The sequence below is a fragment of the Paenirhodobacter sp. genome, assembly GCF_047600745.1.
Lineage (GTDB): Bacteria > Pseudomonadota > Alphaproteobacteria > Rhodobacterales > Rhodobacteraceae > Rhodobacter.
In genome coordinates, this window is record NZ_JASGKI010000006.1 from 169,352 (window position 1) to 224,147 (window position 54,796).

The following is a 54,796-nucleotide window of genomic DNA, read 5'->3' on the forward strand; positions in this document are numbered from 1 at the left end:
CACCACCACGATGTAATTATGCCCATGCAGCCGGTGGCATTGATGCGTGGCGGGCAGGTGGTCCAGCCGGTGCGAGGCGGAGAAGTGGAATTCCTTGCTGATCCGGAACATCACGCCGCCCCGTGTGCCGCAATCGCGTGGCGCCAGAAATCCGGATCGGCATAGGGGGTCGGGTCATCCACCCCGGCCAGCGCAAAGGCCTCACGCCGCTCGACGCAGGTGCCGCAGCGGCCGCAATGGATCTCCCCGCCCTTGTAGCACGACCAGGTTTGCGCGAACGGTGTGCCCGCCCGCGCCCCCGCCCGAACGATGTCGGCCTTCGTCTGCCGCACGAAGGGCACATGCAGCGCGACCGAGGCATAACCCTCCAGCGCCGCCGCCTGCATCGTGGCAAAGGCATCGGTGAAGCCGGGGCGGCAATCGGGATAGATGAAATGGTCGCCGCCATGCACCGCCGCCGCCACCGCATCATCGCCATTCGCCGCCGCGACGCCGAAAGCGATCGTGAGCATGATCGCGTTGCGGTTCGGCACGACGGTGATCCGCATCGTTTCCTCGGCATAATGGCCGTCGGGCACGTCGATGTCGCTGGTCAGCGCCGAACCCGTCAGCCCCGCGCCGATGCCGCGCATATCCATCAGGTGGAACGGCACCCCCAGCCGCGCGGCACAGGCACGGGCGAAGTCCAGCTCCTTGCGATGCCGCTGGCCATAGTCGAAGGAAACGATCCGTGACAGCGCGCCCTCGGCATGCAGCACATGCGCCAGTGACACGGAATCAAGCCCGCCGGAGCAGACCAATGTGGTTTTCATATTCTGAACCCTTGTTTTGATGACCGGGTAGGCTGCGACCGGTGTGGCGGTGGGATTAATGGCTCGGCCCCGGGATGGCAACCCCGAAAGACCTCAGCGGGGCAGGGCGAAGGCGTGGCCCTCGTGTGTCGCGACGGTCATCGGCAGGCCATAGATCGCCATCAGCGCGGTGGGGGTCATCATCTCTGCCATCGGCCCGTCGAGCAGCAGCCGCCCGGTGCCGAGCGCGACCACATGGTCGCAATAGCGCGCGGCCATGTTCAGGTCATGCAGCACGACGATGGCGGACAGCCCTTCGTCGCGGCACATGGTCTGGACGAGATCCAGCACCTCGACCTGATGCGCGACATCGAGCGCCGAAATCGGCTCGTCGAGCAGCAGCGTGCGCGCGCCCTGCGCCAGCATCATCGCGATCCAGCTACGCTGACGCTCGCCGCCCGACAGGGTATCGACCAGCCGGTGCCGCAGATGGGCGACGTGGCAGCGCGTGATGGCGGCATCAATGGCGGCGTGATCCTCGGCCCGCAGGCGGCCAAGCGCGCCGCGCCACGGGAAGCGGCCAAGCGCCACCAGTTCCTCGACCTGCATCCCCTCCGCAGGCGGCGTGACCTGCGGCAGATAGGCGAGGTCGCGCGCCAGATCGCGCGGCGACCACGCGGCCAGATCGCGCCCGCCATAGGTGATCCGCCCCGCAGATGGCCGGTTCTGCCCCGAAATCAGCTTCAGCAGCGTTGATTTCCCCGACCCGTTGCGCCCGATCAGCGCGGTGACCCGGCCCGGATGGATCGTCAGGTCCAAGGGCTCGATCAACCGGCGGCCCGGCACGTCATAAGTGACGCCCGACAGGGTGAACAGCGTCATGCGGAAGTCCTTTTCATCAGCAGGATGAACAGCCACGGCGCCCCGATCAGCGTGGCGAAAAGGCCGAGCGGCAGGTCATAGGGGTAGCTGGCCGTGCGCGCGCCGAAGGCGGCGATGAGCATCAGCAGCGCCCCCATCAGCCAGCTTCCCACGCAGAACGGCACGGCGCGCGCAAGGCCCACCGCGCGCGCCAGATGCGGCGCCATCAGGCCGACGAAGCTGACCGGGCCGATCAGCATCGTCGCCGCGCCGGTGGCGAGCCCCGCAAGCAGGATCAGCCCCAGCCGGATGCGGGTCAGCGGCAGGCCAAGGGCGCGGCCGACCTCGGCGCCGAGGGGCAGGATCTCCAGCCAGCGCGCGGCACAGATCAGCGCGGCGAGCAACCCCACCGCCAGCGCGGCGAGTGCTGCGGCGCCGGGGGCGGAGACCTGCGCCGCGCTGCCCGCGAGCCAGCCGAGGATCACCCAGGCGCGGCGGTCGTCCGACGCCATGATCGCGCCCAGCACCGCCGAAGCCAGCGCTCCGATCGCCAGCCCCGCCAGCAACAGCCGCGCCGGGGCAAGGTCCGCCCGCATCGCGAACCCCGCCAGCGCCGCGAGCGCGAGCGCTCCCCCCGCCGAGGTGCCGAGCGCGAGTGCCACCGGTCCCGCGCCGTCGAGCACCAACACCGTCACGGCATAGCCGAGCGAGGCGCCCCCGGTCACGCCCAGAACCTCGGGCGCGGCCATCGGGTTCGCGGTCAGCCGTTGCAGCACCGCCCCCGCGCCCGCCAGCAGCGCCCCGGCGGAAGCCGCAGCCAGCAGCGACGTGGCGCGCAGCGGCAGGAAGGTCGCGCGCAATTCGGGCGCGATGAAGCCCCAGCCCTCCGGCCCGCGCCCGCCGAACAGCGTCAGCCCCGCGATCACCGCACAGGCCGCCGCCAGCATCGCCAGCAGCCGGGCCGGGTGGGGGGCGCGATGGCCGCGACGGTCCCCGGCCTCGGTCCGCTGCGGCACCTGCGCCTTCATCCGGGGCAGCAGCCACAGCAGCAAAGGCCCGCCGATCAGCCCGGTCAGCGCGCCGGTGGGCAGGTTCGGCCCGCCCGCCGCCGCGAGCGCGAGCAGCCCCCCATCCGCCAGCGACAACAGCAGCGCCCCCGCGACAGGCGCCAGCATCAGCCGCTGCAACAGCGTCCGCGCGCCCAGGCTGCGGGCGATGGCGGGGGCGGCAAGGCCGATGAAGCCGACCAGCCCGACCTCCGCCGAAACCATCGCCGAAAGCCCCACCGCCAGCGTGAGCGCCGCGAACCGCACCCGCGCCGGCCGCAGGCCCAGGCCGACCTCGGCCCCGAGCGACAGCACCATCAGCGGCCGGGCCAGCGCCGCCGCCAGAACCAGCGCGGGCAGCAGCACCGCCGCCAGATGACGGCAGCCCGACCAGTCCACCTGATCCAGGGCGCCGCCGTTCCACATGATCAGCGACAGCAGGTAATGCCCCTGCGCCAGTGTCAGCGCCGTCGCCACCGCCGAGGCCATCAGCCCGACCAGCATCCCCGCGATCGTCACCGTCACCGGCGCGAAGCCGCGCCGCGCGCCAAGCGCCATGACCAGCACCGTCGCCGCCCCGGCCCCGCTCAGCGCCACGATCAGGTTGCCGCCAATCAGCCAGCCGGGCGCAAAGACCGTCGCCGCGACAATCGCCAGTTGCGCGCCCGAAGCGGTGCCGAGCGTCGTCGGATCGGCCAGCGGATTGCGCAGCACCGCCTGCATCAGCGCCCCCGCAAGGCCAAGCGCCGCCCCCGCCAGAAGCGCGATCACGCCGCGCGGCATCAGCCCATAGGCCAGCAGGATTTGCGGCACCGTCATATCGTCCACCCGCCAGGGCAGGGCGGGCCAGTCCAGCGGCAGCGCGGCCACGGCCCAGAGCGCCAGCGCGACGCAGGCGGCAAGGATCAGGCGGATCATCCCCGGCCCTCCAGCGCGGCCACGAGCGTCTGGCCGAAGCACAGCGCCGAGGGTAGCCCCGCGAAAGGCCGCAATTCGGGCAGGCGGTGGACCCGGCCCCCGCGCACCGGCGGCAGGCTGTTCCACAGCGCCGCCGTCTCCAGCCCGCGCGCGACCTGTGGAGGAATGTCGCCGACGATCACCAGCCGCGCCTCGGGGAAGCCGGCCAGCGTCTCCAGCGGCACCGGCGCGGCAAAGGCGAAGCGGGTGCGCGTGGTCCAGGCGTTGCGCAGGCCCATCGCCTCCAGCGTGCCGTTGAACAGGCTGTCGGTGCCGAACACCCGGATATGGCGGGCATCGCCCAGCTCGAACAGCAGGAAATCGCGGGTGGCGAAGGGCGCGGCACGGCTGGCCAGCGCGGCGAATTCCGCCCGGGCGGCATCCTGCGCCCGCGCGCCCGCCGCCGGATCGCCCAGCCGGTCGGCGAGGTCCGGGAGCAGCGCCATGACCTTGGGGAAGGCGGGCTCTCCGGGCACATATAGCGCGCGGGAAAACACCGGGGCGATCCGTTCCAGACGCGGCTGAACCGCGCTGTAATAGCTCGACGACAGGATCAGGTCCGGGGCGACAAGGCTCAGCGCCTCAAGGTTCGGGGCGCCGCGCAGGCCAAGGTCCACGGTCCCGGGCGGCGGCCCCGCCAGCGCCGCCGCGTTGAAGGCGATCAGTTCCGCCACGGCGGCGGGCGGATGGCCAAGCGCCATCGCTGTTTCCGCCATCGCCCAATCCACCGCCGCCAGCCGCAGGCTACTGCCCGCGAATGCGGGCAGCGCGAGGGTGCACAGAACGGCGCGGCGGGTCAGCATCACCATTTATAGGTCAGGCTTGCCTGCACGGTGCGCCCGTCGCCGTAATAGGCGGAGTTCAGGCCGACGGCGGAAATATACGTCTCATCCGTCAGATTGTTGACGGTGATCCGCCCGAGGAGACCGTTCTCCCATGCGTAGCTCGCGCCCAGATCCAGGAGCGTGACCGCTTCCAGCTTCTGGGTATTCGCGTCCGACGACCAGCGCGAGCCGATATAGCGCACGCCGCCGCCCAGCGTCAGCCCGTTCTGCAATTCGTGCGAGAGCCACAGGCTCGCGGCATTGCGCGGGGTATTGGCCAGTTCGTTGCCGTCGTTGTTGCCCGAAAGTTTGGTCCAGGAATAGGTGTAGGCACCCTTGACCGACCAGCCCGGCGCAACCTCCGCCACGCCTTCGAGTTCCAGCCCGCGGATCTGCGCCTTGCCGATCTGGCGCACGCCCTGGATCGGCTCGCCATTCATGACCTTGGTCACGTTGGTGTTGCGGTCAGTCTCGCGCAGGTCATAGAGCGCGGCGGTGAACAGGCCGTTGAACGCGGTGGGTTCGTATTTCGCCCCGATCTCCCATTGCTTGCCATGGGTGGGCTTCAGCGCATGGCCGTCGATGTCGAAACCGGGTTGCGGCAGGTAGGAGGTCGAATAGGACGCATAGGTCGAAACGCCATTGTCCCACAGATAGCCAAGGCCCAGATGGCCGGTCAGCTGCTGATCGTCGCGGTCAAAGCTGCTGTTGCCGAAGTTGGTGGCCTTCTGGCCGGTCTGATGCGTCCATTCGTAGCGCAGCCCCGCCGTCGCGCGCCAGTTGCCCCAGGCGATTTCGTCCAGCGCATAAAGGCCGACCTGCGAGGCATCGACCGACTTGTTCGCGGTATACCCCGGCGCCGGAATGGTCAGCCCGCCGCGCCGGGGCGCGGTGTAGTCGATCGGCGTGATGGTGGAAAAGCCGGTATGGGCGCGCTCGCGCAGCTTTTGGGCATCGAGGCCGAAGGTCAGGTCATGCGTCATCGCGCCGGAGGTGACGCTGCCCGCCAGCCGCAGATCGGTGGCGATGGCGCGGAAATTCTCGCGCTGGACGATGACGCCGCGCCCGACCGACATGCCGGTCGCCGCGCCGAGATAGACGCCATCATAATCCCAATCGAAATCGGTGTAGCGCAGCGTGTTGTTCAGCCGCCAGCCATTGCCGAAATCATGCGTCAGGCCAAAGCTGAGCGTGGCCATCCGGCGGTCGCTGTCGTTGATCGAGCGGTCGCCGAAGTAGAATTCGCGCAGGTCGCGGGCATTGACCTTGCCCACCAGATCGCTGGGCACGCCGGTGGGCGAGATCGGCGCATCGTCGTGATAGCTGGCCATGAATTCGAGTTCGGTCAACTCGCTCAGCGCATAGCTGGCCGAGAGGCCGAGGTAGCCGCGCTTGTTGTCGATTTCCTCGACATCGGTCTTGGTGTTGCCGCCCTTGGCGGTGATCCGGTAGGCGAAACGGTCATCGACCACCCGGTTCGCATCGCCATAGACCGAGGCCGAGCCCTTGTTATCAAGGCTGAAGCCCAGTTCGCTGAAATCGCGGTCGGCCTGCGCGCGCTTTTGCACCATGTTCACGAGGCCCGCGGGCGTGCCCGCGCCATAGAGCACCGAGGCCGGGCCGCGCAGCACCTCGACCCGCTCCAGCCCGTAGAGTTCAAAGGCCGGGGCGCTGGTCGGGAATTCGGTCGAGCGCATCAGCCGCAGCCCGTCGAGGAACTTGTCGTTCTCAAGGTTGAAGCCGCGCAGAAACAGGCTGTCGAAGCGCGGATCGGCGCCGTAGTTTTCGGTGATGATCCCGGCGGTATAGCCAAGCGCCTCGGACAGGTTCGTCGCGCCCTGTTCGTCCATCTGCGCGCGCGGGATGACCGAGACGGAGGATTGCGTTTCGAGGATCGGCCGACTGGTCTTGGTGGTGGCCGAGGAATGCGCGACCGTGCCGGTGAGCGGCGCGGTGGGGTTCTGCGTGCCTTCGACGGTGATGGTGTCGAGCACCACCGCGCCGACGAAGGTCTGACGCGGGTCGGTCTGCTCCTGTGCAAAGGCGCCGGTCGCCGCGACGGCAAGCAGGCTGACACCGGCAAGAAGCGGGGCTTTGGGGGTCTGGGTCATGGGTCTGTCCGCGAATGTGATTTTCCGAGCCATTAGCTCGGGTATTAACGATTGTCTTGAACCGTTCCGCCCGGATTTGTTCCAGACACCTGCCTGCGCCAGACAGAGGGCGGCATACCATGGGCGGCGCGGAAGGCACGCGACAGATGCGCCTGATCGGCAAATCCGGTGGCATAGGCGACATCGGCGAGCGCGCGCGTCGGATCCTCCAGCATCGCGCGCGCGGCCTCCAGCCGGACCCGGGCCTGCCAGCGCTGCGGCGTTTCGCTGCGCAACTGCTTGAACGCATAGGCAAAGCGGCTTTCCGAAAGCCCGGCCACCCGGGCGAGTTCCGCCACCGGCACATGCCGGGTCAGGTTCGCACGCAGATAGCCCTCCACCGCCGCGAACCGTTCCTGCGCCAGCGCCCCCGTGGGCGGGGCCGGTTGCGGCGGCGGGGCGAAGATCTCGGCCAGCGTGGCGGTGAACAGCGCGTCGATCAGCATATCCCCCCGGCGCGGCGCGCGCACCTCGTCCGCGGCCATCTGCGCGAGCCCGGTCAGGGTCGGGCAGGGGCCGAGCAGCCGGGGCCGGGACAGGTCGGGCCGCAGGTTCGCCGCCGCCAGCCGCTGCCGCAGGCCCCCGCTTTGCAGGTGAAAATCCAGATGGGTCTTTTCGTGCCCGGCCTCGATCCGGCTCCACAGCGGCACGCCCTCGGGGACATATAGCGCCTGAATGCCGCGATGCTCCGTCCGGTCCGCCCCCGTGCGCAGCGCCAGCGGCGGGGAGGTATCGCCCAGAAAGATCACGATACGCGGATCCGGCGCGATGTAGAACCCGCCGCCGTTCCGCTCGCCGCGCACCGACCAGACATCGGCGATCGCGCCCGCAAAGCGGCGGAAACTGAGCGGCGCCAGCGTGCGCAGGCCGTGAATGCGCGTCTCCATCCGAGGGCGGAATTCTGGGTGGGGAGACATGACGGGCTCGCGTTTCCGGGGAATCGGGCGGGTCTCAATTCCTGACAGAAATGCTATATTTTTGCAAGCCGTCTTGCCCCCGGCTATGCCGCCGGGTCGATGGGCGCGGCGCTGCGGAACGCGTCGAGCCCGTTGCAATGCTCGCGCACCTGACGGATGCGGGGCATGTCCTGCAATGAAACGCCCCAGCGGTCGGCGTTGTAGACCTGTGGGATCAGCACGCAATCCGCGAGGGTCGGGCCGTCGCCATGGCAGAACCGGCCCGTGAACCCCGGATGGTCCAGCATCCGTTCGACCGCCGTAAGCCCCTCGGCGATGTTGTCCCGGTTCCAGCGCGCCCGGGCCTGCGCCCCGGCCAGCGCCTCGACCCGGTGCAGCACCGACAGGTTCGACACCGGGTGGATGTCGCACGCCACGGTGAGCGCGATGGCGCGCACCCGCGCCCGGTCGCCCGGGCTTTCGGGCAAGAGCGGGCAGGCAGGGCGGGTTTCGTCCAGATAGCCGATGATCGCGAGCGACTGGCTCAGCACCAGCCCGTCGATCCGCAGCACCGGCACCCGCCCCATCGGGTTCAGCGCCAGATGCCCCGCCGTCCGGTGCTCCCCCGCCGTCAGGTCGACCGGAATCCGGCGATAGGCGATCCGCTTCAGCGCCAGCGCGATCCGCACCCGATAGGCGGCGGAGGAGCGCCAGTAGTCATACAGAACCACGCCTTCCATCGCGCTCATGCCTTCGCGGGCAGGATGCGCCCGGTGCAGGGGCCAAAGCCGATCCGGTAGCCCTCGCCCCGCGCCTCGGCGAAAAGGGCGATCTCGTCGCCATCCTCGATGAAGGTGCGCGGCGCGCCATTCACCATGACCGGGGCCTTGCCGTTTTCCGTCATCTCCAGCAGCGCGCCGGTCTGATCGCGCGCGGGGCCGGAGATGGTGCCGCTCCCCAACAGGTCGCCCACCCGCATCGGACAGCCCGATTCCGTGTGATGCGCCAGTTGCTGCGCCGAGGAATAATACATCACGTTGTAATTCGTGCGCGCCATCGGCTGGCCGTTCATGCTCCAGCCCACGGTCAGGTCGAAGAAGCCCGGGCGTTCCTCGTGCAGATAGGGGAGCAGCGGGTTGCTGCGCGGGGCGCCTGCGCAGCGGAACGGTTCCAGCGCCGCGACGGTGACGATCCACGGGCTGATCGTGGTGCCGAGCGCCTTTGACTGGAACGGCCCCAGCGGCTGATATTCCCAGGCCTGCACGTCGCGCGCCGACCAGTCGTTCAGCAGGACATAGCCGAAGATCATCGCCTCGGCGTCCTCGACGCTGAGGCGCGTGCCCATCGGGCTGTCGGCGCCGACGATGGCGCCCAGTTCCAGTTCGAGGTCGAGCCGCCCGCTCGGCGCCCAGACCGGGCCATCGGGGCCGCGCACCTGCCCCATCGGGCGGGTGATCGCGGTGCCCGACACCACCACCGAGGAGGCCCGGCCGTTATAGCCGATGGGCATATGCGTCCATTGCGGAGGCAGCGCGTTTTCCGGCCCGCGAAACAGCATGCCCACGTTGAAGGCATGGCTGCGCGAGGCATAGAAATCCGTGAATTCCGTGACCCGGATCGGCAGATACATTCGCGCCTGCGCCAGCGGCAAGAGGGGCAGCTCACCCGTCGCCCCTTCGGCCAGCAGCGCGGTCAGCGCGGCGCGGATCCGTCCCCATTCGGCCCGGCCCCGCGCGATGAAGCCGTTCAGCCGCGGCTCGGCGAAGGTGCCGCCCGCATCCAGAAGTCCCCGCGCCTCGCGCGCGGCATATTCGGTCAGGTGCTGGGGGAAGCGGGTCTCGAACATGAAGCTCATCGTCTCGTCGAACTTTTCGGGCTTCAGCGCGCCGGAGGTGGCATGTTCAAAGGCGTCGCGGTCCGGCCCATGCGGCAGCACGAAGTCGATGTTCGCCGTCCTCTCCTGCCCCGAAGGCGCGGTCAGCACGGTGAAGATCGACGGATCCGGATGGTCGAACAGGATCGCCCCCACCGGCGAATAGGTCCGCAGGTCGTATTTGCACGGGCAGTAATTGCCGTGCCAGGAGACGACATCGAGCGGGCTGTGCCCGATCCAGGTCTCATGAAACCGGCCGCACCATTTGATCACCACGCGCGAACGCCTCGCGGTCCTCCGGCGGCATCAGGGACAGGATTTCCACGGCACGGCCTGACACCTCGGCAAAGACCTGCTGGAACAGCGCGCGCCCGGCCTCGGTCGGCAGCCTGCGGTCCGAACTCAGGATGGCGCGGTCGATCAGGCCCTTTTCCTCCAACCGGCTAGCGGCGCGGCTGACCTGCACCTTGTCGAGCGATGTGCGCTGCGCCTCAGGGCTTTGCGTCAGCCCCAGATCCTGCGCAGCAGCAGTGACCGGGCCCGCACGCATCACCGCTTCGGAGGCCAGCAGCAGGCTGAAAGTCGGAAGAAAGCGCCTTTGCCGCAACATTCATCCCGTGCATGGAATGACGGGGGTTATCCATTTTTCCGCGCAGTTTGAAAGCGGCAATTTATGAGCCGACAGCATCGGCATAGCCGGACAGGGCATGGGGGCTGCCAAGCCCGCAATCGCGGCAATGCGCGCGGGACAACCTTCCGGTCATCCCGCGCGGTGGCGTTATTCGGGCGCTTGCACGAGGATCTTTACATGGGATTTCTCGGCGACCAGCGCCTCGAAACCCTCGGTCACGATGTCGTCCAGCGCGATCCGCTTCGTCACCAGCTTTTCGGCGCTGAAATAGCCCTGCGCCATCAGCTCCATCACCGCCGGGTAGACGTTGCGATAGGCGATGGTGCCCTTCAGCTCCCGCTCCTTGAGGACGACGGTGTTCGGCTGGAAGGACGCCTCGCGTTCCCAGATCGAGACGATCAGCACCTGGCCTTCGTGCCGGGTCGCGTCGATGCATTGTGGCAGCACCTGCGGAACGCCGGTCACCTCGAAGCTGACATGGACGCCGCCGGTGCGCTCGCGGATTGCGGCAGCGGCATCGTTGGCCATGGGGTCGATGGCCGAGGTCGCGCCGAGGTCCAGCGCCTTCTGGCGCCGGATCTCGGAAGGCTCGACCACATGGATCTGGGCCGCACCCGCGACGCGCAGCGCCTCGACCACCAGAAGCCCGATGGGGCCGGCGCCGAAGACGGCCGCCGTGTCGCCGGCCTTGATCTTCGAGAGCCGCACGGCATGGAGCGCCACGGCGGCGGGTTCGACCAGCGCGCCCTGTTCCATCGACAGGCCCTCGGCCATCTTGTGGACCATGTAGGAGGGCACCACCGCATAGGCCGCGAAGCCGCCATGTCCGCCCGAAAGGCCGACGAAGCCCAGCTTTTCGCAGAGGTTGTATTTCCCCTCGCGGCAGGCGGCGCATTCCCCGCAGGCGAAGATCGGCTCGATCGCCACGCGGTCGCCAACGGCCACGTTGCTGACACCCTCGCCCAGTTCCGTCACCGTGCCGCAGAATTCGTGGCCCATGGTGATCGGCGCCTGATCGTGGCTCAGCGGGTGGTCCTGACCCACCGGCACGAAGATCGGCCCGGCCAGGTATTCATGCAGGTCGCTGCCGCAGATGCCGGTCCAGGCAACCTTGATCTTGACCTCTCCGGGGCCGGTCTGCGGTTCGGGGACGTCCTCGACACGAATATCCCTCGCGGCGTACCAACGGGCTGCTTTCATCTGTCTTGCTCCTTCTGGATAGGGTGGCGCGCCCGGCCGGGGTCCGGCCGGGCGTCAAGGTGTCACGATAGGTGATACACCTCCTGCAAGCCATAGACGGGCGTGTCGAGCCCCTCCATCCGTGCCTTGAGTTGCAGCGCGAGATAGAGCGAATAGTGCCGCGACTGGTGCAGGTTGCCGCCGTGGAACCACAGGTTTTCCTGCTGCGTCGGCTTCCACATGTTGCGCTGCTCGCCCTCCCACGGCCCCGGATCCTTGGTCGTGGCGGAGCCGAGGCCCCAGACCTTGCCCACCTTGTCGGCCACCTCCTGGCTGATCAGGTCGGCGGCCCAGCCGTTCATCGAGCCGAAGCCCGTCGCCAGCACCACCAGATCGGCGGGCAGGCGGGTGCCGTCGCTCAGGACCACGGCGTCTTCCTCGAAATGGTCGGGCTGGCCCTGCACGAGCTTCACTTCGCCGTCGATGATGAGCTGGCTCGCGCCCACGTCGATGTAATAGCCCGAACCGCGGCGCAGGTATTTCATGAACAGGCCCGAGCCGTCATCGCCCCAGTCCAGCTTGAACCCCGCCTTCTCCAGCCCGGCATAGAACTCCGCGTCGCGTTCGCGCATCTTGTCGTAAAGCGGGATCTGGAATTCGTGCATGATCCGGTAGGGCAGGGAGGCGAAGATCATGTCCGCCTTCTCCGTCGTCACGCCATTCGCCAGCGCCTCTTCGGAGTATAGCGCGCCAAGGCCGATTTCCATCAGGCTGTCCGAACGCACAATATGGGTCGAGGACCGCTGCACCATGGTCACGTCCGCATCCGCCTCCCACAGTGCCGCGCAGATGTCATGGGCGGAGTTGTTGGAGCCGATGACGACGACCCTTTTGCCGGTCCATTCATCCGGCCCCTGATGCTGCGAGGAGTGCTGGATCACGCCCTTGAAATTCTCCATCCCGGGGAGTTTCGGCATGTTCGGCTTGCCCGACATGCCGGTGGCGAGCACAAGCTGCGTCGGGTGCAGGGTGACCTTCTCGCCATCGCGGTTCACCTCCACGGTCCAGCGGTCCCCGTCGAAGCTGGCCTTGGTCACCTCGGAGCGGGTCCAGTAGTTCAGCTCCATCACCTTGGTATACATCTCCAGCCAGTCGCCCACCTTGTCCTTGGGCGTGAAGACCGGCCAGTTGTCGGGGAATTTGATATAGGGCAGGTGGTCATACCAGATCGGGTCATGCAGGCAGAGCGACTTGTAACGGCTGCGCCACTGGTCGCCGGGCCGGTCGTGCTTGTCGAGGATGATGGTCGGCACGCCCAACTGCCGCAGCCGCGCGCCAAGGGCGATGCCGCCCTGTCCGCCGCCGACGATCACCGTATAGGGCTGGGTGTCGTAGCCCAGCGATGCGGCCTCGGCCTCGCGCTTTTCCTTCCAGGTGACGCGGTTCTTTTTCGCGCCATGTTCCGCGCCCATCGGGCGGCGCTTGCCCCGGTTTTCCTCGAAGCCCTTCAGTTCCTGAAGCGCGGTGAGCAGGGTCCAGATCCGGTCCTCCTTCAGCCGCATCAGGCCCCAGCCCCGGCCCGCGCCGGTTTCAAACGTGACCCAGGCGGTGATGACGCCGCCCTCCTCGGCGGGCACCTCGCCGGGCTGAAGCCGGAAGTTGCCGGGCCGGGTCTGTGCCAGTTGATGGCTCAGCATGTCCGCCACGCCGGCGGGGCCTTCGACCGTCTTCAGGTTCCAGGTGACGGCGACCAGATCGCGCCAGTAGCTGTCCGCCGCAAAAAGCCGGGCCGCCCCCGCCACATCGCCCGCCGCCAGTGCGCCGTTGAGATCGTCCAGCACCGCCTGCGTGCGGTCCGTGACTGTTGAATCGAGCATCGCGTTTCTCCTCCTCCGCGTTGTTCTGGGGGGGAGTATCGCGGGGGGCGGCGGCCCCGATCCACCGCTCCGTGCCCCTTGGTGCGGGAAAATCGCCCGCCGCGGCGCGGCATGTTGCGGGGTGCAACCGATCAGCCTGGCGGCTGCAACCCGGCCTGCCGCATCCGGCGCAGGATGGTGGAGCGGTTCACCCCCAGGCGGCGCGCGGCCCGGGCCATGTTCCAGCCGCAGGCGTCCAGCACCTGTTCCAGCGTCTCGCCCGGTTCCTCCGCCCGGCGGTCCACCGGCGGCGGCAGGTCCGGCGCGTCGATCACCCGGCCCTCGCACAGCGCGATGGCGACATCCAGCACCTGTTCCAACTCCCGCAGGTTCCCCGGCCAGTGCCGCCCCAAGAGCACCGCGCGGGCCGAAGGCGACAGGCGCATGTCTTCCGTCGTGCGGCGGCGCAGGGTCTGTTCCAGCAGCCAGCCGATATCCTGCCGCTGGCGCAGCGGCGGCAGGTCCAGCACCGCCCCGGCCAGCCGGTGAAACAGCGGGCGCGGCAGGTCCGGCGTGCCGCAGGTGGTGGAAATCGCGCGCAGCCCGTCATGCTGGTCCAGAACCCCCACCAGCAGCGCGGCGGTCTCCGCAGGCAGATCCTCGATCCGGCGCAGGAGAAGCGTCGTGCGCCCCGCAACATCGCGGCAGGCATCGCGCAGCGCCGCGACCGTCAGCCCGGCGCAGTCCAGCGCGACGAACCCGCCCGCGCCGCTCGCCATATGGATCGCGCGGGCGAGCCGGGTCTTGCCCGTCCCGGTCTCGCCGTGGATCAGCAGCGGCACGGAGCCGGGCGCCAGCCGCGCGGCCTGCGTCAGCACCCGCGCCATCGCCGGATCGCCCCCGGTCAGCCCGGCCAGCGGCCCGCCCTGCCGGTCCCGGCGCAAGGTGGTCCGGGGCGCCTGCGGGGCGATGGCATGGCCGAAGAGCGCGCCGCCGTCGCGCATCGCGATGATCCTCTCCTCGGTCGGGCGGTCGCGCATCAGGTCGGGCAGGTCGTCCACGGTCAGACCCAGCACCTCGTCGATGCGCCGCCCGATCACCGCGCCCTCGGGAAACAGCCGCCGCGCGCCACGGGTATAGCCCAGCACCCGCCCGGCATCGTCCAGCCGCACGGCGGCTTCGGGATCGACATCGAGGAACTCCGGGCTCGACGACAGCCGCAGCACCCAGTTGCGCCGACTTTCGGCCATCAGGTTCGCCATCTCCACCCGCCGGGCGGCATTGGTCACAAGGCTCATGGCGAGGTTCTGGCTCCGCTTCGGCGCGGGCGAACGCAGCAGCGATATGTCCAGCACCGCCGCCAGTTCCCCCAGACTGTCGAAGATCGGCGCGGCGGTGCAGCTCAGCGTGACATGCGCATTGCCGAAATGGTCGTCCTGATGCACCGTCACCGGCTCCTGCGTGACGATGCAGGCGCCGACGCCGCAGGTGCCCGCCAGATCCTCCGACCAGTTCGAGCCGAGCGAAAGCCCCGCCGCCCGCAGATCGTCCACAAGATCGTCGCCGAAGAAATCGACGCAGACCCCCTTCGCATCGGTCAGCAGCAGCACATAGCTCTGCCCCGCCACCTGCCGGAACAGGCTTTGCAGGCTGGACCGCGCCGCCCCGATCATCCATTCCACCTGCTTGCGGTGGTCGCGCAACTCGCTCTGCGTCACGATATGGGCCGGGTCGCGGCGGAGCGGATCCATGCCGTAAACCTCGACGCAGCGGCGCCAGGACGCGGCGACGAACCCGTCCCGCCCGGTCTGGCCGCCCTCCACCACCCGCGCGATTTCCTCGATATGCTGCCGATCGCCCATGCCGCTGTCCTCCCCCGTGGCGAGCCTAGCACGGGGAACGCCCCGGCACAGGCCGGCGTTTGGTCGTAGGCGGGGGTCCGTCGCGCGTTCCGTTTCTGCGCGAAGCATGCTATCCGGGGCGACAGTCTGTTGCCGAGTGCCGTCATGTCCGAACATATTTTCCGGGATCTGCCGCTGTTCGCGGGTCTGAGCGCCGCGCATCTGGATGCCGTCCGGGTGGGGATGATGCCGGTGGTGCTTGCGCCGGGCGAGGGGCTGTTCGCGCAGGGCGCCCCGGCCAAACGGTTCTTCGTGCTGGCCGAGGGGCGGCTGAAGGTCACGCAGGTGACCGAGGACGGCCGCCAGATCATCGTGCGCATCGTCCATCCCGGCGAGATCTGCGGCTTTGCCCCCGCGCTGAACCGCGACACCTATCCCGGCAGCGCCGAGGCGATGGTGCCGTCGCGGCTCTATGGCTGGCCGTCTTCGCGGTGGGAGGCGGTGATGGGGGCGGCGCCCTCGCTGACCTTTTCGGCGATGCGCGCGATCGGGCGCAAGCTCGACGAGGCCCACACCCGCCTGCGCGAGGCCTCTACCACCGAGGCGGGCCAGCGCATCGCCAGCGTGCTTTTGCGCATCGCCCGCGAAACCGGCGAGGAAACCGCGGGCACGATCCAGATCCCCTTCCCGCTGACCCGGCAGGACGTGGCGGATCTGAGCGGCAACACCCTGCACACCGTGTCGCGGATCATGGCGGCATGGGAGGGGCGCGGCATCCTGGTGCGGGCGCGGCGGCGCGTGATCATCGCCGACCTGCCCGCCTTCGAGGCGATCGCCGCCGGAACGTGATCCGACAACGTGATCCGACATTGCGCTGGCGCAACGTCGGGTTAAGTGTTTCGGCCATAGACCTGCGATGGTCTGTCTATTCAAGGAGACTCAAGATGAAACTTCCGCTGGCGCTGATGGCTGTCGCCCTGTGCCTGGCCGGTCCGGCCCTTGCCGCCGACCACGAGGTGAAGATGCTGAACAAGGGCGCGGCGGGGGCGATGGTCTTTGAACCCGCCTTCGTCACCGCCGAGGTGGGCGATACCGTGACCTTCGTGCCCACCGACAAGGGCCATGACGTGATGTCCCTGCCCGGCATGCTGCCCGAGGGCGTGGAGGCTTTCGAGTCGAAGCTGAACGAAACCTATGTGCTGAAAGTGGAAACCCCCGGCCTTTACGGCGTGAAGTGCAAGCCGCACCTGCCGATGGGCATGGTCGCGGTGATTCAGGTGGGGGGCGATGCCTCGAACTACGACGCGCTGGCCACCGGCAAGCTGCCGAAGAAGGCGCGCGAGCGTCTGGACGCGGAACTGGCCAAGGTCAGCCGCTGATCGCATCGCCGCGCCTGCGGGGGTCCATTTCCGTGCGCGGGGACGCTATCTGCCCGCGCGCGGGGATCCGGGGTATGCGTTGAACTCGATCGGGTCCGTAAGCCCCTCGTCCCCGCGCGGGGATACGGAGACCGTTACCACCGGCGGCCCCGCGCGCGGGGATATGGAGGGCCCGCCCGAACCGCCGTTCGCGCGTGCGGGACGTGGAGGCGCTTTGGCCCACGCGTAGGGATCTGGTTGCCACGGGATGGGTGAAATAGTTCTCGCCCGACCGCCCCGAGTGGGGATCTGGGGGGCTATGGCCCCGGGTTCAGGACATGAAGTCCCAGCCCTCCCGCGTGCGGGGATCTTGGGGAGGGGTACCGTTTGACGTTGAACGGTGGCCGCCAGCCCTCTGTGGGCGGGGGCTAAGGGGCAGGCAGGTTGATAGGGGTTTGGCATGTGCGCCCCCATGCGTGGGGAAGACCGGGCGAGGCGGAATTCCTCGCGACTCTGGCCACATCTGCCCTTGATGCACGGGGATAGGCTCCCAGGAAGCGAGGATATGACCAACGGCGTTGAGGTTCCTCCGCACACGCGGGGGGGACGCAGGGGCCCGCCTGACATCAGAGATTAGCCGTGCCCCGGTTCCTTCGCACGCGCGGGGACGCAGGTGCAAAAGCCAGACCGGCCAGATGTTGGGCTTCTCCCGCGCGGGGATTCGGAGTGGCGACGGCATTCGATGACGCGCAGGGGCAGATCACCCGGCAGCTGCGGACGTCGAGCGAGCCAGCTGCAAGTGCGTCATCGCGAAATCCTGACGCAACCGGACACGCCGGACATAGCGCACCCGCGCGGATTTTCGATCCGACGACGACATCACCCGCGCGCTGGCCGAATTCCGGGAACAGGCCGATTTTGAACTGCCCGATGGGCGGCGGGTTTCTCCCGCGCGCGGGGATCGGGGGCTCGACCTGGGCGGCACAAGCGCTTCTCCGCCGTGCGCGGGGATCGGAGGTTCGTCGCTCGGTGCAGGGCGATCGGCCATCGGCTCGCGCTCCTCTCCGGGGCGCAGGAATCGGAGGCGCCCGCAGCTTTGGCACAGGCGGTCGTCTCCGCATACGGAGAAGGAGTGGTTTAGGCCCCCACCCGCGTCGATCGTCTCCGCACACGGGGAAGGCGGCACGTCGAACGGGTGTTTCTCTGCCTCGGGCCCCTATGCGCAGGGCTTGGGGCACCCCGCCCGGCTCCCGGATGGCTCCGGTTGCCCGCGTGGGGCGGCTGCATTCGCACGCCATGCTGCGGCATGGTCTGATGACATCCTGCCCCCGTCCCCGGGGGCCATGAGAGAGGAAATGTGATGACGCCTTCCGAACCCCGCCCGGCCGGGGGTATCCCGCGCGGATTGGCGCGCACGGGGCCGGTGTTGTTTTCCTATGGGTTCCGCCCGTTCTTTCTGGGCGGCGGGATCTGGGCCGTGATGGCGATGGCGCTGTGGGTTGCGTTCCTGTCGGGCTTTGGCACGCCGGGGGGCGCGTATGGCGCGCTGCCCTGGCACATGCACGAGATGCTGTTCGGCTTCGGCTCGGCGGTACTGTCGGGCTTCCTGATGACGGCGGTGCCGAACTGGACCGGGCGGATGCCGTTGTCCGGCCCGCCGCTGCTGGCGCTGGCGGGGCTGTGGCTGGCGGGGCGGGTGGCCTTCACCTGGCCGGTCATGGGCCTGTGGCCCGGCGTGGTGCTTGAGGCGCTGTTCCTGCCGGTGATGGCGGTGGTTTTCCTGACCGAAATCGTCGCGGGGCGCAAATGGCGCGACCTGAAGGTGGTGGGCGCGGTCGCGGTTCTGGCGGCGGCCAATCTGGGGTTTCATGCGGCGGTGCTGTGGCAGGGCGATCCCCGGCTCGCGGCGCGGCTGGCGGTTGCGGCCTATATCGTGCTGATCCTGATCATCGGCGGGCGGATTACGCCCAGTTTCACCCGCAACTGGCTGAACCGGCAGGGGAAAACGCCGCTGCCGGTGCCGTTCGGGCGCTATGACGCGGTGACGGTGGGGGTTTCCGCCGGGGTGCTGGCCCTATGGGTTCTGTGGCCCGAAAGCCGGGTGACGGGTGTGGGCGCGCTCCTTGCCGGGGGGATGAACCTCGTGCGGCTCGCGCGTTGGCGCGGCTGGCAGACCTGGGCAGAGCCGCTGGTTCTCGCGCTGCATGGCGGCTATCTGATGCTGTGCCTCGGGTTTCTGGCGGTGGGGCTGGGGCTCAGCGAAGCGGGGGCGCTCCATGTCTTTGCCGTGGGCGCGATCGGCGGCGAGATGCTGGCGGTGATGACGCGCGCGACGCGGGGCCATACCGGGCGGGCGCTGGCGGCCTCGGGGCTGACGGTGCTCAGCTATCTGGCGCTGGTGGCGGCGGCGCTGCTTCGCCCGGCGGCGGAGATCGGGGCCTATGGGCCGCTGGTGGCGGCGTCCGGTGCGGCGTGGATGCTGGCCTTCGGGCTGTTCCTGTGGGAACACGCGCCCTGGCTTCTGACCAAGCGGCGCGATCTGCGGGGCGGTTAGCCCCGCATCCGCGAGATGTCCCACGGCGGATCCCATGTCAGGCGCACATCGACCGCCCCCACCCCGGGCACCGCGCGCAGCGTTTCGCGCACGCCCTCGGCCAGCATCGCGGTGAGCGGGCAGCCCCGGGTGGTGGTGGTCATCACCACCGCCACCGCATCGCCCGCGACCTCGATCCCGTAGATCAGCCCCATCGCGGGCAGGCTCAGCCCGGTTTCCGGGTCGCTCACCCGCTCCAGCGCGGCGTCAACCCGGGCGCGCAGCGTGTCATCCATGGCGCACCAGCAGGCGATAGCCTGTTCCGTCCGCGTCATGGTTGCCCGCCCATTGGTGGCCGCGCTCCTTCAGTTGCGGGAACAGGAACACCGGCTCGCGGTCGAGCAGCGCGAACAGCACGCCGCCCGGTTCCAGCGTTTCGGTCGTGGCGAGGATGCGCATCATCGGCTGCGGCGGCTCCAGCCCGGTCAGGTCGAGCGTCACCGAGGGCGCGGCCCAGCCCGCGGCCTCCATCGCGCTGCCGTCGGACAGGCGCTGTTCGGGGATGTGGAAATCCACCTGCCAGTCGGGCGCGCCGAGCGCGGTTTCCTCCCAGGCGAAGCCGCGCCGCTCCATCACGCGAAACAGCGGAACCGGGCGGAACGGCGCCAGAATGCGCAGCACCTGCCCCTCGGCCAGCGCATCGGCGGCGGAAATGATCGCGGCGAAGGGTTCCTCGCCCCCGGCGATGATCGGGCGGACATCAAGGGTGACAATTTCGGGCATCGGAGGTCTCCTCAGGGTTGGATCAGGAACAGGGATGGGTGCGGCGGGCGGTCATCGGCGGGCAGGTGGCTCAGGCGGCGCACGCGCAGGCATTCGCATAGCACGATCGCGGCGGCACAGAGCAGCACCCCCGCCCCGGCCTGCATGACCCCCGCGGCCATCAGTGCCACGCCAAGCGCCCAAAGCGCGAGGCCCGCCAGCACCTGCCGCCCATCGCTGAGCGCAGAGGTCGCGGGCACCGGGGCGTGGCCGATGCGGGGGCCGAAAACCTCGATCCAGGTCAGAAAGGCGAGGATCTTCGGCAGGAAGGCCAGCGTCAGGCCGGAGAGCCAGCCCAGCACCAGCGCCATGCCCCCCGTCACCCCCGGCAGCAGGGCGGCCAGTACCAGCGCCACCCCCGCCCCAAGCGCCCCGCGCAAGGACGGGTCCAGCCGGGGCAGCCTGCGCGCGCGCAGCATCCGCACCACGGTGACGACATAGACCGCCACCACCAGCGGCGCCGCGAGCGGCACAGCCACCGCCAGCACGGCGCCGATCGCCATCACCGTCAGGGCGCGGTTTGGCGCCGCCGGAGCCAGCCCGAACATCGCGAGGAATTTCAGTGAAACCGCCATGGCGGTAAAGCTGAGCCACAGGCCAAGGCCGAGGGAGGCATGGACCGCCCGCCACTCCGGCAGCAGCGGCAGGCCATCGCCCCCGGCGCGGGAGAGCGCGAAGCCCGCGCCCATCGCCACCGCCCCGGCCATACCCGCCAGCCCCACCGCCAGCAGAAGCATCAGCCGTTCGCGGCGCAGCGCGGCGAGGACGGGCGGGATCAGCATGGCCAGCGCCATCGCGGTGGCCAGCGGCAGCAGGGCGGCGGCCACCGCCATCGCCTGCGGAATATCGGCCCAGAACCCGGCGGAAAGGCTCAGCACGCCCGCCGCCCACAGCGCCAATACAACCGGCGCCAGACCGGGCCATGCCAGCGGCGCCGCCGCCAGCACCGGGACGAATTGCAGCAGCGCGCCGATCATCACCGTGCCAACCCAGCCCAGCACCAGAAGATGCAGGATCGCGCGGGTCTCGCCGGCCTCCCACACCGTGCCGTGCCCGGTCAGCAGCGCCAGAAGCGCCGCGATCAGCATCGCCGCCCCGGTCGCGAACCAGGCGGGGGTCCAGCGGGCGATGCGGATCCGGTCCATCAGCCGAACCGCCTGTCCGGTGTCAGCACCTGCACGCCGGGCAGCGCGGCGAGCGTGGCGCGGATCGTGTCCGCATCGGCGAGGGAAAGGCCGGTCGAGAGCGCATCGGCGAGCCCCGCCTCCGGCGCGATCACCGCAAGGCGGGGCCAACTGGCCCGCGCGGCACCCGTCATCGGGTCGATCAGATGCGGCGTGCCATCGGGGAAGCGAAAGCCCCCGGCCTCGGTCGTGGCCATGGCGCGGTCGGTCAGATCGACCCGTTCCTCTCCTAGCGCCACCCGCCACGGCCCGCCAAGGGCGCGGATCTCGCCCATATCGACGAGCGTATGCTCCGCCCCGCCCGCGCGCAGCAGATCGACGATCCGGTCGGTGATGAAGCCCTGCGCGAGGCCGTTCAGCGTGAGCTCCATGCCCCTCGGCATCGCGATCCGGCCCGCGCCGATCCGCACGCCGCCGAACCCCACCGGCACGCGCGGCACGGGCAAGCCCCGCGCCCGCGCCCGCCAGAGCGGCTGAACCGAGGGGTTCGAACCGCCCGCCCGTCGCCTCATGCACGCGCATGGCCAGATGCAGGGCGGCGGTCATTTCCGGGCTGGGCGCGGCCAGCACGCCCGCGCGGTTCAGTTCGGCCAGTTCGGAATCGGCGCGATAAAGGGTGAAGATCCGCTCCAGCCGGGCAAGCTCGGCCGCCACCTGCCGCAGCAGGGCCTGCGCGCGCACCGGGTCCGGGTGGTTCAGGATCATCTGCACTGGCGCGCCAAGGGCATGGCCGCGCCAGACCACCGCCGCCCCCGCCGGATGGGTCAGCAGCGCGGCGCCCGCCGCGGCGGCGGCTATGGTCAGGAAACGGCGCCGGTCAATGCGCATGGCCTTGGTCCCCCAGGATTGTCGCCGGGGTGAGTTCGGCGAAGGTCTTCACCTCCCCGCCCCGGTCGCGTGCAAAGGCTTCGGCGGCGGCGCGGGTGCCGAAGGGCACCACCTCCGCCCCGCCCATGCCGCCCTGCGCGGTGGACCCGACGACATAGAACGCCTGCCGCGCGTCGATCCAGTTATCCGCACCGGGCGCGTCCCAGCTTGCGGCGCGGGCCATGTCGGAGACATAGATCCCGCCGTAATCCTTGGGCTCGTCGGGCATCATGGTAAAGGCCACCGTGTCGCGCGCCGAGGAAAACCAGTAGACCCCCTGCGCCAGAACCACCTGCCCCTTCGGCCCGGCATGTTCCATCAGGTTCATGCCGCAATAGCGGCCCACGGCCTCGGCGGTCAGGGTTTCGGGCGGCAGGGCGGCGGTCTCCTCCTTGCAGCCGGTCAGGGTCAGCGCGATCAGCGCGGCGATCAGCAACGGTTTCATTCAGAGGTTCCTCCGGGAAAACAGCACCATGGCGCCCGCCAGCGGGACGATGCACCAGATCAGCAGCGCCCCCGCCAGAACGCCGGGCGTCAGGCTCGAATTGTCATAGACCCCGCCCATGCCGGACAGCATGGCCGAGGCGCCTTCGCCCAGCGTCAGCAGGCGATAGGCATCCGTCGGGTTCAACAGCAGCGCGAGGTCCATCACCCAGCCCGGCACCGCATGGCCGCCCCGCGCCACCAGCACGGCGAGCAGCGCCATGTCGTAAAGCGCGACGAACAGCAGCCACAGCCCGATCGCGATCCCCGCCGCCGTCGAGCTTTCCTGCACCGTGGCCGAGGCGAGCATCCCAAGCGCGAGGAACACCGCCCCGAGCGCCACCGAGGCCAGCGTCATGAAGGCGAAGGCCTGCCAGCCCTCCGCCCCGTTGCGCAGCACGACGAACCCGGCGGCGAAGCCGAACCCCACCACCGTCGCCAGCGCCAGGATCACCAACTGCCCAAGGTATTTGCCCAGCACCACCTGCGCGCGCGACAGCGGATGGCTGAGGAGAAGCAGCAGCGTGCCCCGCTCCGCCTCCCGCGTGATGGCGTTGTGGGAGAGCAGGAGGGCGATCAGCGGCACGAGGAAGATCGTCAGGCTCGCCAGCCCCACCACCACCACATCGAGCGCCGCCGTCGCCGTGGCCCCGGTCGGCGCCGCGCCAAGCGCCGCGATGGCACAGGCCAGCGCCGCCAGCACCACCGTGGTCGAAACCACCCAGCGGTTGCGGATGCCTTCGGCCAGTTCGCGGCGCGCAATGGTCAGGATGGGGTTCATCGGGCGGCTTTCCTGTGGGGTGGGGCGGGCGGTGGCATCGGTCATCACGCGGCCTCCCGGCGCAGGAAATGGGCATAGATGTCATCAAGTGTCGGGTCTTCGAGGGTGATCGCCTCCGCCCCGGCATCCAGAAGGGCGCGCAGGGTGGGGGCCTTTTCGGCCTCGGTCAGGGCGATGTGCCGGGTTTCGCCCCCCACCCGCGCCGTCAGGCGCGAGGGCAGGCCCGCCAGACGGCGCAGCTCATCGAGCGTGCCATCGGCGATCTTGCGGCCCCGGTTCAGCACGATCACCCGCTCCGCATGACCGTCGAGTTCCGTCAGCGCGTGCGAGGAGAGCAGCACCGTCGCCCCCTGCGCCGCCATCTCGGCCACCAGCGCATAAAGCTCGCGCCGCAGCGCCGGATCCAGCCCCGAGGTGGGTTCGTCAAGCAGCAGCAGACGCGGCGCCCCCAGCAGCGCCTGCGCAAGACCCAGCCGCTGCCGCATGCCCTTGGAATAGCCGCGCACCGGACGGTCGGCGGCGGCGAGCAGCCCCACCCGGTCGAGCAGCGCGTCCTCTGCCGCCACCCCCTTCAGCCGGGCATGAAAGGCCAGCGTCTCGCGCCCGGTGAAGGCGGGGGGGAACTGCACGCTCTCGGGCAGGTAGCCGAGCCGGGCGCGGGTCTCGCGCTGTGTGGGATCGCCGCCCAGAACGGTGATGCGCCCGGCATCGGGCCGGGTCAGGCCCAGCATCATCTTGATCTGCGTGGTTTTTCCGGCGCCGTTATGGCCCACCAGCGCGACCACCGTGCCCGGCTCAAGGCTATAGGACAGATCCTGCACCACCCGGTGGGTGCCATAGGATTTGCTCACCCCGTCCAGTGTCAGCGTCATTTCAGCGGCCTTTCGGAATTGGGGAACATCAGCGGGTGGCTGTCGGTCACGCCACCGGGCAGCACGGCGGGGAAGCGCTTCTGCGCCCACCGCAGGATCTGCACCGCGGGGCTTGTCAGCAGCATCCGCGCCTGCGGGGCGGTCCACATCACCTTGTCGATCATGTCGTTCGGGCGATACACGCTGTCGGCCAGCCCGTCGCCATTGAGGTCAAAGGCCGCATTGTCGGACCAGTAATTGCCGACGCCCTCCACCGACCATTCCAGAATGCGGGTGCCGACATATTTCACCTGCACGCGGTTGCCGATGAAATCGTTGCGGGTCATGCGGTTGCCCTCGGCGCCGGCGGTGAAATGAATGCCGGTGCCGCAGCCCTCGAACCGGTTTGCGGCAAAGCTGTTGCGGTTGGCGTTGTAGATGAAGACGCATTTGCCGGGCGCGATATGCTCGCCCGCCTCGGCCATGGGCACGCCCGCCTCGCGGCTTTGGCCGGTGTCGCGCCAGCGTGACGCCGGGGCAGGGTGGCCGATCACGGTGTTGCCGGTGATGGTCGAGCGGTTGGCGGAGTTGAACAGGAAACCATAGTCACGGTCATTCTCGGACCGGTTGCCGGTGATCGTCAGCCGGTCGGAGAACATGATGGCGTAACCCATGCCATTGTCGCGCGCGTCGTTGTCCGCGAGCGTGCTGTCCGAGGTGTTCATGTAGTGGATGGCAAAGCGGGTGTCGCGCATCCGGTTCGCGCGGAAGAGGTTGCGTTTCGACACGGTGACGAAGATCCCGTCCCGGCCCCAGGAGATGTCGTTTTCCTCGACCGTGGCGCCCGGCGCGTTCCAGACGGTGACGCCATTGCCAAGGTCGGCCTGCCGCCCCCGGCGCCCGGTGATGGTGTTGCGCAGCACCTGTGCGTTTTGCGCGCCCTGGATGCGGATGCCGTGAAGGTTGCCGTCGAGCGTATTGCCCTCGACCCGCGCGCCGGTCGCCTGTTTGGTCAGGAAGATCCCCGCGTCCATCCGGTCGAGGTCGCTGCCCGATCCGGTGACGGTGAGGCCGGTGACACTGGCCCCCGGCGCATCGACCACGATCACATGGCCCGCGCCGCCGCCATCGACCACCGCGCCCGGCTCGCCCTTCAGGGCCAGCGGAACGGCAAGGGTGAGGGAGCCACGCCAGCGGCCCGCCCCAAGGATGATTTCGTCCCCCGCCTGCGCATCCGCCAGCGCCGCCGACAGCGCGGCGTCACCCGCAGGCCGCCACACCTCCGCCGAAGCGGGGCAGGCCAGCAGCGCGAGGAGGAGGACGAACCGCATCAGGCCTTCTCCACCAGCATGCGGCCCTTCATCTCCATGTGCATCGCATGGCAGAACCACGAGCAGTAATACCAGTAAACGCCGGGCCGGTCGGCCTTGAACGTCACCGAAGCCGTGGCCTGCGGCGCGATCTCGAAGTTGATGCCGTGGTTCACGATGCAGAAGCCGTGGGTCAGATCCTCCACATCGTCGATGTTGGTGATGGTGACCGTCACCTCGTCGCCCTGCTTGACGGTGAAATTGTCAAGCCCGAAGGCCGGGGCGGAGGAGGTCATGTAGACCCGGACCTTGTTGCCGTCGCGGATCACCTCGCTGTCGATCATCAGGTCGATGCCATCGGCCTTTGCCTGCGCCACGGCATCGGCGAAGAACGGATCGTTGCGATCCCAGACCGAGACCGGGTTGATCTTCGACGCATGCACGATGGTCGCGTCATGCGGTTCGGCGAAGGTCGGGTTGTCGTGGACGATCTTCATCTCCTCGCCCGAAATGTCGATCAACTGGTCGCATTCCGGCTTCAGGGGCCCCACGTTCAGGAACCGGTCCTTCGAGAACTTGTTGAGCGAGATCAGCCATTTGCCATCCGCTTCCTTGGTCTGCCCCATGGAGGTGTGGTTATGGCCGGGCTGGTAATGCACATCGAGCTTCTGCCGGATCGGGTCCACCTTCTCGCCGTTATGGGCGCGGATCGCGTCTTCGATGTTCCACTTCACCACCTGGCTGTCGATGAACAGCGTGGTGTAGGCGTTGCCCTTGCCGTCATAGGCGGTGTGCAGCGGGCCAAGGCCCAGTTCCGGCTCCGCCGCCACGCAATCCCGGCCGCCGATCTTGCCGGCGAACAGGTCGTCGAACCGGCGCACGTCGAACACCGTGACGGTGGGCGAGAGCTTGCCGTTCGCGACGATATGGATGCCGTCGGGCGCGGTGTTGATGCCATGCGGCCCGTTCGCCACGGGGATGTAGCGCACGAGCTTGTTCTCCGCCCCGGTGCCGTCGAGCACGCGCACGCCGTTCAGCACCTCGCCCTCACCCGCCGCCACGGCGGCCTCGATGGCCTTGAGGTTGAAGACGGTCAGCCAGTCCTGATCCTTCTCCATCGACCCTTCGAGCGTGACGGCCTCTTCGGAGTTGTAGCAGGTGGCGAAGGCGTATTTGCCCTGATAATCGGCATCCACGTTGTCGAGGTTGCCGTCCACCTTGATCTGCCAGGCGACTTCCATCGTGTCGCCGTCGATCGCCGAGAAGATCGCCTGATAGGCGGGCGGGTTGTCCAGATCGCGCCCGTCGTTGGGCAGCGGCACGCCATCCTCGCCATTCGCAAAGACATAACCGGTGCGCGGATATTTCTGCACGCGCAGGCCGTGGACCGTCTGCTGGTTCGGCAGTTCGATGATCCTGTCGCAGCGCATCACGTCCAGCCGGACCCGGGCGACGCGGGTATTCGCCTTGTCGTTGATGAAGAAATAGCGCCCGTCATAGGTGCCATCGGTGAAGGACGGGTGCGGGTGGTGCGCATCGCCGTTCAGGTAAAGGCCGCCCTTGTCCTTCAGGTACTCCTTCGTTTCGGGGCGCATGTGCTCGGTCAGAACCTTGATCAACTCGTTGGTCTGGCCCCAGCCGGTGGCGCTTTCGCGGTTGAAGATCGGGATCCGGGTCAGTTCGCGCATCGAAGGCAGGCCCGCCACGCGCACCTCGCCCGAATGACCGCCCGAGACGAAGACATAGTATTCATCGAGTTCCCCCGGCCCGACATGGGCCGATTGCCCCTGCGCCATCGCCTGCGTCGCCGAGACGGTCAGCACCGCCCCGCCAAGGATCGCCTGCGGGGCAACCGTGCCCGCGCCAAGCGCCGCCATCGAGGTTCCAAGCATTTGTCGGCGGTTCAGCCGGAGTTCGTTTTCATCGGTCATGTCATACTCCTTTGGGATCGGCGGGTTGGGCCGCCTGCTGCGCCCGGAATGCGGGCGGCTGGCTGCGGCCGGGTTTCACGGTGGCGGGGTCGCCCGCTGCGGGCTTCGAGCTCCGGGCGATCTTTTCGCGCCGGGCCTTGACGGTCATCATGTGCGGGCAGCGGGTGTCGTCGTGGTAAAGCACCTGGCAGTTCATGCAGTAGATACATTCGTTGACGTTGATCGGCCCCTCCGGATGGATCGCCTGCACCGGGCAATCGTTTGCGCAGCGCTGGCAGGGGCTGCCGCATTCGGGCCAGCGTTTCAGCCATTCGAACATCCGCATCCGGCCCGGGATCGCCAGCGCCGCGCCCAGGGGGCACAGGTAGCGGCAGTAGAACCGTTCGATGAACAGCCCCGGCGCCAGACAGCCAAGCGCGAACAGCACGAAGCCCCATTCGCGCAGGAATTTCAGGATGATCGCGGTCTTGAAGGGCTCGACCTCGGCATAGACCTCGGCATCCGACAGCGAATAGAGCGACAGCCCGAAGAGCCCGAGGAAGATCATGTATTTGACCGGCCAGAGCCGCTCATGCAGGCCCCAGGGCAGGGTGATCTGCGGCACCCGCAGCGCGCGAGCCACGGTGTTCGACAGTTCCTGCAACGCGCCGAACGGGCAGAGCCAGCCGCAGAACGGCCCCCGGCCCCAGAACAAGAGACCCGCCGCCACCGCGCACCACAGGATGAACACCAAGGGCGCCGAAAGGAAGAACTCCCACGAGAACCCCGACAGCAGCGCATTGGCGAAGGTCAGCACGTTCACCACGGAAAGCTGCGTGTTCACGATCCAGCCCAGCCAGACCAGCGTGAAGAGCAGATAGCCGCGCCGCACCCACAGGAACAGCCGGGGCCGCCGCGTCAGCACGTCCTGAAAGAAGAAGATCCCGGTCAGCACCGCGATCGCCGTGCCGAGGATGCCGATGTTGACGCGGTTCATTTCCCACATCTGTTTCCACAGCGCGGGGGCGTCTTCCTGTGGCGCCACGGCGGGGGTGGGTTCGGCCAGCGGCAGCAGGTAGGATTCGGGCAGTTGATAGCCCAGGTCGAAGGGCAGGGTGGCCTTGTCGCGCCCTTGCGTGGTGCGCTGCACCAGAAGTTGCAGGTCGAACGGCTGCGTCACGTCGAAGGTGAAATCCGCGGGCACGGTGAAAAGCGCGATCTCGCGCAGGCGCGGCGCCCCTTCGGCGGCCAATGCGGCGAGGCGGGTGTGATCGCGGTCCTTGAACCGCAGGCCCTGACCGTCCTGCAACAGCTCGATCCGGTCAAAGATCCCGCCGCGCACATAGCCCGAACCCTTGAAGGAATAGGCCCCGTCGCCCGCCACCAGCACCGCCGCCTGTCCGGGCTTCAGCCGCGCGGCAAGGCGCTCATAGCCCACATCGCCCAAGAGGCTGCGCCCGATCGCGGGGACGGAGACCGGCGCGAGGTAAAGCGTGATGAAGCTGTCATCGGGGTTCGGCGTTTCCGGATGCGCGGCGGCCAGCGGCTGGCCGGCCTCGCCAAAGGCGCGGCTGATCTCGCCCACCGACAGCACCAGACTGCGCACCGATCCGTCGCCGGTCAGCGTCTGCCAGTCCTGCACCCCGGTCACGTCCGGGTTCAGCGCACGGGCCACGGCCTCGGGCGCGGCCACCGCGCGGCCATCGAGCCGACCCGAGCGGATCAGCCGCACGGCGGAGCGCACGATGCTGTCGCCCATCACCAGCACCGTCACCGTGGCGCCAGCGACGATATCGGCCTGCGGCGGCTTCGCCTCACCGGCGGCCACGCGCCCCAGATCCGCCCCGATCAGCCCGTTCAGCGCGTCCAGAACCTCGCGCTCCGGAATGCCGATCAGCACGATCGGTTCGTGGTGCTCGACCATATGGATGCCGCGCACCACGCCCGCCGTGTCGATCCCGATCAGGATGCGGATCGGCTTGCCGGAATAGCCGGTGGAGGGGGTGAAGTCGCTGTTCAGATAGGCATAGCCGAGCTTTTCGCGCCCCTTCAGCACCGGTACGATGGCGGGATCGCCCTCGGGCGGGCCATAGGCATCGGCCCCGGCGAACAGCTGCTCGGGCGGGGTCTGGCGCAGGGCCTCGTCCAGCGTGACGGCGCCCAGGGGCAGCGCGAACGCGCAGAGCGCCAACACCAGCCATGCGATGAATCGGGTCATGCCCTGTCCTCCCGTCTTCCGGAACAGAGTGGCCCGCCCGGCGGCGCCGAACGTTGCGCTGGCACAACCTTCGGTGCAGATCATCGCGGGCTTTGCCGTGATCCATGCGGGCGAAACGGCGGGCAATCCCCTGTTGCGGCTGAGCATCGACATTGCGGGCACGGAAATGCGGGCGCTCCGCGAGGCGACCACTGCTCTGTCAATGCGGTGCGCCGACGATGCCGGTCGGGTGGCTCCCGCCGTGCTGACGCAGCTTCGGTCATCAGGGGAGGCGTCAGCCCCGGGCGCCGGGGCTGTGCGTGCCGTTCGCCAGTTTCGCCGAGGGGCGCGGCAAGGCTCGCGCCATCAGGGGCGGGACCATGATCCGGCGCAACGTATGATGCCGGGCAGCCTGTGCGGGCGACCTGATCCCGACCGGCGCCGTGGCCGGGATCACCGGCGTGGTGCCGGTTCGTGCTGCAACAGGCGGGTGACGGGCAGATCAGGACTGGCGCAGGTCATGCCCCTTTTCCGCCAGCCATGAATCGTGCAGCCATTTTTCGGTGCCGCGATGGCCGGGGAAGCTGATCCAGTGGATGTCACGCTCGAACACCATCACCTTGCGGTCGGCCCCGACGATGACCCACATCCAAAGCCCGTCGGCGGTGTTGCGCATCTTCACCTTCATGCCGGTCAGCGTCAGGGTTTCCGTGCGCCCGTCGCGGGTGACGCGCAGCGGTTCGTCATGGGGTTCGATCCAACTGATTTTCAGGACCGGCAGCAGATCGGGGGCGGCTTCGCGCAGGAAGGTCATGGCGATGGACTGCGCTTCCTCGCGGGAGGGCAGTTCGCCGCCGACAAGATCGAGGTCCATGCGGGCGAAGCCCTTGAGGCGGTCGTTTTCCGCAATGACGGTGCTGAAATGCTCGCCGCCAGGCGCGGCGTTGCGGCCATCCGCCCGCTCGTAGCGCACCAGTTCGGCCCTTTCCTTGTCAACGGTAACGGCGCGGCGGGCGGTTTCACGGTATCCGGTCGGCATATGGGCGGCGAGGACGTCAGCATTCGTGGTCATGGTGTGTCCTTTCGGAGTGTCGGCGAGCGTGATGGTGGCGGCACTTCCGGCGATGAGGCCGAGCGCGGCGAGGACGATGGCGGGGCGGAAGCGGGGCATGTCGAGGTCTCCTGTCAGCGTGGGGTGGATGGCCGGGCAATGCCGAGCGTGAGGCCGAGGGTGGCCGCCAGCAGCAGCGTGGCCGCCATCAGCCAGAGCGGGGTGGTTCCGATGCCGGAGAAAGCCTGGGCGATGGGCGGCGCGATGCTTGCGCCGACGAACAGGGCAAAGCTGTAGATCGCCAGCGCCCGGCCGCGGTTCGCGTTCGTTGCCCGGCCCGCGACGGTGGCGATCAGCCCCGGCACGGCAAGGGCCACACCGGCGGAGAGCAGCATGCTGGCCACCACCAGCGCCGAATCCGTGGCCAGCGCCGCAATCCCGAGCGCAGAGGCCGCGAGGATCAGCCCGAGGCGGGCGGTGACCGGTGCGCCATGGCGCCGTGTCAGCGGCGCGGCGGCGAAGGCGAGCAACAGCGGCGGCAGACCGGCAAACCGGAGGGTTTGCAGATCCACGCCGAGCGCGGCGCCACGGATCTGTGCTCCGCTGAAGAAGGCGACATAGCCGAAGAGGACGGGCACGGCGCTCAGCCAGGCCGCGACAATCCCCGCATCGCGCAGCAGCCCGGCCGCCATATCGGTTTGCGGCGCCGGAACCCTGCGCGTTTTCGATGCGGCCAGACCCAGGCCGAGCGCCCCGAGCGCATAGAGAGGCGCAAGCTCGAACATGACGGCGGGCAATTCCATACCCGTCCGGGCCGCGAAGAGTTGCGCCAGCGGCGCGGCCCCGAGGAAGGCGAAGCTCATCAGCGACACGCCGAGGGGGCGGTGTCGCGGCGGCAGTTCCTCGGCGACCAGCGACAGCGCCGCCGGGGGGAAGATCGAGGCGGCCAGCCCCTGCACCACCCGCGCCGCCAGCAGGACCCCGAAGCTGCCCGCCATTCCGACAAGGGCCGTTGCCAGCGTGGTGACGCTCAGCCCGATCAGGATCATGCGCTTGCGGCCATAGCGATCCGACAGCGGGCCGAAGATCAGAAAGCCCGCCGCATAGGCGAGCCCGAAGGCCGTGCCGCTCAGCGCGGCCTGCGCGGGATCGACGGCGAAGCGCGCGGCAATTTCTCCGACGAGGGGGAGGGTCACATAAAGCTGGCCGACGACGAGAAAGCCGCAGGCCATGAGGAGCGCCAGCAGCGCGACATGCCGGGCGGTCAGGCTGGCACCTTCATTTTATAACCTGACGTTAGCTTGAGATTCAGAGCGCATGTTGTCCTTGTCCGTTTGCCGTCAGTCCCGCTGCGCCTGTGCGATCAGCTGTTCCATACGGGCGATGTTGCTTGCCAGATCGCGCCGGAACGCGGTCAGTTCGTGAAGCTGGGTGTCGGCCTTGGCGAGCTGGGCTTGCAGGATTTCCAGCACCTTTTCCTTGCCCCTGATGCCGGTCGCATCGACGAAATAGAGGTCGAGGACGGCCGCGATCTCCTCCAGATTGAGACCGAGCCGCTTGAGGGCGGCGATTTTCTCAAGCCGTTTCAGGGCCATATCGTCATAGTAGCGATACCCGGCCCCCTCACGCTCGGCTGGATGCAGCAGCCCGAGCCGCTCGTAATAGTGGATCGTGCGATGGCTGACCTTGGCGCGCTGCGCCAGTTCGCCGATCTGCATGAGGGATGACATGGGCCGCGCTTTCCAAACCTGACGTTGGGTGTAGATTTAGGGCGCCCGTGCCGATATGTCAATGATCGCCGCGCTGACCCCAAAACCCGGCATCTAGCTTCGGGAATGTGGCACGGCATCAGAGCGCCGGGAAGAGCGCGTGTTGATTGCGCCACTGGCTGCGCAACCTCTCACCCTCTCCCGTGAACAGACTGTCGATCGGGCGGCAGGCTTTCATCCGATCAACGCGAAAATGCCGGAAACCCTCCCGCAACTCGCACCATGCGGCGAGAAGCACATTGTCCACATAGTAGATCAGGGCAATCGGGCAAACCGTTCGTTCGGTGTTCCGGGCGTCCGCATCCGCATAGCTCAGGTGCAGCTTGCGTTCCTCCCGAATGGCGTGGCGCATGACGCGATATTCCACCGGGGCGGGGGGAACCTCGTTCCAGTGCGAGACATAGAGGGGCGACGTGTCGATGCGGCTGTCTACAGTGTCGGGGAGCACGTCGGAAATCTTCTGGCTGACGCGGGAGGCCGCCGCCAGAAGATCGGCATCCCCCGTGCGCCCGATCAGCGACAGACCGACGGCGATGGCCTCAATTTCTTCGGACGTGAACATCAGCGGCGGAAGGTCGAACCCCGCTCGCAGGACGTAGCCGACACCGGCCTCGCCCTCGACCGGCACGCGCATGACCTGCAAGGTCACGATGTCGCGATAGACCGTTCGTTTGCTCACCTCCAGAGCACCGGCAATGACGCCTGCGGAAACCGGTGCGGGCGCGTGTCGCAAAATCTGTATGATCTCGAACAGTCGGCTTGAGCGTCCCATGGTGTCGCCTCCGGAAGCGGATTTCCTATCACAGCATTGCTGACACAGGTTGTCAGCATGGGAAGGGCTATGCTGGCGATCATCTGAGGCGGAGCAGTATAATGCCAACCCATCGACGTCGCATCGGCCTCGCGATCATGCTCGCATCGGCCGTGACGTTCAGCACCGCGGGGCTTTTTGCAAAGGGGGTGACGGCCGACGCCTGGTCCGTGATTTTCTGGCGCGGCCTTTTTGCGGCGCTGTTCACCGTCCTTTATGTCCTGTGGCAGGGAAAGGTCGGCGAGGAGTTCCGCGATATGGGGCGCTCCGGCCTCGCCGTGGCTGTCATCGGCGCTTTGTGACGGCGGCGTTCATTCCCGCGTTCAGGCTGACGGCTATCGCCAATGTGTCCCTGATCTATGCCGCCGCCCCCTTTTGCGCTGCCGCAATCGCATGGCTTTGGTTTCGGGAGGTGATGGAACGCCGCGTGCTGATCGCATCTCTGGCGGCGGTCCTTGGCGTTGCTCTGATTTTCGGCGCCTCGTTCGGGCGGATCAATGTCATGGGGGACATGCTGGCGCTCTGGATGACAGTCATGATGTCCTTGATGATGGTCGTTTACCGGCGGTATCCGGGGACGCCTGCCGCCGGTCCGGGTGCGCTGTCCTCGGTCTTCCTGCTTCCGGTATGCCTGTTCTTTGTAAACCCGCTGGATGCGCCTTTGCATGAAATCGTCGTCATGGGGGCTTTCTGGCTGATCTTCGCCGTCGCCTCGGTAACCCTCTCCGAAGGTGCCCGTCGCCTCGCGCCAGCGGAAGCCGCGCTGGTCAGTGCCCTTGAAACGCCCCTTGCGATCATCTGGGCATGGGCGTTCTTTGCCGAACGGCCCGCATTCGCGGCGATGATGGGAGGAGTGCTGATCCTGCTTGCGGTCTTTGGCGCACAACTCGCGGCACGAAAGCCCCGGCATGTCCTGTCGCGCGGCTCCTGACGTCGTTATCGCTGCCCCTCCGGGTCAGGGGCTTCCCCCTGTCTCGACATCAGCCCAACCGCTTTCCTGTCGAACGGGGCATCCGCCCGCGTCCGGCTATGCAAGCCCGGCCTTGACCGCGGGCGCGGATCGCGCCAGCCACGTCTTTTTTCGAGGGCTTCGCGCCCTGCCGGATCAGTTCGCACCGCGACGGCGGCGGAACCGCAATCAGGGACATCGGTTGATTTTCCCTTTGGCGCGGCGTGTGGCGAACAGCCGCTCGCTTGGGGGTTATCGGGTCAGGGCTGCAACCCGCGTGCCGGCCTTGCCTTCCAGGATCGCGCGGGCGTCTTCCAGCCGGCCGATGCCGGCGATCCGGCCCGGGGTGGCGGCGAAGGCGCAGGCGGCTTTGACCTTGGGGGCCATCGAACCGGCGGCGAAGCGGGCGGGGTCCAGATCCTCGGGCCGCGCCCTATGGATCGCGCGCTGCTCCGGCCCGCCCCAGCCATCATAGACCGCATCCACATCGGTCAGCATCAGGAAGGCGTCGGCGTCCAGTTCGCGGGCCAGCAGACCGGCGGCATGGTCCTTGTCGATCACCGCCTCCACCCCGCACAGCTCGCCGTCCGGCTGCCGGATCACCGGGATGCCGCCGCCGCCCGCGCAGATCACCGTGACGCCCGCCTCGACCAGCAGCCGCACCGCGGGCATCTGGGTGATGCGGCGGGGGCGGGGCGAGGGCACCACGCGTCGCCACCGGCCCGGCGCCTCCTCCACCATCGGCCAGCCATGGGCGGCGCGCATCCGCTCCGCCTCTCCGGTGTCGTAGAGCGGGCCGATGGGCTTCGTCGGCCGGGCGAAAGCGGGGTCGTCCCGGTCCACCTCGATCTGGGTCAGGAGGGTGGCGAGCGCCGCCCCCGGCATCGCATTCGTCAATTCCTGCTCGACCAGATAGCCGATCATGCCGACGCTCTCGGCCCCCAGAATGTCCAGCGGCCAGACCTCCCCGCCATAGGCCGCCGCCTGGAGCGCCAACAGCCCCACCTGCGGCCCGTTGCCATGCGCGACCACGATCCGGTGCTCGCACGCCAGATCGGCCAGCGCCCGCGCGGCCTTGCGCACATTGGCCCGTTGCGCCTCCGCCGTCATCGGCTCGCCCCGGCGCAGCAGCGCGTTGCCGCCAAGGGCCACCACGACGCGCATCGCTCAGCCCCCCAGCGTGGCGACGAGGATCGCCTTGATCGTGTGCATCCGGTTCTCCGCCTGATCGAAGACGATGGAGGACGAGGATTCAAACACCTCCTCCGTCACCTCCATGCAGTCGATGCCGTATTGGCGGAAGATCCTCTCGCCGATCTCCGTCTCCCGGTTATGGAAGGCGGGCAGGCAGTGCATGAACTTTGCATGCGGGTTACCGGTGGCCTCCATGATCCCTCGCGTGACGCGATAGGGGGTGAGCTTTTTGATCCGGCTGGCCCAGACTTCTTCGGGTTCGCCCATGGAGACCCAGACGTCGGTATAGACGAAATCGCAGCCCTGTGCGGCCTCCTTTGGGTCTTCGGTCAGGGTGATCCGCGCGCCGGTGCCCGATGCGATCTCCCGGCAGCGGGTGACGAGCGCCTCCTCCGGCCAGCAGTCGCGCGGCGCGGCCAGCCGCACATCCATGCCGATCAGCGCGGCGCCTTCCAGAAGCGAATTGCCCATGTTGTTGCCCGCGTCGCCCAGGAAGCAGAAGGCAAGCTGCGACAGATGTTTGCGCGTGAACTCCCGCATCGTCAGGAAATCGGCGAGGATCTGGGTCGGGTGGAATTCATCCGTCAGCCCGTTATAGACCGGCACGCCGGACCATTGCGCAAGGGTCTCCGCCTGCTCCTGCCCGAAGCCGCGATATTCGATGGCGTCATAGACCCGGCCCAGCACGCGGGCGGTGTCCTTCATCGACTCCTTCTTGCCGATCTGCGTGCCGGAGGGGCCGAGATAGGTGACATGCGCCCCCTGATCATAGGCCGCGACCTCGAAGCCCGTGCGGGTGCGGGTCGAATCCTTCTCGAAGATCAGGGCGATGTTGCGGCCCTTCAGCCGCTGCTCCTCATAGCCGCCGTATTTCGCCTGTTTGAGCGCGGCCGCCAGCCGCAGCAGGAAGCGGATCTCGTCCGGGGTGAAATCCATGAGTTTCAGGACGCTGCGTCCCAGAAGATTGACGGGCATGTTCCCCTCCCTCACGCCGGGTCGCGGATCAGCGGGCAGGTCATGCAATGGCCGCCGCCGCGCCCCCGGCCCAGTTCTCCGCCGGGGATGGTGATGACCTCGACCCCCGCCTTGCGAAGCTGGGTGTTGGTGTAGGTGTTGCGGTCGTAGGCGACGACCACGCCGGGTTCGAGCGCGACGACGTTGTTGCCGTCGTCCCATTGCTCGCGCTCCGCGACATAGGCATTGCCGCCGGTTTCCACCACGCGCAGCTTCGGCAGGCCGAGCGCCTCCGCCGTGACCTCAATCAGCGGGCGGCTCTCCTCGCGGATGTCCAGCGTCCATTCCCTGTCGCCCGGACGGATGGAATAGGGCACGATCCGCTCCGCCACATCGGCGAAAACGGTGACAAGATCGCGGTCGCAGAAGGTGAAGACGGTATCCAGGTGCATCGACGCCCGCTCGACCGGCAGCTTGCAGGCGATCACCCGCTCCGCGCCGCCCTGCGCGAAGAGTGCGCGGGCCAGTTGGTCCACCGCCTGCGGGGTCGTGCGCTCCCCCATGCCGACCAGCACGGTGCCGTTGCCGATGGCCATGACGTCGCCCCCCTCCAGCGTGGCGAGGCCGTGGTCCCGGTCCGGGTCGCCCCACCAGACCGGGAAGCCCGCATCGCGGAAATCGGGGTGGAAGCGGTAGATGGCGGCGAGGTTCAGCGTCTCCAGCTTGCGCGCGTTCCAGCGCATCGGGTTCAGCGTGACGCCGCCGTAGATCCAGCAGGTCGTGTCGCGGGTGAACAGGTGGTTCGGCAGTGGCGGCAGGACGAAATCCTCGGGCCGGAGGCTCGCGGGGAACAGCCCGCCGCCCGCGATCGGCAGTTCCGCCCGGCTCATCCCGCCCAGCAGGATCAGGCACAGCGGATCGGCCTCGATCTCCGTCAGATGCGCGCGCAGATCGTCGGCCAGCCCGACGCCCACGGTATTCTCGTTGATCCGCCGGCGCAGGAGCCAGTCCCGTGCCTCCGGGATGCGCAGCGTCTCGGTCAGCAGTTCGCGCAGGAACACGACCTCCGCCCCCCGGTAGCGCATGGCATCGACAAAGGTCATGTGATCGCTCCGGGCCTGCTTTACCCAGATCACATCGTCGAACAGCAGTTCATGGCAGTTCGAGGGCGTCAGCCGCGCCAGCGCCGAACCCGGACGATGGACAAGAACACGGCGCAGCTTGCCGACCTCGGAATGCACGCCATAGGTGATGGACATCGGTTTTCCTCCGTTTTTCAGGCGATCAGGGTAGCGATGCTGAGGCAGGCCGTGACGATGACGGTCAGGATCAGCAGAAGCGGCCACATGAAGCGAAGCCAGCGTTCATAGGGCACGCGCCCGATGGCCAGCGCCCCCATGACCACGGCGAAGGTCGGGTTGATCAGGTTCACGATCCCGTTCGCGGATTGATAGGCCGTCACCACGAGGTCGCGCCCCACGCCCGCGAAATCCGCCACCGGCGCCATGATCGGCATCGACAGCACGGCGAGTCCCGACGAGGACGGCACGAAGAAGGACATCGCGACCTGAAGCCAGTACATCACGTTGATGAAGGCCACCCGGCCCAGCCCGGCCACGGAAAGCTCGGCCCAGTGCAGGATCGTGTCGGTGATGTGCCCGGCGTCCATCACCACCACGATGCCGCGCGCCAGCCCGATGATGAGCGCGACGCCCAGCAGATCCCGCGCGCCATCGACGAAGGCATCGACAAACGCCCTCTCTCCCGGCCGGACGATCAGCCCGACCAGGATCGCGGCGGCGAGGAACAGCGCGCTCATCTCTCCCATCCACCAGCCGCCGATCAGCACGCCCCAGATCATCACCACGAAGGTCAGCCCGAAGATGGTCAGGACGGCCTTATGCGTACGGGTAAAGGCGACCTTCTCCCCCTGATGGCCGGAGAGGAAATGCGCCTCGTTCTCCGCCTTCATGTCGTAGACCAGCGATTTCGTCGGATCACGGCGGACCTTTTCGGCATAACGCATGACGTAGATGACGCAGGCCAGCCAGCACAGCGCGAGGATCACCAGCCGCAGCACCAGCCCGCGCGTGAACGGGATCCCCGCCGCGTCGGAGGCGATCACGGTCGCGAAAGCGTTCACGGTGGAGCCCAGCACCCCCACGCCCGCGCCCAGTAGGATGATCGCCACCGCCGTCACCGCGTCATAGCGCGCGGCGATCATGATCGGGATCAGCAGCATGTAGAAGGCCAGCGTCTCCTCGGCCATGCCATAGGTGGTGCCGCCGAGCGCGAAGAGCCCCATCAGCACCGGGATCATCCATTTCTCCCGTCCTTTCAGCGCGGTCATGGCATGGCCGATCCCGGCATTGATCGCGCCGCTGGCCGCGACCACGCCGATGAAGCCGCCGATCACCAGCACGAAGACCGCCACGTCGATGGCGTTCGCCTGATAGCTGTCGGGGTCATAAAGCCCCGCGATCGGGGCCATCAGCACGTCGATGACGCCCTGCGGGTTCGGCTCCGTCTCGGCATAGGTGCCGGCGACGGGGATTTCGCGGTCCAGCGCCGCGTTCATCTCGCGCTTGTATTGCCCCGCCGGCACGATCCATGTCAGCGCGGCGACGAGGATGATCAGGCCGAACAGGATGGTGAAGGCAGAGGGAAAGCGGAGCCCTCGTTTCGCGATCTTCCCGGGGGTCTTGTCCATGAATGCCTCCGAACGCTGGAATGAAGCTGGCTCGGCGTGGTGCCGTTGCACGCTGACGGGACGGCGGCGGTGTCACGCCGAACGTCTTGCGAGTTTCAAAATCGCAAAGACATTGGTCAATGGCCGTGCGAATCGCCTAATGTTTGCGCATTAAGACGAGGCGGGATTTGATCCAGATCAATCGGCAGGGACGCCGGGACGCCCGCGCGGCCATATGCGCGCGATTCCGCCTTCGGATCTTTGGCAGGCAAGGGGCGCGTGTTTTCCGGTAGTCTGTGGGGCGCCGATGACGCGGCGGTGAAGGCCGATCCTGTCGCCTCCGTAGCTCATTCCATTCCGGTTTGCGCTGAGCAATGTGGCATACGCTTTCCGCGTCATTGTCAGGATTGCGCACAAGATGCAGTGGCCGCAGGTCCGTAAGCTATAAGATCAATGGCCGTGCTGATACCTGAACCCCTTTTCTGGTTATATAGGGGGAAGTATTGCAACGACTGACGCGGTGAATGCCGCAGCGCACCTGTGCCGATTTTCACAGACAGAAGCAGAATTTTGTGCGGTTCAATGAGCCAGGTGCATTTTTCAGTGTCAATCGCATTTTATGCAGGGCCATTGTTCGAAATTTTTGAAAAGATCATTTTCCCGTGCACGAGGGTGAATTTGCATCCAGGGTTGCCCCGTGTAATCCGATCTCCGTCATTCCTGACTTCAGGGAAGTATCACACAGAGATATGTCGTTTTTCATTTTGACGAATCTGAATTCACGCTCAGATCTCTGTGTGTTGGGGCTATAGCGTTATGAGAATAACGAGCACTTCATGGAATTTCGATTGATGAATGACGCCATATTCCACGAAGAATCTTCATTTTTACCACCAAAGCGCACATTTCTATTTCAGCCTGTGGTTCGTTGCAAAGTCAGGTTGCAAACGAATGGTTCCGAAGGCATTGTCTCGACTGAAATCAGGGGCGGACTCATGCCCGATCAACCGGGCGCTTGCAGGGCCAATGGCAGGGAATCGCGCTTTTCGGTGCGACGGACCTGCCCTGCGCCGGCGGGAGCGGTTATCGTAAGCCCTCGCTTGGGTGAACAGCCTGGGATACAGGCGGCCGATCTGCTCGCCCGGCATTTCCCCGACATGGCACGGAGAGGAGCGGGTCGAAGCGTGGAATCTGCCGATGCCCGAGGGCGCCCGTGCTGGTCTGAAATTCATGGGCTTGAGCCTGCCGCGACCGAGGGCAGGCAGTGCGCCGAATGGCACAGCGCATCGGCTTTGGGCGGGGCGTGCGCGGTTGATCCCGCCCTGCGCACGGGCCGCGCGTCGGACAGACTGTCAGGGCCGCATCTGCGCAAAACGCGGATTGTCGTGCATTCCTGCTTCCGCTGTGAACCGTTCCCGGATAATCTGCCCGGACCAAAGCTGTAGGGGTTGCCCTTTCGCGTGGCGTTTCCAATTTACTTGAGCCCTCGGAGAAGGAGGGAGGAGCGGATGCACCTGCGCCCTGATCGGGCCTGTAACATATATTCCCGCAGGGCGTGCCGATGAATATCCGCTTCATGGAAACGGTGATTTGTCTGGCGAACCTGCGCAGTTTCCGCGCCACGGCCGAGCATATGCACATCACGCCCGCCGCGATTTCGAGCCGGATCATGGCAATCGAAAATGAAATGGGCATCAAGCTGTTCGACCGCGATTCCAAGGATGTGCGGATCACCCCGCAAGGTGAGGCCTTCGTGCAAAGCGCCGTCCGGATCGTGCAGGAATATCGCGTGCTGACCGATGGATTTGCGCAGGGCGGCGATACGACGGGGCAGATCCGGCTGGGCGTGGTGCCCTCGGTCGCGCCAAGCCTTTTGCCGCGGGTGATCCGGATTTTGCGGACGGATTATCCGCGTCTTGCGGTGTCATTGGTGACGGACAGCGGCACCCGGCTATTGGAAATGCTTGATGCCTCTGAACTGGATGTCGTTCTGGGGATCAAGCGCGAGGACAATCCGGCGCGGCAGAGTGTGCCGTTCTGGACGCTGGGGATGTATTGGGTCGCCCGGACGGGGATGTTTCCGGCGGGCGCGCGGCTGCATCCCGCCGATCTGCTGTCCTGCCCGGTGATCGCCTATGAGCGCGGCTCGCTGAATCACCAGCGGATCGAGGATTATTTCGGCGAGATATTCCATGGCGAGGGCATCGCACATTATTCCAATTCGCTCGGCACGACGATCAACCTGATCGAAGCGGGGATCGGCGTTTCGGTCCTGCCGCCGATCGTGGTGCAGGAGCAGTTGCGAACCGGGCGGCTCACCGTGCTGGATGTGCAGCCGGTCTTTCCGCCGACGGCCTATCATGTGATCTGGCTGCGCAACAGCGTGTCGCGGATGCCGCAACTGATCGCCGAGGTCACCCGCAGGTCGGCCGCCGAGGTCGCGAAGGATTACTCCCGCGACCTCGTGATCCCGGTGTGAGCCGTCAGGCGATCCGGGCCAGAACCTTGGCCGAGGCGCCGGAAAGCTCGCCGAGCTTCACCTCGCCCGCGCGGACCCGCGCCTCGCGCGCCTTGCCCGCCGCCTGCATCGACAGCGCCTTTTCCGCGACCGCGCGAACTTCGGCACGCGGGATCACCAGCACGCCGCTTTCATCGGCAAGGATCGCGTCCCCCGGCATCACCACCGCGCCGCCGCACGACACCGGGATGTTCATCCCGCCGCCGAGGTCATAAAGCCGCGTGGTGATCGGCGCGAGGCCGCGCGACCACATCGGGAAATCGCTGTCGATGATTTCCGTCAGGTCGGTGCAGGGTCCATCGACGATGCCCGCGACCGCGCCCGACGCCTTGGCGGCAACCGTCACGCCACCGCCCCAGCAGGCATATTTGTCATCTCCAAGCCGATCCACAACCAGAATATCCCCCGGCCGCAACAGCCCCGTGGCATGGTGCAACAGCGTCGAATCCGAGCCCGAGATCGCCAGCGTCACCGCCGTTCCCACCACCCGGCGCCCGGGCAACAGCGGCTGGATCGCGCGGTCCATGAAGCCGAACAGCCGCCAATGGCCCACCGTCGCCGTCTCGACGCCCGACAGAAGCTCCAGGTCTTCGGCCGGGATCTGCTCCGGCATGTCCTTGATCGTATACATGGATTTCCTCAGTTGCAGGCCAGGCGGCGGTGTTTGGTCATCGGGATCAGCTTGCGCACGCGGGCGATCTGGGCGGGGTCGATGCGGGCGGTGACATAGCCCTCGCTGTCCGAGGCGCGCGCCACCGTCAGCCCCCAGGGATCGACCACCAGAGAATTGCCGTAGCAACTCTTGACCACGCCCTCGACGGTGACCGATCCGATCTGTCCGCAGGCAACGAAATAGGTCTGGGTTTCGATCGCGCGGGCGCGGGCGAGCACCTCCCAATGGTCCTTGCCGGTCTGCAAGGTGAAGGCGGCGGGCAGCACGATGATGTCGCAACCCGCCTTTTGATATTGCAGGAACAGTTCGAAGAAGCGGATGTCGTAGCAGATCGCGCAGCCGATCTTCAGCCCGTCGATCTCATAGCTCGCCAGATCGTCGCCCGGCTTCACGCTGTCGGATTCGCGGAAGGAAATGCCGTCCGGCGTGTCGATGTCGAACATGTGGATCTTGCGATAGGCAGCGATTTCCGTGCCGGCGCGGTCGAAGACGAAGGTGGTGTTGTAGATCCGGTTGCCGCCCTCGATCCGCTCCATGATCGTGCCGGCATGAACGTAGACGCCATGCTTCTTCGCGAACCCCTGCGCCATCGCATAGGCGGCGCCCCCCGGCGCGGGTTCGGCGGCGGCGAGCTTTTCCGCGACGGTGGTGCCATAAAGCTCGAAATACTCCGGCAGCACGATCAGGTCGGGGGTGTCGGTGCGCACCGCCTCCTCCATCAGCGCCTCGATCCGCGCGAGGTTCGCCGCGCGGTCCTGTTTCGGGTTGGTCTGGATCAGCGTGATCTTCATGATCGGTCCTTTCGGGTTCAGGCGATGACGTTTTCGGCGCGCAGCGCGGCCAGGGTGGACATGATGCCGCCGCGCAGCACCATGTTCTGCGTCGCAATGACCAGTAGCTCGGCCCCTTCCTCCTGCGCGAACTGGCGCTCGGTCGGGGTCCAGGCGGGCATGATCCAGGTCTTGCCCGCCTCGCGCGCGGCACGGGCGATGCGGGTCAGGTCGGCGCGGTCGGCATCGTTGAAGGCATAGGCGCCCCGGCCGCAGGCCAGCGCCAGATCCGACGGCCCGGGGAACAGCCCGTCGACGGTATCGAGCGCGATGATCTTCTCGACATCGGCAAGGCTTCTCAGCGGTTTCGATCATCGCATAGCATTTCGTGCGGCGGTTCTCGTCGTCGAAGGCGGTGGTCGTGGGCCGGGTGTAGTCATAGACCCGCCCGCCGGTATAGGAGCGCACGCCAAGCGGCGGATATTTCGCGGCCCTGGTGATTTCGGTGGCATGCTCCACGCCCCGGATATGCGGGATCACCACGCCCTGCGCGCCGAAATCCAGAACCTGCTGGATCGCCTCGACCGTGGGCGCGATCACCTTGCAGATCGCCGGGATGCCAAGCGCGCGGGCCAGCGCGAGGAACTGATCGGCGGTGGCGAGATCAAACGTGCCGTGTTCCAGTTCGACCACGACTTTCCGGTACCCGCACAGCTTCGCCATTTCCAGAAAGCTGAAATGCGGCTGCGACATCCAGAGGGCGACATTTTCCATGATGGTCTTTTCCGTGTTGAGGATTACTTGCCCATGGCCTTTGAAAAGCCGAGGGTGCGTTCGAGGACGAAGATGATCGCGAGCGTCGCGAGGATCAGCGCGACCGAGATCGAGGCGGTCATCGGGTTGCTCTGGCTTTCGACATAATCGAAAATCTCCACCGGCAGGGTGCGCACCCGTGGCCCGGTGACGAAGAGGGAAATCACCACCTCGTCGAAGGACATCAGGAAGGACAGCGCCCCGGAGGCGATGAAACCCGGCATCATCAGTGGCAGCGTGATCCGGCGGAAAACCGTGAAGGGCGATGCGCCCAGCATCGTCGCGGCTTCTTCGACCGAAGGCGGCAGCGTGGCGAAGGCGGTCGCCATGATCCGGATCACATAGGTCGTGGTCACGATCAGATGCGCGATCACCAGCCCGGTGTAACTGCCCAGAAGCCGCACCTGCACGAAGACCAGAAGGATCGCGAGGCCGAGCACGATCGAGGGCAACAGGAGCGGCGCCGTGAACAGGTTCATCAGCGCATCGCGGCCGAAGAAGTCGAACCGTTTCAGCGCGAAGGCCGCAGGCACCCCGATCAGCAGGCTGAGCAGCGTCACCGTCAGCCCGAGCCAGAGGCTGGTGCGGAAGGCATTCATCAGGCCCTCGTGCTGAAACATCGCGCGATACCAGCGCAGGCCCCAGCTTTCGGGCGGAAAGGCGAGGAAGCTGTCCGCGCTGAACGACAGCGGCACCACGATCAGCACCGGCGCCAGCAGGAACACATAGAGAAGCGCCACGGTGATCTTCAGCGGCAGGGAGGTTTGTCCGATCATGGCGTCCTCACTCGTAGCGTTGCGACAGGCGGGAATAGAGCGCGAGGGCAAGCCCGAAGATCGCCAGCACGATCACCGAGGTCGCCGCGGCCCGGGTCCATTCCAACTGCACCACCGCCTGATCGTAGATCTCGGTCGCGAGGAGGAAGACGCGCCCGCCGCCCAGCAGTTTCGGCGTGATGAAGGAACTGATCGCCAGCACGAAGCACAGCAGGCAACCCAGCAGCACCCCCGGCATGGTCAGCGGAAAGACGATGCGGCGGAAGCGCACGAAGGGATTGGCGCCGAGCGTGGCGGCGGCTTCCTCATAGACCGCATCCAGTCTGCCGAACCCCGCGATCAGCGCCAGCGCCATATAGGGGATCAGGATCTCGATCATGCCCACATAGACGCCGAAAGCGTTGTTCATCAGCCGCACCGGGGCCTCGGTCAGGCCGATGCCCTGCAACAGACCGTTGATCAGCCCGCTGTTGCCCAGGATCACCATCCAGCCATAGGTGCGCACCACGCTCGACACCAGAAGCGGCGAGACCGTGACCACGAACAGCAGGTTGCGCCAGCGCGGGCCGACCCGGTGCAGGAACAGCGCGATCGGATAGGCGCAGATCAGCGTGCCGAGCGTGACGATGAACGCCATCAGCAGCGAGTTCCAGACCAGTTGGTAGCTGAAATGGTCGGTGAAGAAATCGGCGTAATTCGCCAGCGTGAAGGTATCGGTCAGCACCCCGCCCGAGCGGCTTTCGAGAAAGGAGATCATCCCCAGCCGCACCACCGGCACGATGAAGGCCAGCAGGTTCACCGCCGCCATCGGCACCAGCAGAACCAGCAGCAACAGGCGGGTGCGCGCGCGCGATGTGCCCGGAAGGTCCATGTTCATGGCACCTCTCCGTAGACGATCATGTCCGCGGGCGCCCATTCGCACAGCAGCATCTCGCCCGGCTGATGGCGCGGCCCGGCGCTGAGGGTGTGGTGTTCGACCTTCAGCTCCTGCCCGCCGATGTCGAGGTCATACTGGATCAGGTCGCCGATATAGGTCGTGCGCAGCAGCCGCCCGCGCACCGCGTTGGTCTGGTTCGGCACGAAGGCGCGGTCGCGGTCCGGGGTCAGCGCGATCCGGTGCGGGCGCACCGTCGCCGTGCCGGTGCCCGAGGTCAGGCCCCGGGTATTGGCGCGAAAGGTCTCGTGGCCGATGCGCACCTGATCGCGGCTCAGGACCTCGGCGCGGAACTTGTTGGTGCGGCCGACGAATTCCGACACGAAGAGCGACTCCGGCCGCTCGTAGATGTCCTCGGGCGTGCCCAGTTGCGCGAGCTTGCCCCGGTGCATGACGCCCACGAGGTCGCACATCGTCAGCGCCTCGACCTGATCATGGGTGACGAAGAGCGTGGTGATCTTCAGCCGTTGCTGGATCTCGCGGATCTCGACCCGCATTTCGTCGCGCAGCTTGGCATCGAGGTTCGACAGCGGCTCGTCCAGAAGCAGGATCCGGGGCCGGATCACCAGCGCCCGGGCAAGCGAAACCCGCTGCTGCTGCCCGCCCGAAAGCTCCCGGGGGCGGCGGCTGCCAAGGCCGGGCAGGCGCACCATCTCCAGCGCCTCTTCGATCCGGCCCCGGGCCTCGCGCCGCGACACGCCCCGCATCTCCAGCCCGAAGGCGACGTTTTCCGCCACCGTCATATGCGGGAACAGCGCGTAGTTCTGGAACACCAGCCCCATATCGCGCCGGTGCGGCGGCTCCTGCGACAGTTCCCGCCCGCCGACGCGGATGGTGCCCGAGGTGATCGGCATCAGCCCCGCGATCATCCGCAAGGTGGTGGTCTTGCCACAGCCCGACGGGCCGAGGAGGCCGAGCATCTGCCCCTCGGGCAGGTCGATATGCAGGTTCTCCACGGCCTTGTAGCCGTTGGGATAGATCTTGCACACATCGGACAGGCTCAGGAATGCGGGGTCCGGCCCCGCAGCGGTTTGGGCTTGGGTCATGGTCGGTCCTGAAAGGGGCTGGGTCAGCGGCCGGCGGGGATGATCTCGCGCCGCCAGGCGGTGAGGAACGTTTCGCGCAGGTCGCCGATCGCCATCCAGTCCACATCAATCAGCGTTTCCCGCTTTGCCGGGTCCATGAAGGGGATGCGGGCACGGGCATCTTCGGCGACTTCGGCCCCGGAATTGGTCGGCGCGTAGAACATCGCCTCGGCAAAGGCGGCCTGCGCTTCGGGGCTCAGCGCGTAATTGATGAAGGCCAGCGTCGCCTCTTCCTCGGACGATCCCGCGACCCGGCTGATCACGTTGATCTGCGCGGGCGAACCTTCCTTCGGCGAGACGGTGCCAAGCCGCCCTTCGGTGCTGCTGTGATAAAACTGACCGCGCGCGTTGTAGCCGATGGAGATGTTCAGCGTGCCATCGGCGACGAGGGTATAGGCATCGGGCTTCGGCTCCCATGTCTGGATCCGCGGCGCCAGTTCGATCAGCTTTTCCACACCGGGGCGGATGGTCTTCTTGTAATCCGTCTCCCCGGCCAGCCGGTTCGCGACAATGGTCATCAGGATCGCCTGAATATCGCCGCCGCCCTGCGCGGGCAGGCTGACCAGCCCGTCGTTCTTCTTGTCCCAGAGCGCTTCCCAGCTATCGGGCGCCTCCGGATAGGCCTTGGCATTGTAGATCAGGTTCAGCGTGTCATAGGTCAGCGGGATCGCCTTGCCGCCCAGATCCTTGCCGATGTCGTAAAGGTCACCGTAAGCCGCCACCCGGTCGAGCGGAATATCCGCGACCAGCCCTTCTTCCGAAGCGATCTTCGCCACTGAAAGATCGTAGATCACCGCATGGACACCGGGCGCTGTCTTTTGCGCGCGCATGTTGCCCAGAGAGGTCGCCGCATTCTGCACGCCGAAGAACGTGACCTTGATGTCGGGATGCGCGGCCTCGAAAGGTTTGATCACGGCCTTGACGTAATTCTCCTCGAAGGCGCCGCGATAGCCCATCACGGTGATTTCCGCCGCATCGGCGGCGATGGCCGAAAGGGCGAGGGCGGCAAGCGCGGCGGGCAGTTTCTTGGTGTTCATGGCTCAGGCTCCCGGTTGTTTCGCCGAGCTTGAAAAACCGGGTCGTGTGAGTCCAACGTAAAAAATCTGACGGCCATTAACCTTTTTTGATCAACGCCCGGTCAGCCGTTCCATCGCCGCAGCGGGCGAAACCGGCCTGAGTGTCCGAAATCGACAGGTCGAGAAGATCGGCTTCCCCTTCGGCGGGGTCAGCGTGGCGATCAGGGTGCGGCTGCCGGTTTTGTCGGCCACGCAGCCCATGGGAACCGATGGCCACATCCGCGCGCCCGTCCGTCCGTTGTGCCCGCGCCCGGCCCCGGCAGGTTTTCCGAAAGGGGCGGGCTCACAGGCAGATCCATATCCGGGATCCCGATCGCCGGGCGACAAAATGCCCCTTGCACCCATTGTATGAGATGTTCAGCCTGCGGATGCAAAGGACGCCGACAGGGAATCCCCGCGCTCTTCGCGGCGCGGCTGACCGGGGCGGAGCCCTTCGTCGGGAGGGGCGCAGTCGATACAGGAGGAGCAGAACATGGATATTCGTTTTGATGGCAAGACCGCCCTGGTGACAGGGGCCGCATCCGGCATCGGCGAGGCGATTGCGCTGGACCTCGGTCGGGCAGGCGCCCGGGTGATCGTCGCCGACCTGCACGAACCCGCGGCGGAGAAGGTCGCGGCGCAGATCCGGGCCGAAGGGGGCACGGGTATCGCGGCGGGCGGCGATGTGGCGGATCCGCAGGTGGTCGAAGGGCTGGTCGATCTCGCGCGCCGGAATGGCGGGCTGCACCTTCTGGTCAACAATGCCGGGATCGGCGGCGAGGGCAAGCCGACCGGGGACTATTCGCTCGACGGTTGGCACAGGGTCATCGACGTCAATCTGAATGCCGTGTTCTACGGGCTGCGCTTCGGCATCCCCGCGATGCTGGATGCGGGGGGCGGCGCGATCGTCAACATGGCCTCGATCCTCGGTTCGGTCGGATATGCCGGTTCCCCGGCCTATGTCGCGGCAAAACATGCGGTGGTGGGTCTGACCAAGGCGGCGGCGATCGACTATGGCGACAAGGGTATCCGGGCGAACGCGGTCGGCCCGGCCTTCATCGACACGCCGCTGCTGTCGCATATGCCGAAGGAAAAGATCGACTGGCTGGTGAGCCGGCATCCCGTCGGGCGGCTGGGAACGGCGGCGGAAGTTTCGGCGCTGGTGCTGTTCCTGCTGTCCGAACAGGCGAGCTTCATCACCGGCAGCTATCACCTGGTCGACGGCGGCTATACGGCGCCTTGATCCGGCGGGCGCGCGGCCTTCCTCGCCCGGTCTGAGCATAATGGCCGGTCAACCGCGAAGGTCGCCGCCCACCGACATCGAGGGCCCGGCGCAGCGACATGGCCTGTCCGGGTGACCGCCGTCGGAGTGATCGTCATGAGAGTTCACCGATCCCGGGTCAGACGCGGCCCCGTCGATCGACGGCCCGATCGGTCGGGGGCCACGCCTATGCCGGGCCCGGCGGTGGTTCCGGCGTGATCACACGCGAGCAGAGAATGGGCCGTCCGGGGCGCGGTACGCCGGGCACCGACGATCTCGGATCCTCGCGGTATCTGAAACGGCCCGCGAGACCATGCGCGCGACGTCATTGGGATCAATAGATCCTCGGTGCGCCCCGGCCTGAAGATGCGATGGCAGGCCATCCCCGATCTGATCGGGTAATGGTCTCCGGCCTCTGAGACCGCCATTCCGGTTCTGTCTGGCGACCGATGCCGGGATCGGCATACCACCGTTCCCATCCCCTTCAGCCCGACTTGCGTTCCCGCGCCAGAGGCCATGACCGTTTATACGTCCTCGCTGATCGGCATCGCGCTCACACCCCGCCGGATGGCCGGTGTCATTTGGCACCGGATCGGCTAGGATATCCGAGCGAACACGCCTGACAGCTACGAAAAGCCGTCGATCCCAGGTCTATTGGAGCCCTCAATGGTGGGCGGACTGTCGCAAAACCTTGGTGGATACACAGGTTCTGGCCAATGACTGCGCGAGGGGAGACGCCAACGGCACAGTTTCGACACAATAAGTTCCGACTTGAGAGTCGATCTTAAGAGTGTCTTTCAACTAATTGATATAGATCATAAATATGTCAAGTATGGTAGGTGTCTGGCCCGTGACCTGTTGGCCGCCGTTTCGTTGCCTCCGTCAATTTTGAGAAGGCATTTCGGATCCGGTCTTCGTCCGTGCTCTCTTGGGCAGGGTATGCGCTGCCCGTCATCCCCTTCGCTGTGTTTCTGACGCTTGGCACGGCGGGGATACCAGCGACCTTGGTGCGTGAGCGGACGGAATGGCCTTGCGCGCTCTGCGGTTACGGCCCTCGTCCGCTCATCGGTCCTTTCCGGAAGATCGGCCAGCAGGACGAGAGCCGGGCATTACCTTCGTTCAGTGCCCGCCGCCGCCTTCGCCCTTTGGGCGATGGACGAGCAGGGCCAGCGGCAGCATGGCCGCGAAGATCAGCCCCAGCGTCACGAAGACATCCGAGAACGCCATCACCAGCGCCTGCCGCCCGACCATGGCGGAGACGCGGGCCAGCGCCGCCGTTTCGGCCGCGCCGCCCTGGCCCAGAACCGAGGACAGCGAACCGGCGATGGCGGCTAGCCGCTCCTGCGCCACCGCCGAGCCCCATTGCACGCTTTCGGCCAGCCGCGCGGCATGCAGATCCGTCCGGCTTTGCAACATCGTGTTGATCCCCGCGAGCCCGACCGCGCCCCCGAGGTTCCGCATCAGGTTGAACAGCCCCGAGGCGTTCTTCACCCGCTCCGGCGGCAGGGTGCCGAGCGCGATCACGTTGATCGGGATCATGCAGCACATGAGCGACACGCCGCGCAGCGCCTGCGGCCAGAACAGCTCGTCGAACACCCAATCCGCCGTGATCGGGCGGAGCAGGAACGACGAAACGGCGAAGCCCGCAAGCCCGAGCCCGATGATCCGGCGCGGGTCGACCTTGCGCGACAGCATCCCCACCACCGGCGCGGTCAGGAACATGAAGGCGCCGGTGACGAAGACCGTCTCGCCGATCTCCAGCGCATTCATCTGCCGCACCCGGGCGAGATAGACCGGGTAAAGATAGGTCAGCCCATAGAGCCCGATGCCAAGCACGAAGGTCAGCAGCGATCCCACCGCGAAATTCCTGTCCCGGAAGGCCGAAAGATCGACGATCGGTGTTCGGGCGGTAAAGGCGCGCAGGAAGAAGGCGATGCCCCCCAGCATCGCCACGACCGCGGCGGCGGCGATCATGTGGTCCTCGAACCAGTCGTTCGCCTGCCCCTCTTCGAGCACATATTCGAGGGAGCCGAGGAACACCGCCATGAGCGCAAGCCCGAGCCCGTCGAACCGGCGCAGGAGCGCGTAATCCGGCGTGTCGAAATCCACGAGGAACCAGGCCAGAAGCGTCGCCGCGATCCCCGGCACCACATTGATCAGAAACAGCCAGCGCCAGTTGAGCAGTTCGGTCAGGTAGCCGCCCACGGTCGGGCCGACGGTGGGCGCGAGCGTCACCGTCAGCCCCACCAGCGCCATGATCGGCGGTTGCAGGCGGCGCGGGAAGATCAGGTAGGAGGCGGCGAAGGCCGTGGGGATCATGCCGCCGCCGATGAAGCCCTGAAGCGCGCGAAAGACGATCATCTGGTTGATCGAGGTCGCCATGGCGCACAGCACGGAGGCCAGCGTGAACCCGGCGGCCGAGATGGTGAACAGCACCCGCGTGGACAACCCGCGCGACAGGAACCCCGACAGCGGGATCATGATGACCTCGGCGATCAGGTAGCTGGTCTGCACCCAGGAAATCTCTCGCGGCGCCGCCGCCAGCCCGGCCTGGATCTGCGACAGCGAGGAAGAGACGATCTGGATGTCGAGGATCGCCATGAACATGCCGAAGACCAGCGCGAAATAGGCGATGACCCGGCGGGGGGTCACCTCCGGCTCCGGACGGCTTCCCGGCGCGGTGGGTGCGGAAGGCGATGTCGCTGTGCTCATGCGGTTTCCTGACGTTCTCCGCCGCAGGGCGGGAGCGCCGTCGCGAAACGCCTGTCCTCCCGGGGGGCGATCCCGACAGCGATCCGTTGGGGGCGCGGATTTCCCCGCCCCGATCCTTCGGCGCGACCCTCATCGGCGGGACATTTCCCCGGGGTGCGCGGCGCCATGCCGAAAGGCCCGCCGTTCCCCACGCCGACCATGCGCTCAGCCTCCCGCCACCGTCCGGCTGTCGGCCCTGACGATCACCGACATGCCGGGCCGCAGCCAGCCTTGCCCCGCCACCTCGGCGGGGACCGCGATGCGCACCGGCAGGCGCTGCACGACCTTGGTGAAATTGCCCGTCGCGTTCTCCGGCGGCAGCAGGCTGAAGACCGAGCCCGACGCCGGGGAGACGCCCTCGACCTCGCCGGTAAAGCCCCGGTCCGGATAGGCATCGACCTCGACATGCACCTTCATCCCCGGGGTGAGCGCACCGACCTGCGTTTCCTTGTAATTCGCTTCGATATAGACCTGTCCGAGCGGGATCACCGCCAGAAGCCGCCGCCCGGCGGTCACATAATCCCCAGTCGCCACCGAAAGATTGCCGACGACGCCATCGACCGGCGCGCGGATCACCGTGTCATCAAGGCTGCGCGCCGCAAGGTCGCGCGCGGCCCGCAGCCCGGGAATCTCGGCCTCGGCTTCGGCCTTCTGTGCGGTGCTCACCGTCACGGCGGCGCGGGCGGCGGCGATCCCGGCCTCGGCCTCATGCAGGGCGGCTTCGGCGGTGGCGGCACCGGCACGGGCGGCCTCCAGCCGCTGTTCCGAAGCGGCGTCATGGCGGGCCAGCTGCGCGTAGCGGGTCAGATCCGCCCCGGCCTGATCGCGCAGCGCGGCGGCGGCGGCCCGGCGGGCCTCGGCCTGGGTGACGGCCGTCTCCGCCGCCTGTGTCTGCGCCGCGATCCGGGCCAGAGCGGCCGTCTGCGCGGCCAGTTGCGCCTCCGCCTGCGCCAGCGCGTCGCGATAATCGGCATCGCGGATCATCACCAGCGGATCGCCCGCCTTCACGGCCCGGTTCTCCACCGCCGGAACAGCGGCGACATAGCCAGAGACGCGCGGCGCCAGAACGGCGAAATCCGCCTGCACATAGGCGTCATCCGTCTCGACCATGAAGCGGCCTTCCGTCCAGTAGCGATACCCGAACCAGATCCCGGCGACGAGCAGCAGCACGGCGATGCCGCCCAGAACGGCCTTCCGCCGCGCGGCGGGCGCTCCTGACGGGCTCTGCGGATCCTGGGGCATTTCGCAATCCTGACAACGGGCTTCCCGGCGCGCGATGGCGGGGCGTGACCGAACCGTTCGGTCAGTCCATGCAGGTTGACATAGCGCCGCAGCGGCCTATTGTCAACATGACCGAACCGTTCGGTCATTATTCCCGGCGACCCCCGGTTCGCCCCTCCCAAAGTGTCCGAAGCCCCATGACCCGCCCGCCGCAAGAGCCCGCCACCCAGACCCCCGACGCGGGCGGACCCGCCCATCCGCCGAAGCGCGACCAGATCATGGCGGGCGCCCGGCGCGCCTTCTTCGCCAGCGGTTTCGAGGCCACCAGCATGGGCGAGATCGCCCGCAAGGCCGGTGTTTCCAAGGGCACGCTCTACGTCTATTTCGACAGCAAGGAGGCCCTCTTCACCGCGCTGGTGGAGGAAATGAGGGGCCAGTGCGCCGAACAGCTGACCGCGGTTGACGCCGCCGATCCGGATGTGGCCCGCGCGCTGACCACCTATGCCACGCAACTGATCCTGCGGCTTTCCGCCCCCGATCACATCCGGCTCCTGCGGATGGTCATCGCGGCGGCGGATCGTTTCCCGGCGCCGGCGCAGAACTTTTACCGCGCCGGGCCGTGCCATGGCGCCGCGATCGTTTCCGGCTATCTGCGAAACCTGCATGCGGCCGGTCGCCTGCACCTGTCCGATCCCGAACGGGCGGCCTGGCAGTTCAATGCCATGGTGATGGTTCCGGTGATGAGTGGCGTGCTGATGGGGGACCGCTCCGCCCCGGATGCGGCGGAGGCGGAGGCAATGGCCCGAGGCGCGGTGGAAACCTTCCTCGCCGCTTTCCCGCTCATCGACCAGCCCGGTTCCTGACCGGTGGTCGCGCGATGGCGCGCAGTGATACCAACCGGTGCCGGTTTCGTTGGCCATAGGGACGGAAGGCTCGGTGCCGCCCGGACAGATCCCGCGCCTCACAGCGCCCCGCCGTCATGCCGAAGCAACGCGGCATCAACCTGCGCAGGCAGGGCGCCATCTGCCACATTTCGGCTCTGGCGATGGCGGGTCAGGATGCCGTCGCAGGCTCCGACAAGCACCGGGATTTTCGTCAGCCGCAGCAGGGTGGCAAGCGCCCGGATCACCCCCCGCAACGCCATTACATGCGCCGGGCAAAAGGGGCGCTTTACGGTGGATGCGATCGGTCGGGAGGCGTTCAGCGGGACGGTTGAGCCCTTCTCTCCGGCTGCGGCTCAGGCCAGCCGCCCCTCGTCATCGACAAAGGTGAGCCCGTCGGCCCATGTCCAGAGGACCATGTTCAGGTCCGCCGCCGTCGCCCCTTTGGCAAAGCTGCGGACCTGCATTCCGGCATAGCCCTCCCGGATCAGCCGCTCGGCCAGTCGTTGCGTCGGGGCCTTGCCGTCCTCGCGCATCCGGATCCGCCAGTCATCGGCGGCCAGATCCTCGGGGTCAAGGCCATGATCGCGCAGGGCCTGCGCCTCGGTCGCGTCGAAGATCGGTGTCAGATCGGCGTGATAGGCCACCAGCGTCGTCGGTTGCAGGGTGCCGATCTGGTTCGCCTCGCGGATCGCGGTCATGATCGACAGCGCGGTATAAAGTGCCGGCGTGCCCTTCGGGTTGAACCGCCCGCCGAACCGCCGGGCGCCTTCGCCCGACAGCGGTTCGCGTGCCCAGACCGGATTGAGGGCGCGATAAAGAAGGCCGCGATAGTGCATGGCTCAGGCGTGAACGCCCGCTTCAACCGCGTCGATATACTCCATGACATCTGCCGCATGACCGTCCCGCACCAGCTGCATCGCCGTCAGCCCGCCGAACCCGGCCAGCGGCTCGGAGCGGTACCAGGCATAGGCGATGAGCGGCGAGCCGAAGCGCGGTTCGACCCGGTTCAGGATCTCGACCATCTCGCGCAGGCGCTTCTGGGTCTTGGCGCTGGCGACGCGATCGGGGCGCATGACGGCATCGCGGCCAAGGCCGACGGTGCGCGCAACCTCATCGCGCGTCGTGCGCAGGGTCTCGGCGATCCGGCCGGGCGCGAACTGCCCGCCTTCCGCGAATGTTTCGATACGCATTGCCGCCTCCATTCAGACTGACATGATATGGCGTCATTCTGCGCGGCGTCAAGGGGTGGGTCTGGGGCCGGGATATGGCGGCGCAGCCGGGAACAGGAGCCTGCTGTGCCCCCTCTCCCCTCACCCGTCACGGTGCTGGAAAGTCTGCATTACGGCCATTGCCGCGCGTTCGCGTGGTGGGGCATACCCAGCGGGGCCATGGGTTCAGCGTGGCGCGCGGGGTTGATGATCGAAACCATCGCGGCGG

Annotated in this window: 53 protein-coding genes and 2 pseudogenes (2 of these 55 cut by a window edge); 9 read left to right on the forward strand and 46 right to left on the reverse strand. The window is 67.3% G+C overall.

Going from position 1 to position 54,796, the window contains the following annotated elements; all coding sequences use genetic code 11:
* The 13 genes from queD to QM789_RS20005 form a co-directional block, all read right to left on the reverse strand.
* Positions 1 to 111: the beginning of a 6-carboxytetrahydropterin synthase QueD gene (queD, locus tag QM789_RS19945; RefSeq protein WP_420353592.1), read on the reverse strand. It extends 240 nt beyond the left edge of the window; only the first 111 of its 351 coding nucleotides appear in the window; its start codon is at positions 109 to 111; the stop codon falls past the left edge of the window.
* Positions 111 to 812 carry a 7-cyano-7-deazaguanine synthase QueC gene (gene queC / locus QM789_RS19950; protein ID WP_420353593.1) on the reverse strand — a complete coding sequence of 234 codons (702 nt, stop codon included), beginning with the start codon at positions 810 to 812 and terminating at the stop codon, positions 111 to 113. Before queC ends, queD begins: the two co-directional genes overlap by 1 nt.
* A 93-nt stretch (positions 813 to 905) precedes the next feature.
* On the reverse strand, positions 906 to 1,673 hold the full coding sequence (locus tag QM789_RS19955; RefSeq protein WP_420353594.1) for an ABC transporter ATP-binding protein: 768 nt from the start codon (positions 1,671 to 1,673) through the stop codon (positions 906 to 908).
* Positions 1,670 to 3,616 (reverse strand): Fe(3+)-hydroxamate ABC transporter permease FhuB, encoded by a 1,947-nt coding sequence (gene fhuB / locus QM789_RS19960; protein WP_420353595.1) that lies wholly within the window; start codon positions 3,614 to 3,616, stop codon positions 1,670 to 1,672. Before fhuB ends, QM789_RS19955 begins: the two co-directional genes overlap by 4 nt.
* On the reverse strand, positions 3,613 to 4,464 hold the full coding sequence (locus QM789_RS19965; RefSeq protein ID WP_420353596.1) for an ABC transporter substrate-binding protein: 852 nt from the start codon (positions 4,462 to 4,464) through the stop codon (positions 3,613 to 3,615). The genes fhuB and QM789_RS19965 overlap by 4 nt, the downstream gene beginning before the upstream one ends.
* Entirely contained in the window at positions 4,458 to 6,590 is a 2,133-nt protein-coding gene (locus QM789_RS19970) for a TonB-dependent siderophore receptor (RefSeq protein ID WP_420353597.1), read from the reverse strand. Before QM789_RS19970 ends, QM789_RS19965 begins: the two co-directional genes overlap by 7 nt.
* 44 nt (positions 6,591 to 6,634) lie before the next feature.
* Positions 6,635 to 7,516: a helix-turn-helix domain-containing protein gene (locus QM789_RS19975; RefSeq protein ID WP_420353598.1), complete on the reverse strand. Its 882-nt coding sequence runs from the start codon at positions 7,514 to 7,516 to the stop codon at positions 6,635 to 6,637.
* A gap of 113 nt (positions 7,517 to 7,629) precedes the next feature.
* Positions 7,630 to 8,274, reverse strand: a complete 645-nt coding sequence (gene maiA, locus QM789_RS19980; RefSeq protein ID WP_420353599.1) for a maleylacetoacetate isomerase — start codon at positions 8,272 to 8,274, stop codon at positions 7,630 to 7,632.
* Positions 8,271 to 9,674 carry a fumarylacetoacetase gene (gene fahA, locus QM789_RS19985; protein WP_420353600.1) on the reverse strand — a complete coding sequence of 468 codons (1,404 nt, stop codon included), beginning with the start codon at positions 9,672 to 9,674 and terminating at the stop codon, positions 8,271 to 8,273. Before fahA ends, maiA begins: the two co-directional genes overlap by 4 nt.
* A complete protein-coding gene (locus tag QM789_RS19990) occupies positions 9,643 to 9,948 on the reverse strand; it encodes a MarR family winged helix-turn-helix transcriptional regulator (RefSeq protein ID WP_420353601.1) in 306 nt (101 codons plus the stop codon). The genes fahA and QM789_RS19990 overlap by 32 nt, the downstream gene beginning before the upstream one ends.
* A gap of 228 nt (positions 9,949 to 10,176) precedes the next feature.
* Positions 10,177 to 11,229, reverse strand: coding sequence for a 2,3-butanediol dehydrogenase (locus QM789_RS19995; protein WP_420353602.1), 1,053 nt, complete (start codon positions 11,227 to 11,229; stop codon positions 10,177 to 10,179).
* Between the two features lie 62 nt (positions 11,230 to 11,291).
* Positions 11,292 to 13,085 carry an NAD(P)/FAD-dependent oxidoreductase gene (locus tag QM789_RS20000; protein ID WP_420353603.1) on the reverse strand — a complete coding sequence of 598 codons (1,794 nt, stop codon included), beginning with the start codon at positions 13,083 to 13,085 and terminating at the stop codon, positions 11,292 to 11,294.
* Between the two features lie 131 nt (positions 13,086 to 13,216).
* Positions 13,217 to 14,926 carry a sigma-54-dependent Fis family transcriptional regulator gene (locus QM789_RS20005; protein ID WP_420353604.1) on the reverse strand — a complete coding sequence of 570 codons (1,710 nt, stop codon included), beginning with the start codon at positions 14,924 to 14,926 and terminating at the stop codon, positions 13,217 to 13,219.
* 144 nt (positions 14,927 to 15,070) lie between these two features.
* Here QM789_RS20005 and QM789_RS20010 point away from each other — a divergent pair, with 144 nt between their 5' ends.
* The 3 genes from QM789_RS20010 to QM789_RS20020 all read left to right on the forward strand — a co-directional run bounded on the left by QM789_RS20010 (position 15,071) and on the right by QM789_RS20020 (position 18,817).
* Entirely contained in the window at positions 15,071 to 15,754 is a 684-nt protein-coding gene (locus QM789_RS20010) for a Crp/Fnr family transcriptional regulator (RefSeq protein ID WP_420353605.1), read from the forward strand.
* A gap of 95 nt (positions 15,755 to 15,849) precedes the next feature.
* A complete protein-coding gene (locus QM789_RS20015) occupies positions 15,850 to 16,284 on the forward strand; it encodes a pseudoazurin (protein WP_420353606.1) in 435 nt (144 codons plus the stop codon).
* Between the two features lie 1,339 nt (positions 16,285 to 17,623).
* Positions 17,624 to 18,817: an NnrS family protein gene (locus QM789_RS20020; RefSeq protein WP_420353607.1), complete on the forward strand. Its 1,194-nt coding sequence runs from the start codon at positions 17,624 to 17,626 to the stop codon at positions 18,815 to 18,817.
* Here QM789_RS20020 and QM789_RS20025 read toward each other — a convergent pair.
* The 15 genes and pseudogenes from QM789_RS20025 to QM789_RS20095 all read right to left on the reverse strand — a co-directional run bounded on the left by QM789_RS20025 (position 18,814) and on the right by QM789_RS20095 (position 32,793).
* A complete protein-coding gene (locus tag QM789_RS20025; protein ID WP_420353608.1) occupies positions 18,814 to 19,092 on the reverse strand; it encodes a metal-sulfur cluster assembly factor in 279 nt (92 codons plus the stop codon). The genes QM789_RS20020 and QM789_RS20025 overlap by 4 nt on opposite strands.
* A complete protein-coding gene (locus QM789_RS20030) occupies positions 19,085 to 19,579 on the reverse strand; it encodes a DUF2249 domain-containing protein (protein WP_420353609.1) in 495 nt (164 codons plus the stop codon). The genes QM789_RS20025 and QM789_RS20030 overlap by 8 nt, the downstream gene beginning before the upstream one ends.
* Positions 19,580 to 19,590: 11 nt before the next feature.
* Complete coding sequence (locus QM789_RS20035) at positions 19,591 to 20,763, reverse strand: hypothetical protein (RefSeq protein WP_420353980.1); 1,173 nt, start codon at positions 20,761 to 20,763, stop codon at positions 19,591 to 19,593.
* Positions 20,763 to 21,314, reverse strand: a complete 552-nt coding sequence (locus tag QM789_RS20040) for an FAD:protein FMN transferase (RefSeq protein ID WP_420353963.1) — start codon at positions 21,312 to 21,314, stop codon at positions 20,763 to 20,765. The genes QM789_RS20035 and QM789_RS20040 overlap by 1 nt, the downstream gene beginning before the upstream one ends.
* A 28-nt stretch (positions 21,315 to 21,342) precedes the next feature.
* Positions 21,343 to 21,630: pseudogene (locus QM789_RS20045) on the reverse strand (FAD:protein FMN transferase); the annotation flags it as partial.
* Positions 21,620 to 22,114, reverse strand: a complete 495-nt coding sequence (locus tag QM789_RS20050) for a nitrous oxide reductase accessory protein NosL (protein WP_420353610.1) — start codon at positions 22,112 to 22,114, stop codon at positions 21,620 to 21,622. The gene QM789_RS20050 and the pseudogene QM789_RS20045, both read right to left, overlap by 11 nt.
* A complete protein-coding gene (locus QM789_RS20055; RefSeq protein ID WP_420353611.1) occupies positions 22,115 to 22,978 on the reverse strand; it encodes an ABC transporter permease in 864 nt (287 codons plus the stop codon).
* Positions 22,978 to 23,805: an ABC transporter ATP-binding protein gene (locus tag QM789_RS20060; protein WP_420353612.1), complete on the reverse strand. Its 828-nt coding sequence runs from the start codon at positions 23,803 to 23,805 to the stop codon at positions 22,978 to 22,980. The genes QM789_RS20055 and QM789_RS20060 overlap by 1 nt, the downstream gene beginning before the upstream one ends.
* The gene (locus tag QM789_RS20065) at positions 23,802 to 25,115 is read right to left on the reverse strand and encodes a nitrous oxide reductase family maturation protein NosD (protein ID WP_420353613.1); all 1,314 of its coding nucleotides are present in this window, start codon (positions 25,113 to 25,115) and stop codon (positions 23,802 to 23,804) included. Before QM789_RS20065 ends, QM789_RS20060 begins: the two co-directional genes overlap by 4 nt.
* A complete protein-coding gene (nosZ, locus tag QM789_RS20070; RefSeq protein ID WP_420353614.1) occupies positions 25,115 to 27,025 on the reverse strand; it encodes a TAT-dependent nitrous-oxide reductase in 1,911 nt (636 codons plus the stop codon). Before nosZ ends, QM789_RS20065 begins: the two co-directional genes overlap by 1 nt.
* 1 nt (position 27,026) lies before the next feature.
* A complete protein-coding gene (locus QM789_RS20075) occupies positions 27,027 to 29,222 on the reverse strand; it encodes a 4Fe-4S binding protein (RefSeq protein ID WP_420353615.1) in 2,196 nt (731 codons plus the stop codon).
* 481 nt (positions 29,223 to 29,703) lie between these two features.
* The gene (locus QM789_RS20080) at positions 29,704 to 30,372 is read right to left on the reverse strand and encodes a hypothetical protein (protein ID WP_420353616.1); all 669 of its coding nucleotides are present in this window, start codon (positions 30,370 to 30,372) and stop codon (positions 29,704 to 29,706) included.
* Positions 30,373 to 30,386: 14 nt separating this feature from the next.
* Entirely contained in the window at positions 30,387 to 31,484 is a 1,098-nt protein-coding gene (locus tag QM789_RS20085; protein ID WP_420353617.1) for an MFS transporter, read from the reverse strand.
* Positions 31,485 to 31,592: 108 nt separating this feature from the next.
* Entirely contained in the window at positions 31,593 to 31,970 is a 378-nt protein-coding gene (locus QM789_RS20090; protein WP_420353618.1) for a MerR family transcriptional regulator, read from the reverse strand.
* Positions 31,971 to 32,100: 130 nt separating this feature from the next.
* Complete coding sequence (locus QM789_RS20095; RefSeq protein ID WP_420353619.1) at positions 32,101 to 32,793, reverse strand: helix-turn-helix transcriptional regulator; 693 nt, start codon at positions 32,791 to 32,793, stop codon at positions 32,101 to 32,103.
* 101 nt (positions 32,794 to 32,894) lie between these two features.
* Between QM789_RS20095 and QM789_RS20100 the strand changes: the two genes are divergently transcribed.
* Together QM789_RS20100 and QM789_RS20105 are read left to right on the forward strand one after the other, a co-directional pair.
* Positions 32,895 to 33,134 carry a hypothetical protein gene (locus tag QM789_RS20100; protein WP_420353620.1) on the forward strand — a complete coding sequence of 80 codons (240 nt, stop codon included), beginning with the start codon at positions 32,895 to 32,897 and terminating at the stop codon, positions 33,132 to 33,134.
* The gene (locus QM789_RS20105; protein ID WP_420353621.1) at positions 33,131 to 33,763 is read left to right on the forward strand and encodes an EamA family transporter; all 633 of its coding nucleotides are present in this window, start codon (positions 33,131 to 33,133) and stop codon (positions 33,761 to 33,763) included. Before QM789_RS20100 ends, QM789_RS20105 begins: the two co-directional genes overlap by 4 nt.
* Before the next feature lie 270 nt (positions 33,764 to 34,033).
* On the opposite strand, the gene arcC is transcribed toward QM789_RS20105, so the two are convergent.
* Genes arcC through QM789_RS20125 form a run of 4 tightly spaced genes read right to left on the reverse strand, consistent with a single transcriptional unit; the run spans position 34,034 to position 38,639 of the window.
* The gene (gene arcC, locus QM789_RS20110) at positions 34,034 to 34,945 is read right to left on the reverse strand and encodes a carbamate kinase (protein WP_420353622.1); all 912 of its coding nucleotides are present in this window, start codon (positions 34,943 to 34,945) and stop codon (positions 34,034 to 34,036) included.
* 3 nt (positions 34,946 to 34,948) lie between these two features.
* Positions 34,949 to 35,950, reverse strand: a complete 1,002-nt coding sequence (gene argF / locus QM789_RS20115; RefSeq protein ID WP_420353623.1) for an ornithine carbamoyltransferase — start codon at positions 35,948 to 35,950, stop codon at positions 34,949 to 34,951.
* A gap of 11 nt (positions 35,951 to 35,961) precedes the next feature.
* Positions 35,962 to 37,188: an arginine deiminase gene (gene arcA / locus QM789_RS20120; RefSeq protein WP_420353624.1), complete on the reverse strand. Its 1,227-nt coding sequence runs from the start codon at positions 37,186 to 37,188 to the stop codon at positions 35,962 to 35,964.
* 17 nt (positions 37,189 to 37,205) lie between these two features.
* Entirely contained in the window at positions 37,206 to 38,639 is a 1,434-nt protein-coding gene (locus tag QM789_RS20125; RefSeq protein WP_420353625.1) for a YfcC family protein, read from the reverse strand.
* A gap of 1,540 nt (positions 38,640 to 40,179) precedes the next feature.
* On the opposite strand from QM789_RS20125, the gene QM789_RS20130 reads away from it, so the two are divergent.
* Entirely contained in the window at positions 40,180 to 41,097 is a 918-nt protein-coding gene (locus QM789_RS20130; protein ID WP_420353626.1) for a LysR family transcriptional regulator, read from the forward strand.
* A gap of 4 nt (positions 41,098 to 41,101) precedes the next feature.
* On the opposite strand, the gene QM789_RS20135 is transcribed toward QM789_RS20130, so the two are convergent.
* The 9 genes and pseudogenes from QM789_RS20135 to QM789_RS20175 form a co-directional block, all read right to left on the reverse strand.
* Positions 41,102 to 41,767: an RraA family protein gene (locus tag QM789_RS20135; protein ID WP_420353627.1), complete on the reverse strand. Its 666-nt coding sequence runs from the start codon at positions 41,765 to 41,767 to the stop codon at positions 41,102 to 41,104.
* Between the two features lie 8 nt (positions 41,768 to 41,775).
* Entirely contained in the window at positions 41,776 to 42,600 is an 825-nt protein-coding gene (locus tag QM789_RS20140) for a carbon-nitrogen hydrolase family protein (protein ID WP_420353964.1), read from the reverse strand.
* Positions 42,601 to 42,617: 17 nt separating this feature from the next.
* A complete protein-coding gene (locus QM789_RS20145) occupies positions 42,618 to 42,761 on the reverse strand; it encodes a hypothetical protein (protein ID WP_420353981.1) in 144 nt (47 codons plus the stop codon).
* A gap of 235 nt (positions 42,762 to 42,996) precedes the next feature.
* Positions 42,997 to 43,353: pseudogene (locus QM789_RS20150) on the reverse strand (aldolase/citrate lyase family protein); the annotation flags it as partial.
* Between the two features lie 23 nt (positions 43,354 to 43,376).
* A complete protein-coding gene (locus QM789_RS20155) occupies positions 43,377 to 44,168 on the reverse strand; it encodes an ABC transporter permease (RefSeq protein ID WP_420353628.1) in 792 nt (263 codons plus the stop codon).
* Positions 44,169 to 44,175: 7 nt separating this feature from the next.
* The gene (locus QM789_RS20160) at positions 44,176 to 45,045 is read right to left on the reverse strand and encodes an ABC transporter permease (RefSeq protein ID WP_420353629.1); all 870 of its coding nucleotides are present in this window, start codon (positions 45,043 to 45,045) and stop codon (positions 44,176 to 44,178) included.
* Positions 45,042 to 46,148, reverse strand: a complete 1,107-nt coding sequence (locus QM789_RS20165; RefSeq protein WP_420353630.1) for an ABC transporter ATP-binding protein — start codon at positions 46,146 to 46,148, stop codon at positions 45,042 to 45,044. Before QM789_RS20165 ends, QM789_RS20160 begins: the two co-directional genes overlap by 4 nt.
* 23 nt (positions 46,149 to 46,171) lie before the next feature.
* Positions 46,172 to 47,224, reverse strand: coding sequence for an extracellular solute-binding protein (locus tag QM789_RS20170; protein WP_420353631.1), 1,053 nt, complete (start codon positions 47,222 to 47,224; stop codon positions 46,172 to 46,174).
* A gap of 90 nt (positions 47,225 to 47,314) precedes the next feature.
* Entirely contained in the window at positions 47,315 to 47,455 is a 141-nt protein-coding gene (locus QM789_RS20175) for a hypothetical protein (RefSeq protein WP_420353632.1), read from the reverse strand.
* Between the two features lie 280 nt (positions 47,456 to 47,735).
* On the opposite strand from QM789_RS20175, the gene QM789_RS20180 reads away from it, so the two are divergent.
* Positions 47,736 to 48,485, forward strand: coding sequence for an SDR family NAD(P)-dependent oxidoreductase (locus QM789_RS20180; protein ID WP_420353633.1), 750 nt, complete (start codon positions 47,736 to 47,738; stop codon positions 48,483 to 48,485).
* 1,137 nt (positions 48,486 to 49,622) lie between these two features.
* Here QM789_RS20180 and QM789_RS20185 read toward each other — a convergent pair.
* Positions 49,623 to 51,215 (reverse strand): DHA2 family efflux MFS transporter permease subunit, encoded by a 1,593-nt coding sequence (locus tag QM789_RS20185; RefSeq protein ID WP_420353634.1) that lies wholly within the window; start codon positions 51,213 to 51,215, stop codon positions 49,623 to 49,625.
* Positions 51,216 to 51,419: 204 nt separating this feature from the next.
* A complete protein-coding gene (locus tag QM789_RS20190; RefSeq protein ID WP_420353635.1) occupies positions 51,420 to 52,496 on the reverse strand; it encodes an HlyD family secretion protein in 1,077 nt (358 codons plus the stop codon).
* 176 nt (positions 52,497 to 52,672) lie between these two features.
* Between QM789_RS20190 and QM789_RS20195 the strand changes: the two genes are divergently transcribed.
* Complete coding sequence (locus QM789_RS20195; RefSeq protein WP_420353636.1) at positions 52,673 to 53,338, forward strand: TetR/AcrR family transcriptional regulator; 666 nt, start codon at positions 52,673 to 52,675, stop codon at positions 53,336 to 53,338.
* Positions 53,339 to 53,436: 98 nt separating this feature from the next.
* On the opposite strand, the gene QM789_RS20200 is transcribed toward QM789_RS20195, so the two are convergent.
* From QM789_RS20200 to QM789_RS20210, 3 genes are all read right to left on the reverse strand, one after another.
* Positions 53,437 to 53,619, reverse strand: coding sequence for a hypothetical protein (locus tag QM789_RS20200; protein ID WP_420353637.1), 183 nt, complete (start codon positions 53,617 to 53,619; stop codon positions 53,437 to 53,439).
* Positions 53,620 to 53,712: 93 nt separating this feature from the next.
* Positions 53,713 to 54,195 carry an RES family NAD+ phosphorylase gene (locus QM789_RS20205; protein ID WP_420353638.1) on the reverse strand — a complete coding sequence of 161 codons (483 nt, stop codon included), beginning with the start codon at positions 54,193 to 54,195 and terminating at the stop codon, positions 53,713 to 53,715.
* A gap of 3 nt (positions 54,196 to 54,198) precedes the next feature.
* Positions 54,199 to 54,549, reverse strand: coding sequence for an MbcA/ParS/Xre antitoxin family protein (locus tag QM789_RS20210; RefSeq protein ID WP_420353639.1), 351 nt, complete (start codon positions 54,547 to 54,549; stop codon positions 54,199 to 54,201).
* Between the two features lie 105 nt (positions 54,550 to 54,654).
* Between QM789_RS20210 and QM789_RS20215 the strand changes: the two genes are divergently transcribed.
* Positions 54,655 to 54,796, forward strand: the 5' portion of a protein-coding gene (locus QM789_RS20215; RefSeq protein ID WP_420353640.1) for a hypothetical protein. It continues 71 nt past the right edge of the window; 142 of the gene's 213 nt are visible here — the first part of the coding sequence; its start codon is at positions 54,655 to 54,657; its stop codon lies off the right edge, out of view.

What these genes read in the sequence shown, in the direction of transcription:
- queC (WP_420353593.1), bottom strand. Translation starts at nt 812, where the DNA reads ATGAAAACCACATTGGTCTGCTCCGGCGGGCTTGATTCCGTGTCACTG.
- QM789_RS19955 (WP_420353594.1), bottom strand. Translation starts at nt 1,673, where the DNA reads ATGACGCTGTTCACCCTGTCGGGCGTCACTTATGACGTGCCGGGCCGC.
- fhuB (WP_420353595.1), bottom strand. Translation starts at nt 3,616, where the DNA reads ATGATCCGCCTGATCCTTGCCGCCTGCGTCGCGCTGGCGCTCTGGGCC.
- QM789_RS19965 (WP_420353596.1), bottom strand. Translation starts at nt 4,464, where the DNA reads ATGGTGATGCTGACCCGCCGCGCCGTTCTGTGCACCCTCGCGCTGCCC.
- QM789_RS19970 (WP_420353597.1), bottom strand. Translation starts at nt 6,590, where the DNA reads ATGACCCAGACCCCCAAAGCCCCGCTTCTTGCCGGTGTCAGCCTGCTT.
- QM789_RS19975 (WP_420353598.1), bottom strand. Translation starts at nt 7,516, where the DNA reads ATGGAGACGCGCATTCACGGCCTGCGCACGCTGGCGCCGCTCAGTTTC.
- maiA (WP_420353599.1), bottom strand. Translation starts at nt 8,274, where the DNA reads ATGAGCGCGATGGAAGGCGTGGTTCTGTATGACTACTGGCGCTCCTCC.
- QM789_RS19990 (WP_420353601.1), bottom strand. Translation starts at nt 9,948, where the DNA reads ATGCGTGCGGGCCCGGTCACTGCTGCTGCGCAGGATCTGGGGCTGACG.
- QM789_RS19995 (WP_420353602.1), bottom strand. Translation starts at nt 11,229, where the DNA reads ATGAAAGCAGCCCGTTGGTACGCCGCGAGGGATATTCGTGTCGAGGAC.
- QM789_RS20000 (WP_420353603.1), bottom strand. Translation starts at nt 13,085, where the DNA reads ATGCTCGATTCAACAGTCACGGACCGCACGCAGGCGGTGCTGGACGAT.
- QM789_RS20005 (WP_420353604.1), bottom strand. Translation starts at nt 14,926, where the DNA reads ATGGGCGATCGGCAGCATATCGAGGAAATCGCGCGGGTGGTGGAGGGC.
- QM789_RS20010 (WP_420353605.1), top strand. Translation starts at nt 15,071, where the DNA reads ATGTCCGAACATATTTTCCGGGATCTGCCGCTGTTCGCGGGTCTGAGC.
- QM789_RS20015 (WP_420353606.1), top strand. Translation starts at nt 15,850, where the DNA reads ATGAAACTTCCGCTGGCGCTGATGGCTGTCGCCCTGTGCCTGGCCGGT.
- QM789_RS20020 (WP_420353607.1), top strand. Translation starts at nt 17,624, where the DNA reads ATGACGCCTTCCGAACCCCGCCCGGCCGGGGGTATCCCGCGCGGATTG.
- QM789_RS20025 (WP_420353608.1), bottom strand. Translation starts at nt 19,092, where the DNA reads ATGGATGACACGCTGCGCGCCCGGGTTGACGCCGCGCTGGAGCGGGTG.
- QM789_RS20030 (WP_420353609.1), bottom strand. Translation starts at nt 19,579, where the DNA reads ATGCCCGAAATTGTCACCCTTGATGTCCGCCCGATCATCGCCGGGGGC.
- QM789_RS20035 (WP_420353980.1), bottom strand. Translation starts at nt 20,763, where the DNA reads ATGGACCGGATCCGCATCGCCCGCTGGACCCCCGCCTGGTTCGCGACC.
- QM789_RS20040 (WP_420353963.1), bottom strand. Translation starts at nt 21,314, where the DNA reads ATGAGGCGACGGGCGGGCGGTTCGAACCCCTCGGTTCAGCCGCTCTGG.
- QM789_RS20050 (WP_420353610.1), bottom strand. Translation starts at nt 22,114, where the DNA reads ATGAAACCGTTGCTGATCGCCGCGCTGATCGCGCTGACCCTGACCGGC.
- QM789_RS20055 (WP_420353611.1), bottom strand. Translation starts at nt 22,978, where the DNA reads ATGACCGATGCCACCGCCCGCCCCACCCCACAGGAAAGCCGCCCGATG.
- QM789_RS20060 (WP_420353612.1), bottom strand. Translation starts at nt 23,805, where the DNA reads ATGACGCTGACACTGGACGGGGTGAGCAAATCCTATGGCACCCACCGG.
- QM789_RS20065 (WP_420353613.1), bottom strand. Translation starts at nt 25,115, where the DNA reads ATGCGGTTCGTCCTCCTCCTCGCGCTGCTGGCCTGCCCCGCTTCGGCG.
- nosZ (WP_420353614.1), bottom strand. Translation starts at nt 27,025, where the DNA reads ATGACCGATGAAAACGAACTCCGGCTGAACCGCCGACAAATGCTTGGA.
- QM789_RS20075 (WP_420353615.1), bottom strand. Translation starts at nt 29,222, where the DNA reads ATGACCCGATTCATCGCATGGCTGGTGTTGGCGCTCTGCGCGTTCGCG.
- QM789_RS20080 (WP_420353616.1), bottom strand. Translation starts at nt 30,372, where the DNA reads ATGCCCCGCTTCCGCCCCGCCATCGTCCTCGCCGCGCTCGGCCTCATC.
- QM789_RS20085 (WP_420353617.1), bottom strand. Translation starts at nt 31,484, where the DNA reads ATGGCCTGCGGCTTTCTCGTCGTCGGCCAGCTTTATGTGACCCTCCCC.
- QM789_RS20090 (WP_420353618.1), bottom strand. Translation starts at nt 31,970, where the DNA reads ATGCAGATCGGCGAACTGGCGCAGCGCGCCAAGGTCAGCCATCGCACG.
- QM789_RS20095 (WP_420353619.1), bottom strand. Translation starts at nt 32,793, where the DNA reads ATGGGACGCTCAAGCCGACTGTTCGAGATCATACAGATTTTGCGACAC.
- QM789_RS20100 (WP_420353620.1), top strand. Translation starts at nt 32,895, where the DNA reads ATGCCAACCCATCGACGTCGCATCGGCCTCGCGATCATGCTCGCATCG.
- arcC (WP_420353622.1), bottom strand. Translation starts at nt 34,945, where the DNA reads ATGCGCGTCGTGGTGGCCCTTGGCGGCAACGCGCTGCTGCGCCGGGGC.
- argF (WP_420353623.1), bottom strand. Translation starts at nt 35,950, where the DNA reads ATGCCCGTCAATCTTCTGGGACGCAGCGTCCTGAAACTCATGGATTTC.
- arcA (WP_420353624.1), bottom strand. Translation starts at nt 37,188, where the DNA reads ATGTCCATCACCTATGGCGTGCATTCCGAGGTCGGCAAGCTGCGCCGT.
- QM789_RS20125 (WP_420353625.1), bottom strand. Translation starts at nt 38,639, where the DNA reads ATGGACAAGACCCCCGGGAAGATCGCGAAACGAGGGCTCCGCTTTCCC.
- QM789_RS20130 (WP_420353626.1), top strand. Translation starts at nt 40,180, where the DNA reads ATGAATATCCGCTTCATGGAAACGGTGATTTGTCTGGCGAACCTGCGC.
- QM789_RS20135 (WP_420353627.1), bottom strand. Translation starts at nt 41,767, where the DNA reads ATGTATACGATCAAGGACATGCCGGAGCAGATCCCGGCCGAAGACCTG.
- QM789_RS20140 (WP_420353964.1), bottom strand. Translation starts at nt 42,600, where the DNA reads ATGAAGATCACGCTGATCCAGACCAACCCGAAACAGGACCGCGCGGCG.
- QM789_RS20145 (WP_420353981.1), bottom strand. Translation starts at nt 42,761, where the DNA reads ATGCCCGCCTGGACCCCGACCGAGCGCCAGTTCGCGCAGGAGGAAGGG.
- QM789_RS20155 (WP_420353628.1), bottom strand. Translation starts at nt 44,168, where the DNA reads ATGATCGGACAAACCTCCCTGCCGCTGAAGATCACCGTGGCGCTTCTC.
- QM789_RS20160 (WP_420353629.1), bottom strand. Translation starts at nt 45,045, where the DNA reads ATGAACATGGACCTTCCGGGCACATCGCGCGCGCGCACCCGCCTGTTG.
- QM789_RS20165 (WP_420353630.1), bottom strand. Translation starts at nt 46,148, where the DNA reads ATGACCCAAGCCCAAACCGCTGCGGGGCCGGACCCCGCATTCCTGAGC.
- QM789_RS20170 (WP_420353631.1), bottom strand. Translation starts at nt 47,224, where the DNA reads ATGAACACCAAGAAACTGCCCGCCGCGCTTGCCGCCCTCGCCCTTTCG.
- QM789_RS20180 (WP_420353633.1), top strand. Translation starts at nt 47,736, where the DNA reads ATGGATATTCGTTTTGATGGCAAGACCGCCCTGGTGACAGGGGCCGCA.
- QM789_RS20185 (WP_420353634.1), bottom strand. Translation starts at nt 51,215, where the DNA reads ATGAGCACAGCGACATCGCCTTCCGCACCCACCGCGCCGGGAAGCCGT.
- QM789_RS20190 (WP_420353635.1), bottom strand. Translation starts at nt 52,496, where the DNA reads ATGCCCCAGGATCCGCAGAGCCCGTCAGGAGCGCCCGCCGCGCGGCGG.
- QM789_RS20195 (WP_420353636.1), top strand. Translation starts at nt 52,673, where the DNA reads ATGACCCGCCCGCCGCAAGAGCCCGCCACCCAGACCCCCGACGCGGGC.
- QM789_RS20200 (WP_420353637.1), bottom strand. Translation starts at nt 53,619, where the DNA reads ATGGCGTTGCGGGGGGTGATCCGGGCGCTTGCCACCCTGCTGCGGCTG.
- QM789_RS20205 (WP_420353638.1), bottom strand. Translation starts at nt 54,195, where the DNA reads ATGCACTATCGCGGCCTTCTTTATCGCGCCCTCAATCCGGTCTGGGCA.
- QM789_RS20210 (WP_420353639.1), bottom strand. Translation starts at nt 54,549, where the DNA reads ATGCGTATCGAAACATTCGCGGAAGGCGGGCAGTTCGCGCCCGGCCGG.